We start from the raw sequence: 55,752 nt of genomic DNA, 5'->3' as shown, positions 1-55,752 counted from the left end.
GGGAGTGGAGGATGGACAGCCGTGACCGCCATGTCCTCCGGGTGTTCCCGATACGTGCAGTTGTCCGCGGACGAGTTCCGCACACGCCTGCCCGAAGCGCTGGCCATCTACGTGAAGGCCATGCAGTACCCCGAAGGCACCGCCGAGCAGCGCGCGCCGATGTGGCTCACCCACGCGTTGCGCGAGGGCTGGCGCTGCATGGCCGCCCTCGACGCCGACGACGTGCTGCTCGGCCTCGCCTACGGGTACAAGGGCCGCGCCGGGCAGTGGTGGCACGAGCAGGTGCGCCACGGCCTCACCCGCCGCTCCGGCCCCGAGGAGGCCGAGCGGTGGATGAGCGACTACTTCGAGCTCACCGAGATCCACGTGCGCCCCGAGAACCAGGGCAAGCAGATCGGCGAGGACCTGCTGCGCCGGCTGCTCGACGGGGTCCCGAACGCCAACGTGCTGCTGTCCACGCCCGAAGGCACCAGCCGCGCGTGGAAGCTCTACCGGCGCACCGGTTTCGTCGACGTCCTGCGCGACTACCAGTTCACGGGCGACCCGCGTCCGTTCGCGATCCTCGGCCGTCCGCTGCCGCTCGACCCGAAGTAGGTTCCGGGCGCCAATAGCCGACGGCCAGGGCCGCGGTCAGCAGGGCCGCGCCGCCCCAGGCCTGCGGGCTCAGGTGCTCGTGGAGGAAGGCGACGGACAGGATCGTCGCCGTGAGCGGTTCCAGTAGCGCCGACAGCGCGCCGAGCACGGGGTGGGCCGTGGTGAGGCCCTTGAAGTACGCGGCGTACGCGAGCGCTGTTGGCACGACGCCGAAGTAGACCGCGACGAGCAGCACGTCGGGGCGCGCGGGCAGCGCCATGCCCAGCGTGAGCGCGGCCGGGGTGAGCAGCAGACCGCCGGTGAGGCAGCCGTACGCGGTGGTGGCCAGGGGGTCGTCGACCGGGCGGGTGGTGAGGATCGCGAACCCGGCCGCCGCGGCGAGGGCCAGGACGATGGCTGTTTTCGAGGTTTCGACGTGCGGCGTCCAGGACAGCAGCACCAGGCCGGCCAGGGAGCCGACGACCGACAGCAGGGTCCAGGACCGCGGCGCCCGCCGCTTCCGGACCGCCGTGGCGACGGTGAGCATCACGGGCGCGGCGCCGATGGTGGTCATGGTCGCCGTGGCGACGGACCCGAGCGCGACGGCGGCGAAGTAGGTCGTCTGGAAGAACGCGAACAACACGCCGACCACGAGCACCCGCCCGATCCGGGCGCGCGGAACCCCCTTGCCGGACACCGCGATCGCCGCCGCCCCTCCCAGCAGCAAGCGATACGCGGCGACGGCCAGCGGGTGCAGCCCGGCCAGCTGCCCGAGCAACGACCCGGCCAACCCCCCGGTCCCCCACAACACCCCGGCGACAACCAGCGCGACCGACCCCCGGGCGCGCTCGGACAGCACAACAGACATGGACAACGCTCCAGCGTCGAAGGATTTCGGACATCGACGACGCGGGGCGGTTTTCGCTTTCGTGCAGCACTGATCAGCCGCGGGGTCCTGGGACGGACTCACACGCGGCGGACACCACCCCGCTCAGAGCGCGGGCGGTGGGGTGACGAGGAAGATCCGATGCACGGGCGGCAGTTTAGGGCGTGGGGCGGTGGTGGAGCCAAAGGGTTTTCGCGCGAAGGGAAGTTCCCCGAACACGGTGAAGCCCTCCACCGCCGCGGCCGTGGAGGGCTTCACCGAGCCGAACCAGAGAACTCAGCTCAACAGAGCCAACTGCTCCCGCAGCGTGTCCAGCCCCATCCCGCCCATCTCCAGCGCGCGGGTGTGGAACTGCTTGATGTCGAACGCATCCCCCAGCCGGCGGCGGGCGTCGTCGCGGGCGGCCAGCCAGAGGCGTTCGCCGAGCTTGTACGCGGGTGCCTGGCCGGGCCAGCCGAGGTAGCGGTCGATCTCGTCGCGGACGTGGGCCTGGTCGGTGATGGTGCGGGTGAGCATGAACTCCAGGCCGAGGTCCGGGGTCCAGCGCGAGCCCTCGTGGAAGCCCGTGCCGCGCGGGATCTCGAGTTCCAGGTGCATGCCGAGGTCGACGACGACGCGGGCGGCGCGGAACAGCTGTTCCGAGAGCATGCCGAGCAGGTTGCCGTCGTCCGACAGGTAACCGAGTTCCTGCATGAGGCGCTCGGAGTACAGGGCCCAGCCCTCACCGTGGGCGGAGATGAAGGTCATGAGCCGCTGGTACTTGTTGAGCGACGCGGCCTGGTTGACGGCCGTCGCGATCTGCAGGTGGTGGCCCGGCACGCCCTCGTGGTACACAGTGGACACTTCGCGCCAGGTGGTGAACTCGTCCTTGTCCGCCGGCAGCGACCACCACATCCGGCCGGGGCGGGTGAAGTCCTCGCTCGGGCCGGTGTAGTACGCGCCGACGCCGCCGCCCGGCGGAGCGATGCGGCACTCCAGCGCCATGAGGCGGTCGGGGATGTCGAAGTGCTTGCCGCGCAGGGACTTCAGGGCCTCGTCGGACAGCGACTGCATCCAGGCCTCGAACTGCGGGCGGCCCTGCACGCGGTAGCGCGGGTCGGCGTCGAGCACCTCGGCGGCCTCCGCGACGGACGCGCCCGGGCGGATCCGCTCGGCCACCGCGCGCATCTCGGTGTCGATGCGGGCGAACTCGTGCCAGCCCCATTCGTACGCCTCGCGCAGGTCCAGCTCCGCGCCGATGAAGTACCGCGACCACAGCCGGTAGACGTCCTCGCCCACGGCGTCCTTGGCCGGGGCCTTCGGCGCGAGCTCGGCGCGCAGGAAACCGGCGAACTCCGCGAACGCCTCGTCGGCCGCGCGAGCGCCTGCCTGCAGATCACTGGACAACGCGGCACCCACCTCGCCCGCGTTGCCCACGAGGCCGGCGAAGAAGCTCGGCCCCTCGCCGAGGCCGGCGTAGGTCTCGCACTGCTCGGCGACCTTGCCGACCTGCCGCAGCGCCGACACGCGCCCGGCGTCGGCCGCGGCCAGCAGCGACGCGCGCACCCCCGCGAGCGCTTCGGGCACCTTCTTCAGGCGGGCCGCGATGTCAGCCCACTGCTCGGGCGTGTCCATCGGCATCAGGTCGAACACCATGCGCAGGTCCTGCACCGGGCTCGCGATCACGTTCAGCGCGGCGATGTCGAGGCCGGCGTCGTGGATCTCCACGTCCAGGCCCACGCGCTCGGTGAACACCGTCTTCGCGACCCGCTCCCCCGCGTCGGCGGGCTCGGCGGCGGTCACGTCCGCGAGCGCCTTCGCCGCGAGCTCGGCCCGGGCCGCGTGGCCGGCGGGCGAGTAGTCGGTGAGCTGGTCGTCGTACCCCGAGACGCCGAGCATGGTGGCCGCGACCGGGTCCACGGCCGCGTAGTCGTCGACGTACCGGTCGGAGATCCCGTGCACGCTGTGTTCGCTGGAAGCCATGGGCCGAACCGTACCGGCCGGGCCCCGGCCGGGGGTACGGACTTACGCGCGCGCCGGCACGAGCCCGAGGCGCGTCACCACCTCGCGCGTGGCTTTGGACCGGTTGAACGTGTAGAAGTGCAGGTCCGGCACACCCTCGGCGAGCAGTTTCTCACCCAGTTCGGTGACGGCGTCGATCCCGGCCGCGCGGAACGCCTTCGGGTCGTCCGAAAGGGGCTCCAGCCGGTCGAGCAGCCGCTGCGACGCGGGTGCGCCCGAGAGCTTGATCGTGGTGTGCAACGTGCGCAGCGTGGTCAGCGGCATGATGCCGGGCAGCACCAGCGCGTCGCAGCCCGCGGCGGCCACGCGGTCGCGCAGCCGCAGGAAGTCCTCGGCCTCGAAGAACAGCTGCGCGATGGCGAAATCGGCGCCGGCGCGGAACTTCCGCACGAGGTACTTGGTGTCCGACTCCAGGTCCGGCGACCGCGGGTGCCCGTACGGGAACGCCGACACGCCGACGCAGAAGTCGCCCAGCGAGCGGATGAGCTCCACCAGCTCCTCGGCGTACGTGAGACCTTCGGGGTGCGGCACCCAGTCGCCGTACACCTCGCCGGCCGGGTCGCCGCGCAGCGCCAGGATGTTGCGCACGCCGACGGCCGCGTACCAGCCGATCACGTTGCGCAGCTCCGACACCGAGTGGTCGACCGCGGTCAGGTGCGCCATCGGGCAGAGCGTGGTCTCGGTGGCGACGCGGGCGATGCTGCGGATCGTGCCATCGCGGCTCGAACCGCCCGCGCCGTAGGTGATCGACATGTACGCCGGGTCGAACGGCTCGAGCTCCCGGATGGAGCGCCAGAGCACGGCCTCGTCGGCCTCGTCGCGGGGCGGGAAGAACTCGATGGAGAACCGGGGCCCGTCCCCCTGCAACCGCTCGATCACCGACGTCATGAACGCACATGTTAGTGGGCGAAACCGGACACTGGCAGCCCCGGCGCGTGGCCTTGGCCACGGGTACCGTCGGACTCGCACCCTCCGGCGAGGAGCCACCGATGAGCCGCGAAGACGACACCGCCTGGGACGAAGACGTGCGAGTGGCCGTGTACCGGGCCTTCGCCACCCACGGACGCGCGCCGACGGCACCGGAGCTGGCCGACGCGGCGCACGGCTCGCTGGCCGTGGCCAAGCAGGCCCTGCACCGCCTCGCCGACGCCCGCCACCTGGTGCTCGACGAGTGCGAGCACGTGGTGCTGGCCCACCCGTTCGCGGCGATTCCGCTGGGGTTCTCCGTGATGGGCGAGCGAACGCTGTGGTGGGGCGGCTGCGCGTGGGACTCGTTCGCGATCCCGCACCTGGTGCCCGCCGAGCCCGAAGTCCTCGTCGCCACCCGCTGTCCGTGCTGCACCGAGCCCACCGCGTTGGTCGTGAGCCGCGAAGCGCCGCCCGAAGGGCCTCAGGTCGCCCACTTCCCCGTGCCGACGGCCCGCATGTGGGACGACGTGCGCCACACCTGTTCCGTCCAGCGCCTGTTCTGCGGCGAGTCCTGTGTGGACGAATGGACCGAGCGCACGGGCATGGCGAAAGGCACCGTGCTCGACCTCCCGGCCCTGTGGCGCCTGGCCGAGGGCTGGTACGCCGGACGCCTGGCGCACGGCTACCGGCGCCGGGAACCGGCGGAGGCCGCCGCGTACTTCACTGCCGCCGGGCTGCCCGGCGAGTTCTGGACAGGACGGTCGTAAGGGCCGCGACCGGGCGGGCAGGCTGAGACGACTCGGCCGCGAGCACCCGCCACGGTGCGCACCGACGACCGGCCGAGCACATCCCGCAGCAGACGTCTCGTGCGCCACATCGGGGGCACCCGGCGCGAGCGGCCGGGCCCGCGCCCCGGATGATGGCGGCATGGACGCGCCCGGTTTCGACGACGATCTGCCTGCCCACGTCGAGCGTGCGCTGACCGCGTTCCTCGAGCGTGCGGGCGACGAGATCGTGCGCACGGAGCCGAGTGTCGCGGCGGGCATCGACGTGCTGTCGGGCTTCGTGCTGTGCGGGGGCAAGCGCATCCGGCCGACGTTCGCGTGGTGGGGCTGGCGCGGGGCCGGCGGGGCGGCGTCCGGCACCGAAGCCGAGGGTGCGCTGCAGGTCGTGGCAAGCCTGGAGCTGATCCAGGCGTGCGCGCTGATCCACGACGACCTCATCGACTCCTCCGACTCGCGCCGCGGCAACCCGACCGTGCACGTCGCGTCGGCCAAGGTGCACGCCGACCACGGCTGGCTGGGTTCGCCCGCGACGTTCGGGCTGGCCACGGCGGTGCTCGTCGGCGACCTCGCGCTCGCGTGGGCCGACGACATGTTCGCCGAGGCCCCGCTGCCCGCGCAGACGCTGGCGAAGGCCCGCCCGGCCTGGCGCGCGATGCGCACGGAGGTCCTCGCCGGGCAGTACCTCGACGTCCGCACGCAGGCCGTCGGCGACGCGTCGCCCGAGGCCGCGCTGCGCATCGACCGGCTGAAGACCGCCGCGTACACCGTGCAGCGCCCGCTGCACCTGGGCGCCGCGCTCGCCGGGGCCGACGACCGGCTCGTCGACACGTTGCTGGAGTTCGGCGGCGACGTCGGCGTGGCGTTCCAGCTGCGCGACGACCTGCTGGGCGTGTTCGGCGACCCGTCCGTGACCGGCAAGCCCGCGGGCGACGACCTGCGCGAGGGCAAGCGCACCCTGCTCGTGGCCCTGGGCCTGCAGCTGGCCGACGAGCGCGGCGACCGCACGGCCGCCAAGGTGATCGCCGACGCCATCGGCAAGGCCGACCTGTCCGACACGGCCGTGGACGCCGTGCGCGAGGCCCTGACGAGCGTCGGCGCGGTCGACGCCGTGGAGCACCGCATCGACGACCTCACCGCCTCGGCGATGGCCGCCCTCGAGCGCGCGCACCTGGCCGAGCCGGCTCCGGCCGCGCTGGCCGACCTCGTCGGCAAGGCGACGCGGCGGACCTCGTGACCAAGACCGTCGCCGGGCCCACCGACCACGTGGTGGTGGTCGGAGCGGGCCTGGCCGGGCTTTCGGCGACGCTGCACCTGCTCGGCGCGGGCCGCCGCGTGACGCTGCTGGAGCAGGACAAGGTGCCAGGCGGGCGCGCCGGGCAGCAGGACTTCGGCGCCAACGCGGTGGACACCGGCGCGAGCGTGCTGACCATGCCGGAGCTGGTGGACGAGGCCCTGCACGCCGTCGGCGAATCGCTGGCGGACACGCTGCCGCTCACCAAGCTCGACCCCGCCTACCACGCCCGCTTCGCCGACGGCAGCACGCTCGCGCTGCGCACCGACGGCGACGCGATGGAGCAGGAGATCCGCGCGTTCGCCGGCCCCACCGAAGCCGCCGGCTACCGCGCGCTGCGCCGCTGGCTCACCGAGCTGTACGCGGCGCAGAAGGACCACTTCATCGGCGCCAACTTCGATTCGCCGCTCGACCTGGCGCGCCCGGAGCTGGTGAAACTCGCCGCGCTGGGCGGGTTCGGGCGGCTCGGCCCGAAAGTCGCGAAGTTCCTGCGCGACGAACGCGTGCGCCGGCTGTTCTCCTTCCAGGCGCTCTACGCGGGGCTCGACCCGGCGCGGGCGCTCGGCGCGTACGGCGTGATCGCGTACATGGACACCGTCGGCGGCGTCTACTACCCGCGGGGCGGCATGGGCGCGGTTGCGCGCACGATGGCCGCGGCCGCCGCGAAAGCGGGCGCCGACCTGCGGTTCGGCACCGAAGCCGCGTGGCTGGAGCGCGTGTCGGCGCGGGTGCGGGCCGTGCGCACGCGTTCGGGCGAGCGGATCGGGTGCGACGCGGTCGTGCTCGCCACCGAGCTCGGCACCGCGTACCGGCTGGTGGGCGCCCGGCCCGGTCGCGTGCTCCCGTTGCGCTACTCGCCTTCGGCCGTGGTCCTGCACGGGCGCGCGAAGCGGTCGTGGCCGCAGCTCGGGCACCACACGATCTTCTTCGGCCGGGCCTGGGACCGGACGTTCGCCGAGATCGTGCGCGAAGGCCGGCTGATGAGCGATCCGTCGCTGCTCGTCACGCGGCCCACCGCGACGGAACCGGGGCTCGCGGGCGACGGCGGCGAGATCGTGTCGGTGCTCGCGCCCGCGCCGAACCTGCGCCGCGGCGGCATCGACTGGCCGCGCGTCGGCCCGGCCTACCGCGAGGAACTGCTGCGCACACTGGAATCCCGCGGGCTGACGGGGTTCGGCGACGAGTTCACCGTGGACGAGGTCGTGACGCCCGCCGACTGGGCCGCGCGCGGGCTGTCCGCGGGCACGCCGTTCTCGCTGGCCCACACGTTCACCCAGACCGGCCCGTTCCGGCCCGCCAACCTCGTGCGGGCCGCGGGCAACGTGGTGCTCGCCGGCTGCGGCACCACCCCCGGCGTCGGCATCCCGCCGGTGCTGATCTCCGGACGTCTCGCCGCGGAAAGGATCACCGGCCGGTGACAGAACTGGACGCCGCCGGCATCTCGGACCCCGGCCTGCGGGCCGCCTACGCCGAATGCCGCCGCATCAACGCCCACCACGGCCGCACGTTCTTCCTCGCCACCCGGCTCCTGCCCGCGCGGGCCCGGCCCGCCGCGCACGCGCTGTACGGCTTCGCGCGCATGGCCGACGAGCTCGTGGACAACCCGGAACCGGGTACGGATCCCAAGGCCGCGCTGGACAACGTGGCCGGGATGGTCGACGAGGTCTACGAAGGCGGCGCGCCGGCCGATCCCGTGCTGGCCGCGCTCGCCGACACCGTGCGCCGCTACGGCATCCGGCGCGAGCTCGTGGACGCGTTCCTGCACTCGATGCGGATGGACCTCACCGTCACCGAGTACGCCACATATGCGGAGCTGGCGGAGTACGTCCACGGTTCGGCGTGCGTGATCGGGCTGCAGATGCTGCCGGTGTTCGGCACCGTCGTTCCCTTGGCAGAGGCCGAATCCAGCGCCGCTGCGCTCGGGGAAGCGTTCCAGCTTACGAACTTCTTACGGGACATCGGCGAAGACCTCGACCGCGGCCGGCTTTACCTTCCCGTTGAAGAACTTTCGGCGTTCGGTATCGACCGCGAACTGCTCGTAGAGTCACGCCGGCGCGGGGTGCCCGATCCGCGCGTGCGGCGCGCGCTCGCCGTCGGCGTGTCGCGCGCCCGCGCGGTGTACCGGCGCGCCGAAGCCGGAATTCCCTTGCTGCGTCCCGAATCCCGGCCCTGCGTGCGCACGGCGATCACGCTGTACGAAGGCATCCTCGACGAGATCGAGGCGCTGGACTACGACGTGCTCAACCGGCGCGCGGTCGTCGGCAAGGGCCGCCGCCTGGCCGTGGCGCTGCCGCGGTTGGTCACCGTGTGGGCCCGCGGCCGCGTGCGTAGGCTCTGAGCCATGACTTCCGCTTCGAACCGGCGGCTGCGGGTCGGCCTGCAGCTCCAGCCGCAGCACGCCGACTACGACACCATCCGCCGCACCGCCTCGGCGGCCGAGGACATCGGCGCCGACATCGTCTTCAACTGGGACCACTTCTACCCGCTCTACGGCGATCCCGACGGCATGCACTTCGAGTGCTGGACCATGCTCGGCGCCTGGGCGGAGTCGACGTCCCGCGTCGAGATCGGCGCGCTGGTCACGTGCAACAGCTACCGCAACCCGGAGCTGCTCGCGGACATGGCCCGCACCGTCGACCACATCTCGGGCGGCCGGCTCATCCTCGGCATCGGCTCGGGCTGGTTCGAGAAGGACTACGACGAGTACGGCTACGAGTTCGGCACCGCCGGCGGGCGCCTCGACAACCTCGCCGAGTCGCTGCCGCGCATCGAATCCCGGCTGGGCAAGCTGAACCCGGCGCCGACGCGCAAGATCCCCGTGCTCATCGGCGGTGGCGGCGAGAAGAAGACCCTCAAGATGGTCGCGAAGCACGCCGACATCTGGCACGGCTTCGGCGACCCGGAGGTCGTCGAGCGCAAGGTGAAGATCCTCGACCAGCACTGCGCCGACCTCGGCCGCGACCCGCTCGAGATCGAGCGCTCCTGCGGCGTGCAGGGTGACCCGGAAGAGCTCGGCCCGAAGCTCGTCGAGCTGGGCGTGACCACGTTCACCGTCGGCGTCGGCGGTCCCGACTACGACCTCACGGCCCTCAAGACGTGGGTCGCCTGGCGCGACAAGCAGAACGGCTGACACACGAAGTTCTCCGAAGGCCTCCTCGCGCGAGCGGGGAGGCCTTCGGGCGGTTCGGACGGAAAACTCGGAGCGGCAGGCCGCGATCGGCTACCCCACGTGGTCGGACCGGCGCGGAGCGAATCGGGCGAAAAGCCTAGAAAGCCATGGCCTGGGCGCGCCGCTTCACTTCGGTGCCGTGGCTCGTCCGCAGCGCGTTGACGGGGGTCACGCCCGGCAGCGTGTCGTCCTCCGCGAAGAGCCAGCGCAGCATCTCGGTGCGGCTGAACCCCGAGTCCGCGAGCACCGTGATGGTGCCCGCCAGGCCCTTGACCACTCCGTCTTTGACGAAGAAATCGCTGGGCACGCACAGCTCGCCTTTGCGGCGCACGGCGATCAAGTGACCGTCGCGCAGCATCTGGCGCACCTTGTTGGACGAGATCCCGAGCACGGCCGCCACCTGGTTCAGGGGAAGGACGGTGACAGCGGAGTCGAGGACGTCATCGGCGACAGGAATCCCACTCACACGTGACACTGTGCCACATTCGACCGGTTTCCCGACTGGTACGCACGGGTGACCCGCCTCCTCACCTCACCCAGGCGGGCGTGGTTCCGTACGATAGCCAGCCGTGACACGCACGCACCCCAGCCTCGTCGGCACGCTGCTCGAACGCCGCTACCGCGTGGACAGGCTGCTCGCCCGGGGCGGGATGTCGTCGGTCTACCGGGGGATGGACACCCGGCTGGACCGCGCGGTCGCGATCAAGATCATGGATCCCCGCTTCGCCGACGACCGCTCGTTCGTGGACCGTTTCGTGCGCGAAGCGCGTTCGGCCGCCCAGCTGCACCACCCGAACGTGGTCGCCGTGCACGACCAGGGCTTCGACGTCCCGCCCGGCGAGGACGCGGGGCTCGCATTCCTCGTGATGGAGCTCGTCGACGGCGGGACGCTGCGCGACCTGCTGTCCGAGCAGGGCAAGCTCGACGTCGCCCTCGCGCTGAGCATCGCCGAGCCCGTGCTGTCGGCCCTGGCCGCCGCGCACGCCGCCGGGCTGGTGCACCGCGACGTGAAGCCCGAGAACGTGCTCATCGGCCGCAGCAGCGGCGCCCTGTCGGGCGGTGTGGTGAAGGTCGGCGACTTCGGCCTCGTGCGCGCGGTCGCCAGCGCGGGCACGACGAGCTCGAGCGTCATCCTCGGCACGGTCGCCTACCTCTCGCCCGAGCAGGTCACCACGGGCGTCACAGGGGCCCGCGGCGACGTGTACTCGGCCGGGATCCTGCTGTACGAGATGCTCACCGGCCAGACGCCCTACTCCGGCGACACGGCCCTGTCGGTCGCCTACCGGCACGTGAACGACGACGTGCCGCGCCCCAGCGAGCTGCGGCCGGACCTGCCGCCTGCGCTCGACGACCTCATCCTGCGCGCCACCCGCCGCGACCCCGAGCTGCGCCCGGCCGACGCCGGCGTGTTCCTGGCCGAGCTGCAGGCCGTGCGCGCGGAGCTGGGCCTGCCGGTCGTGCCGGTGCCCGTGCCCCCGCCGCCGGACGGCGACCGCATGTCCGACACCGAGCGGACCATGCCGCGCATCCCGGTGACCGAGCAGACGATGCCCGGCTCCGGTCCGCAGGGCACGCGAGCGCTGACCCGGGCCGTCCCGGTCGGGCCGCCGCCGTCGCCGCCCGCGGGCCAGCCGATGCCGACGCAGCAGGTTTCCGCGGTCCCGCCCACCCCGCCTCCGCCGCGGCGCCCGCGTCCGCCGGCCGACGAGCCGAAGCCGCGGGACCGGCGGAAGATGTTCGCCCTGATCGCGGTGGGCGTGCTGGTGCTGGGTGGGCTGATCGGTGCGTTCGCGTTCATCCTCAGCGAGTCGGCGCCCACCACGGCGGCCGTGCCGAAGCTCGTGGGCCTGACGCAGGCCGAGGCCGGTGACAAGCTGCGCGCGGCGAACCTGACGCCGCAGTACAGCCAGGAGTTCAGCAACACCGTGCCGGCCAACACCGTGGTCAAGGTGACACCGGCCGAGGGCACGCAGCTGGAGAAGGACGCGAACGTCTCCGTCGTGGTGTCCAAGGGCAAGCCGGTGGTGCCGAACATCCAGGTCGGCACTTCGCTGGCCGAGGCGACGAAGGCCATCCAGGCCCAGCAGCTCAACGTCACACAGGGCACGCCGGCGTTCAGCGACACCGCGCCCCAGGGCACCGTCGTGAGCGTGAGCCCCGCGGCCGGCACACCGGTGGACATCGGCGGCCAGGTCACCGTGGTCCTGTCGAAGGGCCCGGAACCGCTCCCGCCGGTGCCCGACGTCACGGGCCGGCCGAAGGACGAGGCGTTCCAGCTGCTGCAGCAGGCCGGCTTCCAGCCGGTGGACGGCGGCGAGGAGTTCTCGCAGACGATCCCGGCGGGCGGCGTCACCCGCACCGACCCGCCGGCGAACTCGCCGGGCAGCAAGCAGGTGAAGGTCTTCGTCTCCAATGCCGTGCAGGTGCCCGACGTGCGGTTCAAGCAGTTCGACGAGGCCGAGCAGATCCTCAAGCAGGCCGGGCTCGACGTCGACAAGCAGGGCGGCGGCGGTGGCCGCGGCCACGGTGGCGGCGGCGGCTTCAACTTCGTCTTCCAGCAGGACCCGCAGCCGGGTTCGCTGGTGCCGAAGGGCACGAAGGTGAAGATCCGGGGCTTCGGCGGATGATCGGCAACCGAGGCCGCGTCACGGGCGCCGTCGGCCCGGGCCTGATCGGTGAGGTGCTGCTCAGCGTCCGCGGCGGCACCGAGGCCTTCTACGCCTACGCGGCCGACCCCGAAGTGTCCTTTCCGACCGGTACGCAGGTCCTTGTGGTGGATTTCGAACCCCCGCGCACGGTTTACGTCGAACGGTGGCAACCGCTGAAGCCTTAGCGGCGTCGAAGAGCTACCAACAACCGAAAATCGGGCTGCGAGGGGTTATGGAAATCTGGCTCATCGTCGTGATCGCGGTCGTGGCCGTGATCGTGCTGTTCGGGCTCCTGCGGATCCTGTACAAGGTCGCGGAGCCGAACGAGGCGCTCATCATCTCCGGGTGGGGGATCCGGGTGGAGCGCACCGAGACCGCCGACAGCCTCGGATTCAAGATCGTGACCGGCCGGGGCGTCAACGTGATCCCCGGTTTCCAGACCGCGCGGCGGCTTTCGCTGGACACGCGCGGCGTCAACCTGCAGGTGTCCTGCGTGACCAAGCAGGGCCTGCCCGTGACCGTGCGCGCGGTGGTGATCTACAAGGTGGGCGACGACTACGCCTCCATCGCCAACGCCGCCCGCCGCTTCCTCGACCAGCAGAAGGGCATGAACGACACCATCCACGAGCTGTTCTCGGGCCACCTGCGCTCGATCGTGGGCGGGCTGACCATCGAGGAGATGATCCACAACCGCGACGCGCTGACCGGCGAGATCCGCCAGTCTTCGGCGACGGAGATGATCAAGCTGGGCCTGATCGTCGACTCGCTGCAGATCCAGGAGATCGACGACGAGTCGGGCTACATCCTCAACCTCGGCAAGCCGCACGCCGCGGCCATCGCCGCGTCGGCCCGCATCGCCGAAGCGCAGCGTGACCAGGAGGCCACGCAGGCGGAGCAGGCGGCCGCCGCGCAGAAGGCGGGCGCGATGCGGGAGAGCCAGATCAAGCAGGCCGGGTACCAGGCCGAGGTCGACCAGGCCAAGGCGAAGGCCAGCCAGTCGGGTCCGCTGGCCGAAGCGACGGCGCGGCAGGAGGTCGTGGTCCAGGAGACGCGGGCGGCCGAGCTGGAGGCCGCGCTGGCCGAGCAGCGCCTGCAGTCGCAGGTCCGCAAGCCGGCCGACGCGAAGGCGTACGAGACCCGCACGACGGCCGATGCCGACCGCGACGCACAGATCGCCCGCGCGCAGGCCGAGGCCAAGGAGACCGAGCTGCGGGCCGCGGCCGACGCGACGCGTGTGAAGACGGCCGCCGAGGCGGAGGCGCAGGCCACGAAGGCCCGGGCCGAGGCGTCGGCGGGGGCCACGCGCGCCACCGGTGAGGCCGAAGCGGCGGCCGCGCAGGCTCGCGGTCTGGCGGAGGCAGAGGCTGCGAAGGCGCGGGGTCTGGCGGAAGCCGAGTCGGCCCGGGCCCGTGGTCTGGCCGAGGCCGAGTCGATCAAGGCGCGAGCGGCGGCACTGGCGGAGAACCAGGAAGCTGTGGTAGCACAACAGCTGGCCGAACGTTGGCCGGAAATCGTCGAGGCCGGCGCGCAGGCGTTCGGTAACGTCGACCACATGGTGGTCCTGAACGGCGCGGACGGGATGTCGGACATGTTCACCAAGGCGTTGTCGCTCGGCGGAACGGGCCTCGGCCTGGCCCGCCAGCTGATGGACGCCATGGGCAGCCCCTCGAAGCCGTCGGGTGGCAAGAGTTCGGAGCAGGCCCTCGGTTCGGAGCAGGCGCTGTCGAACGGCGACCTGTCCCCGCGCGAGTAGCCCATGAGCTTCTTCACGGACGGTCCTCGTGAACGCCCCCTGTTCCCCGTGCGGGAACGGGAGCTGTTCGGCTACGAAGGCCGTCCGTGGATGGGCCCGCCGAACGACCACATCGTCCCGGCGCTCCTGCCGTGGGCGCGGCCGCTCGGCCGTTCCGAACGCACGATCGTCGCCCTGCGCGGCATCGAGGTCTGGCCGTCGGCGCTGACGCTGCGGCTGGCCGTGTACTCGCGCGACAGCCTGGAGGAGGGCCGCAGCGGCTCCCTCATCGACCACCGGCGGGTCCCGGACTACAACGCGCTGCTCGTCGGTGTGCTGTACCCCGACGGGAGCCGGGCCAGCTCGGAGTCCATTTCGGTGCCGTCGGCCTCGGAGCCCACTTCGCCCGTGCTGCGCGCTGTCGGTGGCGGCGGGACGCAGTTCCACCTGGACCACCAGATCTTCGTGTGGCCGCTGCCGGGGGACGGGCCGTTCACACTCGTGGTCCAGTGGCTGGACCGGGACATCAAGGAGACGCACACGGAACTCGACGGCGCGGCGATCCGGGCGGCGGCGGAGGAAGCCGGGGAGTTGTGGCCGGGGCTGCCGAAGCAGCCGGGCAACGGGATGGCGCTGCGGAACGCCGTGGCGGTGACCGATTCCGGTGTTTCCGCCGGGCCTTCGGCTGCCAGGACCGACAGCGCGCTTGCCCAGCGCACCGACCCTGGTTCCGAGGCCGGCCACGAGACGGAGGACAGCGGCGCCGCTGAGCCGGTGACCGCACCCGGTGAGCTTCGGCCGGAACGGTCCCCCTCCGTGCTGCTCCCGCGCTTGGCCGACGGGGGCTCGCTGCTCCCCCGCCGCAACGTCGCACTCGGCCCCGAGCGGCCGGTGCCGCGCCCACCCGGCACTGCCACGCCCCTTCCCCGGCGCACCCCTACCAGCCGGTCCGGCAACGCGCCCCTCCCAGAACCGCCGGCCGGTCTCGCGGACCTGCTGGCCGGGCCCGTGCCACCGGAGCCGCCGGCCGAGCCCGCAGGGTCACCCCCGGACACCACCGACAGCCCGACCGTCGCGCTGCCTGTGCCCGGAGCAGCCGAACCGGCACCGCGGCCCGAGCGCACGGGCGACACGGGCGACAGCCCCACGGTTGCGCTGCCTGCACCCGCAGCCGCGGGTCCGAAGCCGCAGGCCGCAGAACCGCCGCGCCCACCGGCGCCGCTCCCCCAGCCCTCGCGGCGGTTGCCGCAGCCGTCGAGGTCGGCGAAGGACGCGCCGCAGAAGCCGGGGCGGGGTGGCCGGGCGTGGCGGTGGCGTGACCCGGGTGAGTGAAACCGCGGGTCGTTAGCGCCCGCGAAACACGGCGACCACCCTCCCGTCATGTCAAGGTGGTGTCGTGGGGCGCATTCCACCCCTGCCTGCCGCAGAAGGACGGTCGCGATGGTTCGCACCCCGCTCAGCCCGCTCGACGTCGCGTTCCTTTGCCTGGAAAGCGAAACCGCGCCGATGCACATGGGTGCGGTACTGGTGTTCACCTCTCGCGGGCGAGCCGATGGCGCGGAGCTCGCGGCGCTGCTGGCCGAGCGCGCGGAGAAAATGCCGCAGCTGCGCCGAAAAATGCGGACCGAGCTGTTTCCGCCCGGTTCCGCGACGTGGTCGGACGACCCGGATTTCGTTGCGGCGCACCACATCCACCACCACCAGCTGAGCACGCTGTACGACCCCGACCCGCTCGCGGACTTCGCCGCGCGGTGGATCGCCGAGCCGCTCGACACGGGCCGCCCGTTGTGGGATCTGACCGTGGTGACCGGGCTGCCCCAGGGTGGTTTCGCGGTGCTGCTCAAACTGCACCACGCGCTCACTGACGGCGAAGGCGCGTACGCGGTGACCGTCGGCCTGCTCGACGGCCTGGCCGTCGCGGACCGCACCCTCGCCCGCGCGTCCGGGCCGGCGCCGATCCCGCGGCCGCGTTCGGCACTGAACAGCGTCAGAAACACCGTGAAGGACAGCCTCGCCCACGCCGGGGAGACGGCCGGGATCGCGACGTCGCTCGTCCGCGCGGCGCGGCCGCCGCTGTCGCCGGTGTCGGCGCCCGCGTCGGCCGAACGCCGGCTCGGGTTCGTGCGGCTGCCCACCGCCGACCTCCGCCGCATCCGCCGCGCGCACGGCGGCACGAGCAACGACGTCGTGCTCGCCGTGCTGGCCGGCGCGCTGCGCGAGTGGCTGGTCAACCGCGGCAAACGCGCCGACGGCCGCACCCTGCGAGCGCTGATTCCCGTGAGCGTGCGCGGCCGCGCGAACGCCCAGGTCGGCGGCAACAAGCTGTCCGGCTACCTGTGCGACCTGCCGATCGGCGAGGACGACCCCGTGGAGCGCCTGCACGTGGTGCGCCGCGCGATGACGCGCAACAAGGCCGCCGGCCCGGCCCGCGGCGCCGGCGCGTTCCCGCTGCTGGCCGACCGCGTGCCCCCGGTGCTGCACCGCCTCGGCACGAAAACGGCCGGGCTGGCCGCGCCGCTGCTGTTCGACCTGGTCGTGACCACCGTGCCGCTGCCGGCCGCCCGCCTCACCCTCGCGGGCGCGCCGCTGGCGCAAGTGTACCCGTTCGTGCCGCTGGCCCCGCGCCACGCCGTGGGCATCGCCGTCGCGACCTACCGCGACGGCGTCCACATCGGACTCCAGGCGAACGCCGAGGCCGTCCCCGACCTCGGCGGCCTGCGCGACTCGGTCCTCAAGTCGACCGCGGCGCTGCTGAACACCGTTTAGGCGTCAGCCCCGCAGCATCTCCGCCACGAGGAACGCCAGCTCGAGCGACTGCTGGGTGTTCAGGCGCGGGTCGCAGGCGGTTTCGTAGCGGCCGGAGAGGTCGACGTCGGAGATCTCCTGGGCGCCGCCGAGGCATTCGGTGACGTCTTCGCCCGTGAGCTCCACGTGGATGCCGCCCGGGTAGGTGCCGAGCTTGTGGTGCACCTCGAAGAAGCCCTGCACCTCGTCGACGATGCGGTCGAAGTGGCGGGTCTTGTAGCCGGTGGACGACTCGTGCGTGTTGCCGTGCATCGGGTCGCACTGCCAGATGACCTTGTGGCCCGAGGCCTCGACCTTCTCGACGATCGCGGGCAGCACCTCGCGGACCTTGCCGTTGCCCATGCGCGAGATGAGCGTGAGCCGGCCCTCTTCGTGGCGCGGGTCGAGGCGCTCGACGTACTCCAGCGCCTGCTCGGGCGTGGTCGTCGGGCCGATCTTGAGGCCGATCGGGTTGGACAGCAGCTCCGCGAACGCGATGTGCGCGCCGTCGAGCTGGCGGGTGCGCTCGCCGATCCACAGGAAGTGCGAGGACAGGTTGTACAGCTTGGGGTTGGCCGCGTCGGCGTTGTCCAGGCGCAGCAGGGCGCGCTCGTAGTCGAGCAGCAGGGCCTCGTGGCTGGCGAAGATCTCGGTGGACTGCAGCGACGTGTCGGTGACGCCGCAGGCGTTCATGAACCGCAGGCCGCGATCGATCTCGTTGGCGAGCGCCTCGAAGCGCTGCGCGGCCGGGGAGGCCGACACGAAGTCCTTGTTCCAGTCGTGCACCTGGTGCAGGTCGGCCATGCCGGCGCCGGTGAGGGCACGGACCAGGTTCATGGCGGCACCCGCGTTGGCGTAGGCGCGGATCATGCGGCCGGGGTCGGGCACGCGCAGCTCGGGCTTGGGCACCAGCGAGTTGATGATGTCGCCGCGGTACACGGGCAGGCCCAGCGCGTCGGTGGCCGCCGAGCGGGGCTTGGCGTACTGGCCGGCGATGCGGCCCATCTTCACCACGGGCAGGCTGGCGCCGTAGGTGAGGACCACGGCCATCTGCAGCAGCGTGCGCAGGTTGGCACGGATGTGGGGCTCGGTGTTGGACTCGAACGTCTCTGCACAGTCGCCGCCCTGCAGCAGGAAGGCCTCGCCGCGCGCCACCATCGCGAGCCGGCTCTGCAGCCGGTCGATCTCGGCGGGCACGGTGATCGGCGGCACGCTCTCCAGCACGCCGCGGACCCGCTTGGCCAGCTCGACGTCCGGCCACTCGGGCTGCTGGGCGGCGGGCAGCGCCAGCGCCGCGTCGAGGCGTTCGCGCAGCTGAGGCGGAAGCGGCGGGAGCTCGGGAAGCGTGTCGACGGGAACGTCCACTGTCCAGTTCACGGCTCCCAGGATAGGGTTCGCCGCCCGCGCGGCTCCCGGAGGGCGGTGCGGGTCACACGTCCGGGTCGTCCTGGTGATCGTCCTGGCTCGTCCGCATCGAGCGCCGGGAGGACCACGGACCGGAGGTGGAGGCTCACGGCTGCGGCGACGATCCGGCAGCGGGCCCGGCACGACGAACCGGCTCCGGCGCGTCCGCACGCCGGAGCCCGGTGGACCGCGAAACGTCAGGTGCGCAGCGTCAGCTTTTCGATCGAGCCGGACGGCTTGCCCGCGCTCGGCGACGTGCCGTGGTTGGCGATGTACACGTCGTCGCCGTCGTTGGCGAGGCCTGCGGGGTGAAAAACAGGCCCCCAGCGCGCCATTGCGCTGGAGGCCTGCGTACAGGGGACGGATCAGACCACTGCGAGGGGCAACGCCGTCGGGTGCACCGGAGCCGGCAGGTCCGAGTCGCCCATGAGGAACGCGTCCACGGCGTTGGCCACGGACCGGCCCTCGGCGATGGCCCACACCACCAGCGACGCGCCGCGGTGGGCGTCGCCGCAGACGAACACGCCCGGCGTCTCGGTCTGCCAGTCGGCGCCGCACGACAAAGTGCCGCGCCGCGTCAGGGAAAGGCCGAGCCCGTCGAGCAGCGGCATGTGCTCCACGCCTTCGAAGCCGATCGCCAGCAGCACCAGGTCGGCGGGCAGCACCTCGACCTCGTCGCTCGTCGGCACGACCTCGCGCCGGCCCGTCTCCGGGTCCTTCACCACGCGGACCTGCTGCAACTCGAGGGCCTTGACGTTGCCTGCACCGTCGTCGACGAACCGCTTCACGGCCACGGCGAACTTGCGCTCGCCGGCCTCCTCGTGCGCCGGGTAGGTGCGCAGGATGTAGGGCCACGTGGGCCACGGTGAGCGGCCGTCGTCGCGGCTCGTCGGCGGCACGGGGTACTGGTCCAGCTGCGTCACCGACAGCGCGCCCTGGCGGGTGGCGGTGCCGTAGGAGTCGGCGCCGGTGTCGCCGCCGCCGATCACGACCACGTGCTTGCCGGCCGCGTCGATCGGCGACGGGCCGTCGCCCTCCACGAACCGGTTGGCGGGCACGAGGTGCTCCATGGCCAGGTGGATGCCGCGCAGCTCGCGGCCCGGCGTGGTCCGGTCGTCGCGACCGCGCAGCGCGCCGACGGCGAGCACCACAGCGTCGTACTGCTCGCGCAGGTCCTCCACCGTGAGGTCCACGCCGACCTCGCAGCCGGTGACGAACCGCGTGCCTTCCTTGCGCAGCTGCGCAAGGCGCCGGTCGAGGACCTTCTTCTCCATCTTGAACTCGGGGATGCCGTAGCGCAGCAGGCCGCCGAGGCGGTCGTCGCGCTCGAACACCGTGACCTCGTGGCCCGCGCGCGTGAGCTGCTGGGCGGCGGCGAGCCCGGCCGGCCCGGACCCGACCACGGCGACGCGGCGGCCCGAGGACACCTCGGACACCTGCGGCTGCACGTACCCGGCTTCCCACGACTGGTCGGCGATCGTCGCCTCCACCCGCTTGATGGCCACCGGCCCGCCCGAGAGCGGCGAGATCGACAGCACGCAGCCGGCCTCGCACGGCGCCGGGCACAGCTTCCCGGTGAACTCGGGGAAGTTGTTGGTGGCGTGCAGGCGGTCGCTCGCCGCGGCCCAGTCGCCGCGGCGGACGAGGTCATTCCACTCGGGGATCAGGTTGCCGAGCGGGCAGCCCGAGGCGCCGGAGTGGCAGAACGGGATGCCGCAGTCCATGCAGCGCGAGGCCTGCGTGCGCACGGTTTCGTTGCGCTCGCCCGGCTCCACGTCCGCGTAGACCTCACCCCAGGAGGCGAGACGGTCCTCTTTGGACTTCTTCTTCGGCTCTTCACGCCGATACTTGAGAAAACCGGTCGGGTCAGCCACGAGCGGCCTCCATGATCGCTTCGTCGACGTCGCGGCCGGCGGCACGAGCCGCCGTCGCCGCGTCGAGGACCCGCTGGTAGTCGCGCGGCATCACCTTGGTGAAGGCCACCGAACGCCGCGTCCAGTCGCCGAGGAGCGACGCGGCCACCGCCGAGCGGGTCAGGTCGTGGTGCTGCTGGACGATCTGCTTGAGCCACACCAGGTCCTCGGAACCCGGCACGGACAGATCCACCATGTCACCGTTGACCTTGGCGCGATCGAGGTCGAGCACGTACGCGGTGCCGCCGGACATGCCGGCCGCGAGGTTGCGGCCCGTCGGGCCGAGCACCACGGCGCGGCCGCCGGTCATGTACTCGAAGGCGTGGTCGCCGACGCCCTCGGCGACGACCGTGGCACCGGAGTTGCGCACGCAGAAACGTTCGCCCACCTGGCCCCGCAGGAACATCTCGCCGGCCGTGGCGCCGTACGCGAGCGTGTTGCCCGCGATCGTCTGGCGCTCGGCGGAGAACACGGCTTCGGGGTCGGGCCGCACGATGATGCGGCCACCGGAGAGGCCCTTGCCGACGTAGTCGTTGGCGTCGCCGACCATGTCGAGCGTGATGCCGCGCGGGAGGAACGCGCCCAGCGACTGCCCGGCCGAACCGGTGAGCAGCACGTGGATCGTGTCCTCGGGCAGGCCCTCACCGCCGTAGCGGCGGGTGATCTCCGAGCCCAGCAACGTGCCGACGGTGCGGTTCACGTTGCGCACCGGCAGCTCCAGGCGCACCGGGTGCGCGTCCTCCAGCGCCGCCTCGGCGAGCTGGATGAGCGTGCGGTCCAGGGCGTGCTCCAGGCCGTGGTCCTGCGCCCGCACGCGCCGCTTCGCCCCGCCGTACGGGGTCTCGGCCGGCACCTCGAAGATCGGCTTGAGGTCGAGCCCGGCCGACTTCCAGTGCGCCTCGGCCTCGGCGGTGTCGAGCACCTCGGCGTGCCCGATGGCCTCGTCGAGCGTGCGGAAACCCAGCTGCGCCAGCGTTTCCCGCACCTCCTCGGCCACGAACTCGAAGAACTTCACGACGTGCTCGACCTGGCCGGTGTACCGCTTGCGCAGCTCGGGGCTCTGCGTCGCGACGCCGACCGGGCAGGTGTCGAGGTGGCACACGCGCATCATCACGCAGCCCGCGACGACGAGGGGGGCCGTCGCGAAGCCGTACTCCTCGGCGCCGAGCAGCGCCGCGATCACCACGTCGCGCCCGGTCTTCATGGCGCCGTCGACCTGCACGGTGATGCGGTCGCGCAACCCGTTGAGCAGCAACGTCTGCTGGGTCTCGGCGAGGCCGATCTCCCACGGCGTGCCGGCGTGCTTGAGCGAGTTCATCGGCGAGGCGCCGGTGCCGCCGTCGTGCCCGGAGATGAGCACCACGTCGGCGTGGGCCTTCGACACACCGGCCGCGACCGTGCCGACCCCGAGCGAGGAGACCAGCTTCACGTGGACGCGGGCCTGCTCGTTGGCGTTCTTGAGGTCGTGGATCAGCTGCGCCAGGTCCTCGATGGAGTAGATGTCGTGGTGCGGCGGCGGCGAGATCAGCCCGACGCCCGGCGTCGAGTGCCGCGTGCGCGCGATCCACGGGTACACCTTGTTCGGCGGCAGCTGGCCGCCTTCGCCGGGCTTCGCGCCCTGCGCCATCTTGATCTGGATGTCGGTGGCGTTGACCAGGTACTCGCTCGTCACGCCGAAGCGGCCCGAAGCGACCTGCTTGATCGCGCTGCGGCGCTCGGAGTCGTACAGGCGCTCCGGGTCTTCGCCGCCCTCACCGGTGTTGGAGCGGCCGCCGATGCGGTTCATCGCGATGGCGAGCGTCTCGTGGGCCTCGGCCGAGATCGAGCCGTAGGACATGGCGCCGGTGTTGAAGCGCTTGAGGATCGCCGACGCGGGCTCCACCTCGTCGAGCGGCACGGGCTCGCGCACGCTGTCGCGGAACTTGAACAGCCCGCGCAGCGCGCCGCCCTCGCGGTAGAGGCGGTGCACCTCTTCGGTGTAGGAGCGGTACACCTCTTCGCGGCCGGTCTTCGACGCGTGCTGCAGCAGGAACACCGTCTCCGGCGTGAACAGGTGCAGCTCGCCCTCGCGGCGGTAGGCGTACTCGCCGCCGGTGTCGAGTCCACGGTGGACACGGTCGGTCGGGTTGTCCGGGTAGGCGCGGCGGTGGCGCACCGCGACCTCCTCGGCCAGCACGTCGAGCCCCACGCCGCCGAGCTTCGAGGACGTGCCCGTGAAGTACTCGTCGAGCAGGTCCTGGCTCAGGCCGAGCGACTCGAACACCTGCGCCGCCGTGTATGCGCCGACGGTGGAGATGCCCATCTTCGACATGATCTTCAGGACGCCCTTCACGAGCGCCTGCACGTAGTTGCGGATCGCCTTGCCCGCCTCGATGCCCGTGACCGCGCCCTGGGCGATCATGTCCTCGATCGTCTCGAACGCGAGGTACGGGTTCACCGCGGCGGCGCCGTAGCCCAGCAGCACGGCGATGTGGTGCACCTCGCGCGCGTCGCCCGTCTCCACGACGAGCGCGACGCGCAGACGTTCCTTGGTGCGCACCAGGTGGTGGTGCACCGCGGAGACCAGCAGCAGCGACGGGATCGGCGCCATGCGGTGGTCGGAGTCGCGGTCGGACAGCACGAGCGTGCGCGCCCCGGCGGCGATCGCTTCCGACGCTTCCCGGCGTACTCGCTCGATCGCGGCGGCCAGCGCCTCGGCGCCGCCGTCCACTTCGTACAGTCCGGAAAGGACACTGCACGCGAAGCCCGGCAGGTCGCCGTCGTCGTTGACGTGGATGAGCTTGGCGAGCTCGTCGTTGTCGATCACCGGGTAAGGCAGGTTCAGGTGCCGGCACGACGCGGGGCCGGGCGCGAGCAAGTTGCGCTCCGGACCCATGATGCGTGACATCGAAGTGACCAGCTCTTCACGGATCGCGTCGAGCGGCGGGTTGGTGACCTGCGCGAAGTTCTGCTTGAAGTACTCGTACAGCAGCCGCGAACGCTTCGACAGCACGGCGACCGGGGTGTCCGTGCCCATCGAACCGAGCGGCTCGGCGCCCTTGGCGGCCATCGGCGCGAGCAGGATCTTGAGCTCTTCCTCGGTGTAGCCGAAGGCGAGCTGCCGGCGCAGCACGGAGTCGTGGCTCTGCACCACGTGGTCGCGGTCCGGCAGCTCGGCGAGCTTCAGCAGCCCGGCGTGCAGCCAGCCCTCGTACGGCTGTTCCGCGGCCAGCGCCGACTTCACCTCGTCGTCGGAGACGATGCGGCCGGCCTCGGTGTCCACGAGGAACATCCGGCCCGGCTTGAGGCGGCCCTTCGCCACGACGTCTCCGGGGGCCACGTCGAGCACGCCGGCCTCGCTGGCGAGGACCACGCGGCCGTCGACCGTCTGCCACCAGCGCGCCGGGCGCAGGCCGTTGCGGTCCAGGACCGCGCCGACGAGCGTGCCGTCGGTGAACGTGACGCAGGCCGGGCCGTCCCACGGCTCGATGAGGCTCGCGTGGAACTGGTAGAACGCGCGCCGCGCCGGGTCCATCGTCGCGTGGTTCTCCCACGCTTCGGGGATCATCATCAGCACCGCGTGCGGCAGCGACCGGCCGCCGAGGTGCAGCAGCTCCAGCACCTCGTCGAACGACGCCGAGTCCGACGCGTCGGGCGAGCAGATCGGGAACAGCCGCGTGAGGTCGCCCGGGATCAGGTCGGACTCCAGCAGCGCCTCGCGGGCGCGCATGCGGTTGCGGTTGCCGCGCACTGTGTTGATCTCGCCGTTGTGCGCCACGAACCGGAACGGGTGCGCGAGCGGCCACGACGGGAACGTGTTGGTGGAGAACCGCGAGTGCACCAGGGCGATCGCGCTCTCGAGCCGCTCGTCGGTGAGGTCGCTGAAAAACGCGGGCAGCTGCGCGGTGGTGAGCATGCCTTTGTAGACGATCGTGCGCGCCGACAGCGACGGGAAGTACGTGCCGCAGCCCGAGGCCGCGCTCTCGTGCTCCACGCGCTTGCGCAGGCAGAAGACCAGCCGTTCGAGCTCCAGCCCGGCTTCCCCGCCCGGCGACGAGACGAACAGCATGGCGAAGTGGGGCATCACCGAACGCGCGGTGGGACCGATTCCGGCCCGGTCCGCGTCGACGGGGACCTCACGCCAGCCGAGGACCTCCAGGCCCTCTTCGGCGGCGATGCGTTCGGCCAGCTCGACGGCCTTGCGGCGCTGCTCGGCCTCGCCGGGCAGGAACGCGATGCCGGCGGCGTAGGCGCCGGCCTGAGGCAGGGCGAAGCCGGCTTCTGCGCGCAGCAGCTCGTCGGGCAGCTGCAGCAGGATGCCCGCGCCGTCACCACTCGTGGGTTCGGCGCCCGCGGCGCCGCGGTGTTCGAGGTTCGCCAGCGCGGTCAGCCCGTCGGCGACGATGCCGTGGGAGCGGCGCCCCTGGATGTCGGCCACCATGGCCACACCGCAGGAGTCCAGCTCGTTCGCCGGGTCGTAGAGACCCTGCTTGCCGGGAATGGCGGAGAAGATCATGGAAAAGGGACCTCCTTCGTCGTCTTCGTGCGAGGCCGGCGGACCGGCCGTGGGGAGCGCACGGGACGACGATGGCCCGCTTGTTAGCGCGACTTTAACACCTGGGAAACACCGGAGCAGCACCTCAGAGCGCCCCGGACGACGGTGAACGGTAACGATCTGGCTGCGCGGAACGACGTAGTTCCTGACGGCACCCAGGTCGTTCGCTTAGCTAACTATCGGATCTGGGCTGTTCCGTCAAGTGTAACCGGACTTTTACGCATCCGGCCTGACACAGCCGTTTCCGGCCGTTTTCCTGGGATCTGTGCGCGCTGAGTGATCGCCCGTGTGACCGATCCCGCTCGCCGCGCAACCGTGTTAGCGTCCGCCGCATGATCCTCGATCGGTTCCGTGTCACGGACCGCGTCGCGGTGGTCACCGGCGCCGGTCGCGGCATCGGCGCGGCCACCGCCGTGGCGCTCGCCGAGGCGGGTGCCGACGTGGTCATCGCCTCCCGCACCGAGTCCCAGCTGAACGAGGTGGCCGCCCGCGTGGCCGCGGCCGGGCGCCGCGCGCACGTGGTGACGGCCGACCTGTCGGACCCGGCCGCGGCCGGCGCGCTGGCCGCCGAGGCCATGGAGGCGTTCGGGCGGCTTGACATCGTCGTCAACAACGTCGGTGGCACGTACCCGCGGCCGTTCGTCGAGTCGACGACGGACTTCCTCGAGGAAGCGTTCCGGTTCAACGTCGCGACGGCCCACGCGCTGACCGTCGCCGCGACCCCGGCGCTGCTCGAAAGCGGCGGCGCGGTCGTCAACATCTCGTCGATCATGGGCCGCGTGCAGGGCCGCGGTTTTCTCGCCTACGGCACGGCGAAGGCCGCGCTGGCGCACTACACGCGGCTGGCCGCCGTGGACCTCGCGCCGAAGGTGCGCGTGAACGCGATCAGCGTGGGCTCGGTGCTCACGTCGGCGCTGGAACTGGTGGCGGGCAACGAAGAGATCCGCGTGAAGATGGAGAGCGCAACCCCGTTGCAGCGCATCGGTTCCGCCGACGACGTGGCTTCGGCGGTGCTGTACCTGGCTTCGCCGGCCGGCGCGTACGTGACGGGCAAGGTGCTCGAAGTGGACGGTGGGCTCCAGGCGCCGAACCTCGAACTCGGCCTGCCGGACCTCTGACCGTCCTTTGTGGATTCGTGACTGATATGCCCGTTTTGACGGGTTGCTGTTTCCGAACCGGTGGATTTCCCGAAACACCCCACGCTGGGTGATCACTTCCTGCCATAGTGTTCGTCGACCGACGATCACGGGGAGGGAATCGGTGTCGGACTTCGACGTACACACCGACGTCATGCGCGAGTACGCGGACGTCGTCGACGGGCTGCACGCCCAGGTCGGCAAGATCAGGGACTACATGCGCACGACCGCGTGCGACAAGTCGGGCTTCACCGGCTTGTTCGCGTTGCTGCAGCCCGTGGTCGACCTGGTCGGCAACCTCTACGGCAGCACCCTCGACTTCGGCGACAACCGCCTCACCTCGCTGAGCCAGGGCGTCCGCTCCGCCGCCGACTCCTACGACCACCACGACGGCCAGGTCGCGGCGGTCCTCAAGGAGTTCGGCATCGCGATCGACGAGGTCGGCGCGCCCGCCGCGAAGTGACCACCCACCACTGACTCCGACCACCACCGAGGGGGAACGACATGGCCAGGCACAGCCACCCGGGCGGGTCCGGCGGAACGACGCACCACACGCCGACGCACCCTGCCCCGCCCCGGCAAGGGCACGCGAACACACCGCCACCGCCGCACCCGAACACGCCGCCGCAGCACCCGACCGCACCGCCGAACCGGCCGGGTTCGCCGCCGCAGCAGCACACCCCCGGCACGCCGGCGCCTGGAGTGCCGCCGCAGGGGCACCAGCCGGAGGACCCGCGCAACCCGAACCGTCCCGGCCAGGACGAGGGCGACGAGCGCAAGCGGCCGGGGCAGGGCGAGGACGAGGACGGCAAGAACAAGGGCGACGAGGACAAGGACGAGAAAAAGAAGAAGGACGACGAGGACGACTCCGACGAGCCCGAAGACGACGACTCGGACGACGACTCGGACGATGACGACGACTCCGATGACGGTGGTGATTCCCCGTCGTCGTCCGGAGGGGATCCCGGCGCCGCGCCGACGACGTCGCCGAGCGGGTTCGACGAGGGCAGCTCGATCAGCGAACAGCTGCAGCCGCCCGAGGACACGTCCGGCGAGGACATCCAGGACCTCGTCAAAGAGGCCGGCGTCGAGGTCATGGCCGTCGAGTGGATCTTCCAGCAGCTGACGGGCCAGACGCTCACCCAGATGTTCATCGAGCCGATCACCGGTGACTTCTCGAAGATCTCCGCCGACGCCAAGGCGTGGCGCAACATCGCCGAGGCGATGAAGGCGTTCTCGACCGTGATGGTGGGCAATGAGAAGATCCTCGGCGAGAGCTGGTCGGGCCCGGCATCGCTGGCGCACAAGGCGTACGTGGACCTCGGGTGGCGCGCGGGGCTGGCCGCGGAGGCCGGGATCGCGGAGCTGATCGCCAAGGGGTTCGAGCTGCTGTCGGACACGTCGCAGAAGCTGGCGGCCAAGGCGCTCGACCTGTTGAAGAGCCTGATCGACCGGCTGCTGGTGATGGCGGCCGAGGCGTGCGTGCCGATCGCGGGGTGGATCGCCGACGCGATCACCGGGCTGTCGGAGATCCTGCCGCTCATCAACGCGCTGATCTCGATCATCGACATGATCAAGGACATCGTGCAGAAGGTCGGCGACCTGTGGAACTCGGTGAAGGACATCGGGTCGCAGCTGGCGAAGATCAAGGACGTCGGCAGCATCTCCGACGTGGTCGACATCGGCAAGGGCATCGCGGGCGACGTCGGCGACATCAAGGACAACGCCAAGGACATCGCCGGCGACGTGGGCGACATCAAGGACTCCGTGAAGGACGGCGTCGAGGAGTCCCGCGGCAACCACGAGGACAACAAGGACCACTGGGACAGCCGCCGCAAGACCCGCACCCCGGCCCACTCCGGCAGCGGCCGGATCAGCGGCCGCATCGACGACTGAGAGGACCCGCCGTCATGTCACGGCCCACCCCCGCGCAGGACGCGTGGAAGACGCCGGAGATCCGCCAGGCGGAATCGGCGCTCGACAGCACCGTGAGCAAGTCGCGGCAGCTGCTGAAGGACCTCGAGAAGATCCGCCTCAAGCCGTTGCCCAAGACCGACACGCCCGAACGCGTCGAGGCGCTCAAGACCGCCGCCTCGAAGCCCGACGCCCCGGCCGCCCTGCGCCTGGTCAAGCGCAAGGTCGACGCCGGCGAGCTGACGTGGAAGGACGTTGCCTCCGGCAAGGCCTTCGCCGACCCCGAAGTGCGCGCCCTGGCCGATGCCAAGCTCGGCGACGCCAAGGACATGTACGAGGAGATGCAGGAGGGCCTGTCGCCCGAGGAGGTGCTCGAAGCCCGCACGGGCTCGCGCGACTTCCTCGCCGACTCGAACCGCTCCACGTACCCGGCCGCCGCGGAGGAACCGAAGGGCTTCTCGACGGACGATCCGCTGGCGAGCAGCGCCTCACCGGCTCACCCGGCGCCGCCGCCGGGCCGCCACAGCGCTCCCCCGCCCGACGACGACTTCGCGAACCCGCTGGCCGACCGCAAGCCGCCGGCATCGCCCGCACCGCCTTCGCCGCCTTCGCCGGAACCAGACCACGGCCGGCACGCCGCACCCCGGCACGAGGACCCGCGCCTGCGCTTCACCACCCCGGACGACGACGAGTTCACCAGCCCCCTCGCCGACCGCGGCACCCCGAAACGCCAGGACCCGCCCTCCCCGCGCCGCCCCCGCGGCGAAGACCGCTCCGACGGCGACGACGACTACTTCGGCGGCTCCCCGCTCGGCTGACCCCCGGCTGACGGGTGGTGGTGCCGGTGCTCACCGCCACCACCACCCGCGAGCGCCGGGAACCCAAGCGCAGGCGCGAACGGTCTCGGACCATCCACCGCACCGAGCCCGCAACGCCCGATGCCGCCCCAGGCGACCGCGGCGCGCGGCCGGCTACGAGTGCCCAGACCACCAACGCACGAGGTCCCCGGCTCGAACCGCGAGCCGGGGACCTCGTGCGTGAAAAACCGGGTCAGGACTTCTCGGGTTTGTCCGAGTCCGAGCCGGACGAACCGGCGTCGACAGTGATCTCGTCGCGGGCTTCCACCGTCGGGCCGTCGTCAGGCGAGTCGGCCTCGGCCTTCGGCGAAGCAGGGGCCGAGTCCGAGGAAGACGAGTCCGATTCCGGCGATTCCGCCACCGCATCCCGTTCATCGCCCCGGCTTCGCAGGGTCTCGGGCAGCTCGCGAGGACCGCGTTTCTTGGCCACGATCATGTAGACCACCGCGCCGATGAAGACCAGGATCGAGGTCCACACGTTGACGCGCAGGCCCAGGATGTGGTTCGCGTTGTCGGTGCGCATGAACTCGATCCAGCAGCGGCCGAGGGTGTAGCCGGCCACGTACAGGGCGAACGCGCGGCCGTGGCCGAGCTTGAAGCGGCGGTCGGCCCAGACCACGACGAGAGCGACGAGCAGGTTCCAGATCAGCTCGTACAGGAAGGTCGGGTGCACGGGGCTGTCGGGCAGCGGGACGTGGCCGGTGGCGATGCCGGTGAGCTCGTTCGGCAGCCCGGTCGTCGGGTCGATGCGCTGGTAGATCTCCAGGCCCCACGGCAGGTCGGTGTGCGCGCCGTAGAGCTCCTGGTTGAAGTAGTTGCCGATGCGGCCGATGGCCTGCGCCGTGACGATGCCGGGGGCGATCGCGTCGGCCAGCGCCGGGAGGGGGATGCCCTTGCGGCGGCAGGCGATCAGGGCGCCGACGCCACCGAGGGCGATGGCGCCCCAGATGCCGAGGCCGCCGTCCCAGATGGCGAAGGCGTTCCACGGGTTCTTGCCGGCCGTGAAGTACAGCTCGGGGTCGGTGATCACGTGGTAGAGGCGACCGCCGACGAGGCCGAACGGCACCGCGAACACGGCGATGTCGATCACGGTCCCCTTGGTGCCCCCGCGCGCGGCCCACCTGCGCTCGCCCCACCAGATCGCCACGATGATGCCGGCGATGATGCACAGTGCGTAGGCGCGGATCGGGATGAACCCCAGGTGCCACACACCGCGGTCGGGGCTCGGGATCGTGGCCAGGAAGGCTGCCGAGGCGGAATACACGCGGTCACCGTAGCGCGTCAATGCTCCGGTGTGGTGAGGGAGCCGCCGAAGGGTTCGTGAAGGACCGGTCACGGTCCGGTCGCGACGGTGACTACTCGTAGCCGCCCGGCTGCAGAGCGGCGAGGTACCCGGCCATCAGTGCGCGCGCCACCTGGCCGACGGCGGCGTCCTCGGGCAGGAACACCTCGTCGTGCAGGCTGGGCGCGCCCGCGGTGTCGCCGAGGCCGACGAACAGCATCAGCCCGCGGGTGCCGGTGCCGCAGTAGTGGGCGAAGTCGTCGGCGCCGAAGGAGCGGAAGTCCACGTCGACGTCGGCACCGCCGTCGAGCAGCCACGTCTGGGCGCCCGCGGCGAGCGCCGGGTCGTTGACCAGCACGGGCTCGCACGGGCTGATCTGCAGGTCTGCGGTGCAGCCGTAGGCGCGGGCGGTGGCGTGCACGATCTCGGCCAGCACGTCCAGCGCGCGGTCGCGGTCGCTCGCGCGCATGAGCCGCAGCGAGCCGAGCGCGGTGGCGGTGTTGGGGACGACGTTGGCGGCCGTGCCGGCGTGGATGCGCCCGACCGTGCAGACGGCGCCGTGCACGGGGTCGATCCGGCGGCTCGCGAGCTGCTGCAGGCTGACCACGAGCTGGCTCAGCGCCAGCACCGGGTCGCGCACCAGGTACGGGTACCCCGCGTGGCCGCCCTGGCCATGGAGCACGATCTCGAACTCGTCGGTCGACGCGTTCACCGGCCCGGGGGCGGCGGAGACGACGTTGTGCGCGAGCCGCGGCTGCACGTGGGCGCCGATCACGGTGTCCACGCCGACCTCCTCCAGCGCCCCCGACTCGACGATGTCCAGCGCACCCGAAGGCGATGTCTCCTCACGCGGCTGCAACACCGCGACCAGCCGTCGCGGCAGGTCCACGCGTTGCGCCGCCCGGCAGACGGCGACCAGTGCGGCCAGGTGCACGTCGTGGCCGCACGCGTGCATCAGGCCCGAGTCCGACGCCCAGGCTGCGCCCGTGCGCTCGACGATCGGCAACGCGTCCATCTCCGCCCGCAGCGCCACGGCGGGGCCGGCGTGCTCACCGGGCAGCTCGACCAGCCGTCCCGTCTTGGCGACGCGCAGGCCTTCGCCGGCGCCCAGCGCGGCGGCCACCACGCGCGCGGTGTCCTCCTCGTCGCCGGACGCGCGCGGGTCGGCGTGCAGCCGGTGGCGCAGCTCGATCGCGTCCGGCAGCTCGTCGGCGAGGGCGGCGCGCCAGCGCGCGGCCAGGTCGGTCATCGGGGCTCCAGGCGGTAGATCCGGGTCGCGTTCTCGTGGCCGGCGAGGCGCACGAGCCGTTGGGCGTCCACTTCGGACAGTGCGTCGGCTTCGAGCGTTGGCTGCAGGAAGTCGGAAAGCCCTTGGCGGAACAGGGTTGTGCCGAGGTGGTAGAGCTCCGCGAGGCCGAACGCGTCGGTGGAGAACAGCAGCTTGCCGAACGGCACGAGCTCCAGCGTCTCGGCCAGGATCGCGGGCGCGCGGAAGCCGGCGTTGTGCGTGATGAGGCCGGTGTCCACGAAGACGTGCTCGAAGACCTGCGCGAGGTAGGCGGCGTTGCGGTGGAACGGGTAGTTGTGCAGCAGCAGGATCGGCACGCCGGTCTCGCGCGTCGCACGCAGGAACTCGGTGAGCAGCAAGGGATCGCAGCGGTGCAGGTCGACGTCGGAGTCGCCGTAGCCCACGTGGAACTGCACGGGCAGCCCGAGGTCGATGCCCGCCCACACGAGGTGGCGGTGCAGCACCTCGTCGGCCAGGCGCAGCCCCAGCCCGGCCCCGACGCGCGCGAGCCACCGCCCGGCCGCGTCGACCACTTCGACGGCGTCGGGCCGCTCCCCCGACAGCCCCAGCCCCACCCGGTACGCCGCGATCGACTTCACCCCGACGGCGTCCTTCGCCCGTTTTTCCAGCTCCGCCCCGAAGTCGGCGGCGAACCGGCCCGCCGTGGTGCCGGCGCGCACCACGTCCTCGGCGACCTGTTCGAGCCGCACCACGTCGTGCGCGCGGGCGCCGGCGAGGCGGGCGAACTCGGCGGTGCCGGTGAGCTCGTCGGGCTGGAAACCGCCGTCGAGCAGGAAGTCGGTGGTCCCGGTGCCGCGCAGGAACCGCCGGTTGACCTCCTCGGCGCCCAGCTCGGCGCGCCGGGCGAGGTAGTCGTCCGGTTTTGCGTGCTTCGGCAGGTCGAGGACCGGCGCGCACCGCTCGCGCACGGCGAGCCCGACGAGCGAGTCGAACAGCGACGTCCCCAGCGGCGAGACGCTGTCGGCCTCGGTGAGCATCCGCTCGAAGCGCTCGCGTTCCAGCGTGCCCGTCACCACGCCGTGGCAGTGGTGGTCGACCAGCGGCGCCTCCGCGACGAAGTCCAGCATGTCCCCACCATAAGGGCGGACAGCGGAAAGCCCTCAGCGTTCTCGGGTCGCTGAGGGCTTTCCGCTGTTCAGTACCGGCTGGTCAACGCCCGAGCTGCGCGAGGAACGCCGACCATCCGTCGCGGGTCGCCATGAGGTGACCGGCTTCCCGCTGCTTCGTGTCACGGACACCGACGAGGTCGGCTGTCACCGCGACTTCCACGCAATTCGAGGTGTTCTGCGACCGACTTGACTTCCGCCAGTCGGTGAAGGGTTGTTTCATCCCGTCGTCTCCAAGTCGCCGAGGACATCGGCGATGAGCTCTTGTGTCGCTTCGGGGCTCATCGCAATGTCCTGAACTCTATCGATCGCCTGCTGGTAAGCCTCGACATCGACGGCTTCGTGGAAGAACAAGGCGGATCGCCGGTTCTCGATCTGCACCACCGATGTGCGGTCGGAGAACTCCAGCAGATCGAACGGGCCTTCCAGTGCGGGGTGCCAGCCGGCCGACTCGGGAATGGCGCGCAATGTCACGTTGCCCCAGCGGCTCGCCTCGTCGAGCGCCTGCAGTTGCTCGGCCATCACGACCGGTCCGCCGATGTTCCGGCGCAGCGCGGTCTCATCGATCACCGCAAGCAGCTCGGCCGGTCGCGAACGCCGCATGATCACGTCACGACGGCCGATCCGGACGGCAACCCGGGTTTCGACCTCGCCGGCAGGGACTCCGCCGCCACCGATGATCGCGCGCGCATAGCCGGAGGTCTGGAGCAGCCCGGGGATCAGCAACGACGACACGTTCACGATCCGCGCCGCATCGCGCTCCAGTTCGAGCAGGGCCGCGAGCTGGCGCTTCTGCTCCGGGAGGCCGGAGGCGACCCAGTGGCGCCCATCGGTGTTGCGGGACAGCTCGATCAGTTCCTCGCGCAGCTCGTGGTCCGCGCCGAGTGCGCCGAGCACCGCGGCGACGTCGGTCGGGCGCGGGCTGCGCTCGCCCGACTCCCAGCGACCGACCGTGGTGTGCGCGACGCCCAGCCGGGCCGCCAGCGTGCGTGCGCTCAGCCCGGCGTCTTCTCGGGCCCTGCGGAGTTCGGCGCCGATGGCGCGCGCTCGGGGAGTGGTGCCAGCCATGCACCACAGCAAAGCACATCTTTTGGTGCCACCAATTAACTCTATCGGTGCATTGTGCTAACTGGTGCCGCCGTTCATAGTTCTTCGGCTTTCGGCGGCACCGAATGGCACCAGGGCGGCACCGGCCGGAAAGACGGGAGAGGACATGACAGTGGAACTCGCGGAGCAGGAGACAGCGCCGATCCGGCTGTCGGCTCTCGAGCAGCTCGTCACCGTGGCCGAGCGGCTCGACCAGATCCGCCGGGAGGAGGGCCTGAGCTTCCGCGAAGCCGGGCGGATGCTGGGTCTCCGGGCGGCGAACGTGCTCGTGGTGAAGACGCGGGCGGCGACGAGTACGACGGTGCCGTTGCTCGAGGCGTACGCCGGGTTCCTCGGCTGTTCCCTGCGGGTGCTGCTCGTGGAGGACGATCCGGGGCAGCGGCGCCCGCCGTGGCGGCAGCGGATGCCCCACGGCGACAACCCCGCCGACGAGCACGCGATGACCGAGCTGTGGCGCCTGCAGCGGCAGCTGCGCCGGCTGCGGCAGCGGGCGGGGTACACGTGCGACGAGGTCGCGGCGGCGTTGGGGATCGACGCGATCGCGTTGTGGCGCAAGGAGAACGCGCCGGTGTTCGTGGATCACGCGGTGGCGAACGTGATGATGTTGGCGCGCTTCTTCGGCTACACCGTGCGCCTGTACCTGGTCGGGCCGGAGGTGATGGACGTGGGCTGGTGGATCGGCGACGACGATTCCGTGGTCTACGACGGCAACCCCGAAACCGGCGACGACGAGCCGCACCTGCCGGGCGAATGAGCTCCCGGCCGCCGCGGCCGTACCCCGAGCGGGCGCGGTGGCCGGGTTCCCGCTTCGCCGCGCGGCGGCGGAGGCCGGCGCCCCCGGTGGCTTCTCGGGCTCCGGGGGCGTCGTCGGGCGGCTACCCGTCCGAGGCGGCCACGCTCAGCTTCTCCCCCACCCGGCGGGCGAAGCCGGGTGCGGCGATGACCAAGAGGATGGCCAGCACGAGCACCGCGCCCGCCGTGACGGGGAACCAGCGGGCCGGGCCTTCGGTCGGGTAGGGGACGACGTTGACGTACACCGTGTAGCCCAGCAGCGCGAGCGCGCCGAGCGGGAAGATCAGGTGCCACCACGGGACGTGCATGCGCCGGCGCACGAAGAGCAGCAGGATGGCGCCGAGGGTGGTCAGCAGGTAGATCACCAGCAGGATCAGCGTGCCGATGGACCCGCTCCACGCGAAGGTGTCCGCCGCCGTCGCGCCGAAGAACACCGCACACACCACGATGATGAGGGCGGCCGCCGACGCCACCGCCGTGACGGCGACGACCGGCGTGCCCTTGGGGGACGTGCGGCCGATGCCGTGGCCGCCGAAGGCGTCGCGGCCCAGGGCGAAGAGCAGGCGCGAGCCGCCGACCACGCAGGCGAGGCAGCAGCCGAAGGCGGAGATCGCCGCGCCCACGCTGATGACGTCGCCGGCCCACGAGCCGACGAACGTGCTGCCCAGATCGCCGAGCAGGGAGGGCGAGTCGTGGAAGGCCTGGGCGTCGGAGCGGAACGCCATCATCTCCACGGCCGTCACGATCACGAAGAACGCGCCGCCGAAGATGGCGGTGCCGAGGATGGCGCGCGGGATGTTGCGGCGTGGGTCGCGGGTCTCCTCGCCGAGCGTCGCGGCGGCTTCGAAGCCCGCGAAGGACAGGAAGCCGAACACGGCGCCGAGGAACACGCCGGACAGGCCGACGTCCGGGGTGAAGGTGAACACCGACATCGTGAAGTGGGCGTCGCCGGGTGCGTTGCCGGCGATCAGGCGGACCAGGATCACGGCGGTGACCAGGAGGATGACCGCGATCGTCGCGCCTTCCACGGCGAGCAGCGTCGACGTGCCGCGGCGCGCGGGCGCCACCGCGAGCAGCCAGCTGCCGACGAGCGCGACGCCCGTGAGCACGAACGGCCCCCACCACGGAGGGTTCGGCCAGATCCCCACCTGCGTGAGGAAGGCTGTACCGAGCGTGCCCGCGGCGGAGCTCGTGACCACGGCGTAGAAGGTGTACGTGCCGAGCAGGCCGATGCCCGACACCACCCCGGCGCGCGGGCCGAGCGTCGCGCCGACGAACGCGTAGACCGAGCCCGCGTGGTGGTAGTGCTGGCAGAGGCGGACGAAGCCGTAGGCGACCAGCAGCACGCCGGCGGCCGAGAGCAGGAAGGCCAGCGGCACGGCGCGCCCGGCCGCGGCCGCCGTCTGCTGGGGGTTGATGTTGGCGGCCATGCTCGGCGCCATCAGCGCCACGGACAGGCCCACGGCCTGCCACACCGAGAGAGTGCGCCGCAGCGCTGGACGGGTTTCGACGATGTCTGACACGATGCGCTCCTTCGTCCGGAGGCAGCAGGTGGTTCCACGGCCGGCGAGGACGACGGCGTGAAGTACACAGTGAACATCGCGGGGGCAGGATGAGCCAGCTCGATCGGGTTGAACTTTCCAGGCGAGGTGCCGAGGAAGCGGCGCGGCTGGGCCGTTCGGGGGTCGAGGTGGTGGCGGTGACCTTCGTCGACAACTCCGGGATCTCGCGCGTGAAGGCGGTTCCGGTGAACCGGCTCGCCGAGGTCGCGGCGTGGGGTGTGGGCGCGTCGAACTCGTTCGACTTCTTCCTGTGCACGGACACGATCACGTCGGGCGCGTACTCGCTCGGCCCCGTCGGCGACCTGCGGCTGCACCCGGACCTCGACGCGCTCACGGTGCTCGACGCGCAGCGGGGGTGGGCGTGGGCGCCGGCGCTGCGCTACGACCAGGAAGGCGAGCCACACCCGCAGGACTCACGCGCGCTCGCGGCGACGGCGGTGGCGAAGCTGGCCGAACGCGGGTTTTCGGCGCGGATGGCGTTCGAGCTCGAGTGGGTCGTCGCCGGGCCGAGCGGGGCGCCCGTGGCGGGGCCGGCGTACGGGTATTCGCGGCTGGCCGAGCAGTCGGCGTACGTGCGAGATCTGGTGTCCGCTTTGGACAGTCAGCAGGTCGGGGTCGAACAGGTGCACCCGGAGTACGCCGCGGGGCAGTTCGAGGTTTCCGTGTCGGCCGACGATCCGGTGCGCGCGGCGGACGTCGCGGTGCTGGCGCGCGAGACGATCCGCGCGGTGGGGATGAACCACGGGTTGAAGACGTCGTTCACGCCTAAGTTCGCGCCCGGCGGCGTGGGCAACGGCGGGCACGTGCACTGCAGCCTGTGGGCGGGCGGGCGCAATCTGTGCGCCGGCGGCGACGCGGTGTTCGGGCTGAGCGAGGTGGCCGAGTCGTTCGCCGCGGGGATTTTCGGGCGGTTGCCGGCGTTGCTGGCCGTCGGGGCGCCTTCCGTGGTGAGTTACCTGCGGCTCGAACCGCACCACTGGGCCGGCGTGTTCACCGCGTGGGGCCTGGAAAACCGGGAAGCGCCGCTGCGGTTGGTGCGCGGCCCGGCGGGGAAACGGGACACGGCCGCGAATTTCGAAGTGAAATGTTTTGATCTCACGGCCAATCCGTATCTGGTCGTCGCCGGGCTGCTGTTCGCGGGAATCGCGGGCCTCGATTCCGCGGCGCGGCTGCCGGAGCCGGTGGCGGTGGACCCGGGGACGTTGTCTCCTGGTGACGCTGCCGCCGCGGGCGTGGTTCGCCTCCCCCGCTCACTGGAGGAGGCCGTCGCCGCGTTCGTCGCCGACGACGCGCTGAAGTCGGCCTTCGGCGCGGAACTGGCGACGACGTTGATGGACGTGCGCCGCGGCGAGATCACCGAACTGGGCGGGCTTGACGCCGACTCGTTGTGCGCCGTGATGCGCTGGCTTCACTGAGCTGCGCGGCGACTTCGTCACGCAGCTGCGGGAGCTTCGCGTAGAGCTTGTCGCCCGGGCATTCGGTGTTGTAGTAGTCGCGGTGGCCCTTGATCTCCTCGACGGGGATGCCGTACTGCTCGCAAACGTACGCGACGAAGACGACCAGCGAATCCCACTGCGCCTGCGGCGGTTCGACCAAGGTGTAGGTGCCTTCGTTCTCGATGCCGATCGCATTGTCGTTCTGCCCGGGACAATGGGCGGCGCGCACGATCCGGTTGCCGCTGCGCAACGCGTCGAGGCTGCCGTGGCGGCCCTCCATGCGGTAGCCGCCGCGGGAGATCGTGAAGTGCTGGCCGGTGTCGGACCAGCCGTTGTTGTCGATGTGGTCGGCCTGATCGTCGCGCGCCACCTGGAACGCGTGGGCCAGCGAATACTCCGTGCTGTTGGGGCACGCGATGTGGTGCACGAGGACGCGGTTGGCCGGGTGGTCGAGGGTGGTCAACGGATCCGCGGGTGGGCGGGCGCCCCACTCGGCGCAGCTGTAGATGCGGGGTTCGGTGGCGGCTTGGGCTTCGGCTTGGGCTCCCGGCAGGAGCAGCCCGGCGGCCGTCGCGGCGGTGAGACCGGCGGCGCCACGAAGGAACGAGCGCCGGGGAAGGTGAGTGAATTCCATGCTGTGGAGGGTCGGCGCGGGGCGTACATGATCTGTACAAATGGCCGAGTTCCTGCACAGCCCCCGCCGCTCGTCACTGTGACCCCGTGGCCACCAGCCTCGCCGTAATCGGCTCCAAAGCAGCGATCAACTCGTCGAGCTCCGCAGCAGACAGCGCCTCATACGGCGGAGCGGCAAGCTCGTCCGTCACAGTCTCGATGCGTTGCTTGGTCTCGCGGCCGGCGTCGGTGAAGTGGCCGCCGGCGTCGACGAGGCCGCGGGAGCGCAGGCCGGCCATCACCGCGGCCAGCCGAGGCTCAGGGAGGTGGTGGACGCGCCCGAACGACTCGGGCGGGTGGATGCCCATGTCGATTGCGGAAAGTACGTGGGCTTCCGTGCCGTCGATGCCCGCGCTGAGGAGGGCGGCGATGTGGCCGTCTCCACGGTGTTCGCGCAGCATGGTGGCGGAGTGCCACAGGCGGGCGACGGGGTCGGTGGGCACCGGGAGGGTGCGCATCCCGGCGAACATCATCCGGCCGACGGTGGGCGCGAGCGTGGCGGCCTGGGTGGTCAGGTCGGCGGCGCGCACCAGGCCCGGGGAGCCGGCCAGCTCGTCGCCGAGGATTCGGCGCAGCGAGGCGGCGCTGCCGCGTTGCCGGGCGGCGACGGAGGCCTCGGGCGGGATCGTCTCCCACGCGCTCGGGATGTGCCGCGCGACCTCGCCGTCGGCGAAGTTGTAGAAGGCCGCGTGCACGACCTCCGCCGGCACGCGCCCCAGCGGTGCGGCGCGGCTGGCGAAGTAGCCGTCCCAGTAGGTGCGGTGGCCGAGCGCCGCCAGCTCGTCGTTGCACTCGTCGGACAAGAACGTGACCAGGCAGATCGGCTCCAGGAGCTCGAACATGCGACGGGCGGTGCGGGTCATGGCCCGCATCCTGCCAGCGATCACGGCCCCGCGGAGCAGAACGCCGAAGTCAGGCCCGGGCCGGAGCCCGGCGCACGCCTTCCGCGAGCTCCTCGGCCAGCTTCCGCACGCCGTCGACACTGCCCTCGGCCGCGGCCGTGACCAAGGCGGACCCGACGATCACCGCGTCGGCGAAGCCGGCCACCTGGGCCGCCTGGTCGCCGGAGCGGACGCCGAGGCCGACGCCGATCGGGAGGTGCGTGTGGGCCCGCGTGCGGCGGACCAGGTCCTCCGCGTGCACGCCCACCGCGTCGCGGGCGCCCGTGACGCCCATGACCGCCGTTGCGTAGACGAAGCCGGACGACGCCGCGGTGGTCAGCGCCAGGCGCTCCTCCGACGACGACGGCGCCACCAGGAAGATCCGGTCCAGGCCGTGCGCGTCGGACGCGGCCGTCCACTCGGCGGCCTCGTCGGGGATCAGGTCCGGTGTGATCATGCCCAGCCCACCGGCCGACGCGAGGTCGCGCGCGAAGCGGTCCACGCCGTAGCGGTGCACGGGGTTCCAGTACGTCATGACCACGGCCTTGCCGCCGCGCGCCGACACCGATTCGACGACCTCGAAGAGCCGCTTGAGCTTGAACCCACCGGACAGCGCCGACTCCGCGGCGGCCTGGATCGTCGGCCCGTCCATCACCGGGTCGGAGTACGGGACGCCGATCTCGAGCAGGTCGGCGCCGCCGTCGATCGTGGCGGCCAGGAGGTCCTTCGAGCCGTCGACCGACGGGAAGCCGGCGGGCAGGTAGCCGACCAGCGCGGCCCGGCCTTCCGCCCGCGTCGCCGCGAAGACGTCGTCGAGCGCGCTCACTGGTCCTCCCCGTCCACGAGGCCGAACCACTTGGCCGCGGTGTCCATGTCCTTGTCGCCGCGCCCCGAGAGGTTCACGACGATGAGGCCCTCGGGCCCCAGCTCGCGGCCGAGCACCAGGGCACCGGCCAGCGCGTGGGCCGACTCGATCGCCGGGATGATGCCCTCGGTGCGCGAGAGCAGCCGGAACGCGTCCATGGCCTCGGCGTCGGTGACCGGGCGGTACTCGGCGCGGCCGGAATCCTTGAGCCACGCGTGCTCCGGGCCGACGCCCGGGTAGTCGAGCCCGGCCGAGATGGAGTGCGACTCCACCGTCTGGCCGTCCTCGTCCTGCAGCAGGTACGACATCGCGCCGTGCAGGTTGCCCGGGCTGCCCTTGGTGAGCGTGGCGCCGTGGCGGTCGCCGTCGAGGCCCTCGCCGCCCGGCTCCAGGCCGACCAGCCGCACCGACGGGTCGTCGTAGAAGCCGGAGAAGATGCCGATGGCGTTGGACCCGCCGCCGACGCACGCGGCGACGACGTCGGGCAGCCGGCCGGCCTGCTCCAGGATCTGCTCGCGCGCTTCCTCGCCGATGACCTTGTGGAAGTTGCGCACCATCATCGGGAACGGGTACGGGCCCGCGGCGGTGCCGAACAGGTAGTGCGTGGTCTCGGAGTTGGTCACCCAGTCGCGCAGGGCCTCGTTGATCGCGTCCTTGAGCGTGCGGGAACCGGTCTTGACCGGCACGACCTCGGCGCCGAGCAGCTTCATGCGCGCGACGTTGAGCGCCTGGCGCTCGGTGTCGACCTCGCCCATGTAGACCAGGCATTCCAGGTCGAGCAGCGCGCACGCGGTGGCCGTGGCCACACCGTGCTGACCCGCGCCGGTCTCGGCGATCACGCGCTTCTTGCCCATGCGCTTGGTCAGCAGCGCCTGGCCGAGCACGTTGTTGATCTTGTGCGAACCCGTGTGGTTGAGGTCCTCGCGCTTGAGGAACACCCGCGCGCCCCCGGCGTGCTCGCCGAAGCGCTTGGCCTCGGTGAGCAGCGACGGGCGGCCCGCGTAGTCCTTGAGCAGGCGGCGCAGCTCACCGGTGAACTCCGGGTCGCGGCGCGCCTTGTCGTACTCGGCCGCGACCTCGTCGACGACGCCGATCAGCGCTTCCGGCATGAACCGGCCGCCGTACGGGCCGTAGTAGCCGCGCTCGTCCGGGTCGTGCTTGCTGTGCTCTTCGGTCACCGCGACGGCCTCGGGCAGGCGGGGTGCGAACCGGCGGTGACGAGCTTCACCAGTGCGCCCTTCGGGTCGCCGGAGGCCACCAGGCCCTCGCCGACCAGCACGGCGTCGGCACCCTGGCCGGCGTAGGACATCAGGTCGCCGGGGCCGCGGACGCCGGACTCGGCGACCTTGAACACCTCGAACGGCAGCCCCGGGGCGAGGCGGGAGAACACGTCCCGGTCGACTTCCAGCGTGTGCAGGTTGCGGGCGTTGACGCCGATCACCTGGGCACCGGCCTCCAGGGCGCGGTCGGCCTCTTCGGCGTTGTGGATCTCCACGAGCGCGGTCATGCCGAGCGACTCGACGCGGTCGAGCAGCGCGGCCAGCGCGTTCTGCTCCAGCGCGGCGACGATCAGCAGCACCATGTCCGCGCCGTGCAGGCGCGCCTCGTGGACCTGGTACGGGCTGACGATGAAGTCCTTGCGCAGCACCGGAACGTCGACGGCCGCGCGCACGGCGTCGAGGTCGGCGAGCGAACCGCCGAAGCGGCGCTGCTCGGTGAGCACGCTGATCACGCGCGCGCCGCCGTCCTCGTAGTCCTTGGCCAGGGAAGCGGGGTCGGCGATCGGAGCGAGGTCGCCCTTGGAGGGGCTGCGCCGCTTCACCTCGGCGATCACGCCGATGCCCGACTCACGCAGGGCAGCCATCACGTCTCGGGGCGCCGGGGCCTTGGCCGCGCGGGCCTTCAGTTCGTCGAAGGGCAGGGCGGACTCGCGCACGGCGAGGTCCTCCCGCACACCGGCGACGATGTCTTCGAGCACGCTCACCGGGCGCACCCGCCCGTCGGCGAAATCATCGATCCTGTCGCAAGTTCGCTCACAAAAACCTTCCCCTTCCCGCCGAAACGATGCTAACCCCCGCTCGAAGACCGGCCCGTTCCGGGTGCACGCCTTGCTCCGAATGCGCTTCGGTATCCGGCGCTCACCTGCTCGCGGTGGGGTCCTCACCCTCGGAAAGCGCCTCCCACAGCTCGATGTCCGGATCGCGCTTGGCGCGCTTGGCGCCCGGCGCCGCGTACCGGGTGCCGAGCCGCCGCGCGGTGCCCGCACCCTTGACCGCAACCAACCCCGCGACGACGAGGAGAATTCCGCCCAGCACGGCCAGCCCGCGGCCCAGCAGCAGCTCGGTGACGGGCAATCCCGGCGCCCAGCCGGTGAACTTGACGCCGTTCACGCCGGTCCAGACACCCGCGACGCCCGCCAGCGCCAGCACGACGCCCAGGATCCGCCGCGCCCAGCCGCCGGTGGCGATCACGCCCGCGACACCGGCCAGCGCCAGCAACGCCAGCGGCACGAGCGCCGTGGCGCGCTGTTCGCCGTCTTCGGTGTAGAGCTGTGTGCCGAGCACGCCGCCGTCGCGGAACTCGGCGAACCACGCGAGCTTGGACGCGCCCCACAACGCGAGCGCGCCCAGCAACAGGCCGACGACGATCATCCACAGTGGACGGCGCGAGGGCTTGGCCTCGGTCTGTACCTGCTGCGGTCCGGCCGGTTCCGGTTCCTGCTGCTCAGACACCGGCGGAGTCCTCGGCCGGATCCAGCTCGCCCGCGGGGACCATGGTCTGGGCCGCCGCGACGGCCGAAAGCACCGTGCGCGCCTTGTTGAGCGACTCGGTGTCCTCGTAGTCGGCCACGGAGTCGGCGACCACACCGCCGCCGGCCTGGACGTAGGCGACGCCGTCGCGCATCAGGGCGGTGCGGATGGCGATGGCCGTGTCGGCGTCGCCCGCGAAGTCGAGGTAGCCGACGACGCCGCCGTACAGCGCGCGGCGCACGGGCTCGAGCTCCTCGATCAGCTGCATCGCGCGCACCTTGGGCGCGCCCGAGAGCGTGCCGGCCGGGAAGCACGCGGTGACGGCGTCGAAGGCCGTCTTGCCCTCGGCCAGCTCGCCGGTGACCGTGGACACGATGTGCATCACGTGGCTGTAGCGCTCGATCTGGAAGAAGTCGACCACGTGCACGCTGCCGGGGCGGCAGACCTTGCCCAGGTCGTTGCGGCCGAGGTCGACGAGCATGAGGTGCTCGGCGCGTTCCTTCTCGTCGGCCAGCAGGTCCTTGGCCAGCTGCGCGTCCTCGTCCGGATCGGCGCCACGCCAGCGCGTACCCGCGATGGGATGCGTGGTCGCCCGGCCGTCGCGCACGGTGACCAGCGACTCGGGGCTGGAGCCGACGATGTCGAAGCCCTCCAGCCGCAGCAGGTACATGTACGGGCTCGGGTTGGAGGTGCGCAGCACGCGGTAGACATCGAGCGCATCGGCGCCGGTCTCGATCTCGAACCGTTGCGAGGGCACGACCTGGAACGCTTCGCCGGCCTTGATCGCTTCCACGGCCTTGTCGACAGCGGCGTGGAAGTCCTCCTTCGTGCGGCGGCGCTTGAACTCCGGCGCCGGCCGGTCGAACGTCGCGACGGTGGGCGGCGCGGGCACGCGCAGCTGCTCGGTCATCGCCGACAGGCGCTCCAGCGCGCTGTCGTAGGCCGCGTCCACGCGCTCGGGCGAGTCGTCCCAGTTGACGGCGTTGGCGATCAGCGTGACGGTGCCCTCGTGGTGGTCGAACGCCGCGAGGTCGGTGGCCAGGAGCATGGTCAGCTCGGGGATGTCGAGGTCGCGCTCGGCGAGCTCGGGCAGCTTCTCCAGCCAGCGCACGGCGTCGTAGCCGATGTAGCCCACCATGCCGCCGGTCAGCGGCGGCATGCCGGGCAACGGCTCGGTGTGCAGGGCCTCGACGGTCGCGCGCAGCACCTGCAGCGGGTCGCCTTCGGTGGGCAGGCCGACGGGCGGCGTGCCGGTCCACACGGCCTTGCCGTCCCGCACGGTCAGCGCGGCCGGGCTGCGCACGCCCACGAACGACCAGCGCGACCACGACTTGCCGTTCTCCGCCGACTCGAACAGGAACGTGCCGGGCCGGTCGGCGCCGAGCTTGCGGTAGATCCCGAGCGGGGTCTCCCCGTCGGCGAGGACCTTGCGCACCACGGGGATCACGCGGCGGCCTTCGGCGAGGGCGCGGAACTCGGCGCGCGAGGGGCTGACCGGGCCGGGCCCGGCGGATTTGCCGGCTGCTGAGCTGACCATGGGCCCCATTGTGCCGCGCGGGCCTCGGCGGACCTTGGGCGGCCCTTGAATTCAGCACCTGTTGAATTCAAGGGGGCGACGAGTCATAGTGGACCCGTGAGCACCGAAGACACTACCTCCCGCAGGCGCGGCCGCCGCCCCGCCGGACAGGACACCCGGACGGCGCTGATCGAGGCCGCGCGCGCGGTGTTCGCGGAACACGGCTACGAACGCGCCACCGTGCGCGCGATCGCCGCGCGCGCCGGCGTCGACGCGGCCATGGTCAACCACTGGTTCGGCGGCAAGGAGGGCCTGTTCGCCCAGGCCGTGCTGGAGCTGCCGTTCTCCCCGCACGAACTGCTCGCGTCCCTGCGCGACGGCCCCGACGAACTGCTGGGCGAACGGATCGTCCGCGTCTTCGTCACCCGCTGGGACGGCGCCGGCGGCGACACGTTCCAGGCGCTCATCCGCAGCGTCGCGGGCCACGAGCTGGCCGCGACCGTACTGCGGGAGTTCTTCTCGCGGTTCTTCGCCGAGGTGATCGGCGACATCGGCTCCGACCAGCTCGGGCTGCGGACGACGCTGTGCGCCTCGCAGGTCGTGGGCCTCGGCATGGTCCGCTACATCGCCCGCTTCGAGCCGATCGCGACGGCCGAGGTCGAAACGCTCGTGACGGCGATCGCGCCGAACCTGCAGCGGTATCTGACCGGGGATCTCGGGCTTTAGGTTTCGGACTCAGGTCCAGCGCGTGGACACCGCCTCCACCGCGACCGAGCCCGTGCCGGGGACGAGCAGCAGCATGTGTGCGTCTTCGCCCGCGAGGAAGCCGGTGCGCCGTCCGGTGCCGAAGCGCGCGTACTCGCGGGACAGGCCGCGGACCGGGCGCAGCCGCAGGCGCGTGCGGTCGCCGAAGGTGGCGAGGACGACGCCCGGCTCGCCGAAGTCGAACCGGGCCGCCCGCCACCCGGTCTGCCGGGCCGCGCGACGGCGGCGCCGCGCGGCCGCGCCGAACCCGACCCCCGTCAGGACGCCGGCCATCCCGGCGGCGATCAGCAGGCTCGCGAAAGTGGCCATGAGGCCGTCGATCCGCGAGCCGGCCACCTCCCGCGCGGCGGCGGGCGCGCCCTCGTCGTAGGTCACGTCGATCCGGTCACCGACGCCGCGGACCTCGCCGTCCCGTTGCGGCATGAGGGTGGTGTACTCGCCGCCCGGGCCCTCGTAGCGCGCCTGGAAGTACTTGTCGCCGGCCCAGACCACCAGCGCGGAAGCGGTGAACGCGGCCGGATTGCCGCGCGCCGCCCACGCCGCGGTGTCGAGTGCCTGGACACCGCCCACCACCAACCCGACGGACACGATCACGCCGACGATCCCCTCCACCGCCCGGCGCGTGAGCCGGGCGACGGCGGCCTCGCCATCGCCCGGCGCCGCGTCGGGTCCCGGAGGAAGCCACGGCTGCAGGTCGCCGGGCGTTCCGCGGACGACCGGGAACCTGGGCTCGCGGCGGCGTTTCTTGCCGACCGGACGGTTCACGGGCCGGTTCACCGGCCGGCGATCCGGCGCGAGCCGCGCGGGACGTGCAGCGGGATCGCGTACGGGCGGGTCGAGAAGTCCGGCAGCACGAGGGCGAAGCTGCGGCCCTCACCGGAGATCCACGCGTCGACCGGGCCGGCACGCAGGAACGAGTAGCGCCCGCGCACGGCCGCGACGGTGCGGGCGATCAGCTGCGCTCCGCCGGGGAAGTCGAGGCGCAGCACCTGGTAGCCGCCGGAGGAGTCGACCACCGTCGCCGTCACCGGCTGCCACCCCTCGCGCCGGGCGATCTTGCGCCGGCGGGCCCAGACCACCGCGTACGCCACCGTCATCGGGAAGGCGAACACCGCGACGAGCAGGGGCACGACGAAGACTCCCGTCCAGCCCTCGGAGAGGTTCTGCTCGTCGGCCGTCCGCACGTCGTGCGGGTCGGCCGGGTCGTAGAACACCCGCACGGTGTCGCCTTCGGCGTACGTACGGGCGGAGTCACGGGTGACGACGGCCTCGTCGAGGACGTCGCCGACCTCGTAGTCGACCGTGATGGTGGGCGTGCCGTTCCCGCGGTGGGGGTTGTCCACTGCGGTCACCGTCCCGGTCACTTCCGTGCCGTGGGTCAGCAGCCAGTCGGCGTCCGTCGTGAGCAGAGCGACCCCGGCGAAGGCGGCGGGTATCACGAGGAACCACACCACCGCGGCCAGGAGCGCGCGCCGGAAACGGTGGCGCAGCACCAGATCCCACTCTCCGGCGGCGGCCGGCTGGGGTCGGGTCCGGTCTCGGTGGGTTCGCTCGGCTCCGCCGGTGGCGTGTGGCGGCCGGGTCTCGTCGCGGTGGCGTTTGGCTCGCGGCCGTCTCGCGGGTCGGTCATCCCCCAGATCCATCAGCAGAGATTACGGCCGGGAAATCGCGCTCCACCAGCGAAAAAGCTGCGATCCAAAACACCGGACGGGAAGGCAACCGGCAGTGCCGGTCGAGCGTGTTGCCGATTGGCGTCCCCCTGGGATCGCGAAGCGCTACTTTCCGGCGCGTGCCTTCAAGGCGACGACCCGCGGCCGGCCGCGGCGGGAACCGTGGGGCAGCACGAGAACGAACCGACGGCCCGCCCCCGCGATCCGCGCGCCGGCCCGGCGGTTCCGCTCGGCAGGGGGCACGCGCGTCAGCGAGGTCGGGCGGGCGACGAGCCGACGGCCGCCGAGGGCGAAGCGAACCTCCTGCGCGCTGTCGTCGGAGTCGGAGGCCTGGACGTGGATCGGCCGCCAACCCGTGTCGCGAGCGAGCCTGCGGCGACGCGCCCAGCCCACCGCGAGGGTGATCAACCACGGCAGGAGGATCACGACGAAGATCAGCGGGATCGAGAAGACGGCCATCCAGCCGTCGCCGACGTTCTGTTCGTCTTCGGTGCGCACGTGGGTCGGATCGTCGGGGTCGTAGAAGACCGAGACCGGTTCGCCCATCTCGTAGTCGCGGTCGGCGTCGCGGTTGATCTCGGCCTGTTCGGGGACTCCGCCGGCGGTGTAGGAGACCGTGACCGTGGGAGTCCCGTCGCCGCCCTGAGGGTTGGTGACCCGCACGACCTTGCCGGTGACCTCGTCGCCGTGGTCGAGAAGCCAGTCCGCGCGGTTCTCCTGCCACCCGATGCCCAGCGCCGACGCCGGCACCACCAGCGCGCACAGCACGGCCCAGCCGACGGCCCGCCGGAACTGCCGGCGCAACGCGCGGTCCTCGGACACGGCGTTCACAGCCGGCTCGCCGACGGTTTTGTTGGTCTTCCCCAGTGCCACCGGCAAAGCGTACGACGGCGCGGGGTTCAGGCGAGCTTCCACTTCGAGGCGGACGTCAGGCGAAGCGGGACCGCGTACGGCTCGCCGCGAGGGCCGACGGACAGGACCACGACGAGGGTGCGGCCGGAGCCGGAGACCCAGGCCGTTCGCCCGGCGCGGCGGAGGAACGCGTACCGGCCGGGCAGGACGGAGGTGGTCTTCGCCTCGATGGTGACGCCGCCGGGGAGGGCGAGCTCCAGCGTGTGGAACACCTCCGGCGCGGTGGTACTCAGCCGCGGAGGCAAGACGATCGCCGTGGCGGGGAACCAGGGCGAACCCCGGCGGCGGGCCCAGCCCACGACGTAGGCGATCTCGATGGGGATGGCGACCAGGCTCACGAGAACGGCGAGGAGGGACGGCAACGTCAGCCAGGGGCTGAGGCTCACGTCGTCGGGCAGGCGCGCGGCGTGCGGGTCGGCGGGGTCGTAGAACACCGGCACGGTCTCCCCGGTGACGTACCGGTGGTCGGAGAGGTGGTCGATCACCGCCCGCAAGCTCACGCCGGCGACCGCGTAGTCGACGGTCACGGCCACGTCGCTCACGTCCGCCACCTTGCCGTCCGTGCGGGCGCCGTGGGTCAGGAGCGTTTCGGCCACGACACCCGCCACCAGGAAACCGCCGACCCCGGCGAGCAGCACGACCAGCCACGCCACGGCAGCCCGCACGGAACGCCGGAAGCGACGACGGACCGCGGCGACCCACTTCCGCTGCTGTTCCGCGAGCCGCTTGTCCTGCCGGCGCGCGCGGGCGTTCCGAGGCCGCACCGGCCCGCTCACCGGCGTCGCCCGGCCCGGCGGAGGCGGACCACGGCGTTGTCCCGGTCTGCCGGAAGAGGCTGGTCGTTTGCACCGCCGACGCTTTCGCGTCCGCCGGTCCTCCCCAGGTCCATCGGGAGAGGGTACGGCCAGGAAATCGCACTCCACCAGGGAAAAGGTGCGATCGAAAACACCGGCGGCGAAGGCAACCCGACAGCCCTGTGCGGCGTTTTGGCTCAGCTGCGCGCAACCACGGCCGGCACGGCGTACGGCGCGTCGCCGCGGCCGTGGCGGAACAGGACCACCGACGCGGACCCGGTGCCGCCCAGCCAAACGGGGCGGTCGGTGTAGGTGCGCAGGAAGCGGGCGCCGTGGGTGGACGGTACGGCACGCAGGCGGACGGCTTCGCCGGAGAGCAGGCGCACGTGCAAGTACGGCGGGTTCACGCCCCGGCCGGTGCCGGGCGCGAGGACGACGGTGGCCGTGCCCTCCTGCCAGCCCGTGCGGCGCACGGCGCGGAAGCGGCGGGACCAGCCGACGGCGCCCGTCGCGGCGACCAGGAAGCACAGCAGCGCCAGGCCGAAGCCGATCCAGGCGAAGCCCAGGCCGTTCTCGCTCAGGCCGTCCTCGGCGGTCGTGCGGGCGCGCGCCGGGTCGGCCGGGTCGAAGACCACCGTCACGCGCTGGCCCGGGGTGTAGGCGGCCCGAGAGCTGCGGTCGACGCGGGCCGTCAGCACCCGGCCGTCGGCCCGGAAGGACACGTCGATCCAGCGCGTGCCCTTCGGCGGGGTGGCGACGGAAACGACCGTCCCCGGCACGCGCGTGCCGGTCGACAGGAGGGTGTCCGCCGAGTGGAGGACGCCCAGCACCGCGGCGAGCCCGCCCGCGGAAACCAGGCACCACAGCGCCGCGAGCGCCCAAGCCCGCGAGGCGACGGCACGCAACCGCCGCGTCTCGCGGGCCGGATCGGCGGTCAGCGCGCCAGCAGCACGAACACCAGCGCGAGGACGCCCGGCAGCACCTGCACCAGCAGGATCCGCTTGGACGCCGTCGCGGCGCCGTACAGGCCGGCGACGATCACGCAGGCCAGGCCGTAGAGCTTGAACTGGAAGCCGGTCGGGTCGGTCGCGATGAGGCCCCAGATCAGGGCGGCCGCGAGGAAACCGTTGTAGAGCCCCTGGTTCGCGGCGAGCGCCTTGCTCTCCTGCGCGAACGCCTCGGTGGTGCCGAACGCCGCGCGGGCGCGCGGGGTCGTCCAGAGGAACATTTCGAGCACCACGATGTAAACGTGGATGAGGGCGACCAGCCCCACCAGCACGTTCGCGACAACCGTCACGGGGTGTTCTCACTCTCGTCGGCGAGGAGCAGGCGCTCCGCGGAGTCGAAACAGGTGTGGGTGCCCGTGTGGCAGGCCGGGCCGGTCTGGTCCACGCGCAGGAGCACTGTGTCACCGTCGCAGTCGATCCGCACTTCGCGAACGTGCTGGACGTGGCCCGAGGTCTCGCCCTTCACCCACAGCTCCTGACGGCTGCGGGACCAGTAGGTCGCGCGCCGGGTGGTGAGGGTGGATTCGAGGGCCTCGTCGTTCATCCAGGCCATCATCAGCACGTCGGACGTCGAGTGCTCCACGACGACGGCCGCGATCAGGCCGTCGGCGTTGCGCTTGAGCCGCCCCGACAGGTCCGCATCGAGGCTCATCGGACGACGACCCCGCCCTCGCGCAGCGCGCCCTTGACGTCGCCGATCTTCAGCTGTCCGAAGTGGAACACGCTCGCCGCGAGCACCGCGTCGGCGCCGGCCTCCACGGCGGGCAGGAAGTGGTCGACGGCGCCCGCGCCGCCGCTGGCGATCACCGGCACGCGCACCGCGCGGCGCACCATCTCGATCAGCGACAGGTCGAAGCCGGACTTGGTGCCGTCGGCGTCCATCGAGTTGAGCAGGATCTCGCCGACGCCCAGCTCCTCGCCGCGCGCGGCCCACTCCACCGCGTCGATGCCGGTGCCGCGCCGCCCGCCGTGGGTCGTCACCTCGAAGCCCGACGCCGTCGGCTCGCCGCCCTCGGGCACGCGCCGCGCGTCGACCGACAGCACGATGCACTGGGCCCCGAACCGGCGCGACGCCTCGCGCAGCAGCTCCGGACGCGCGATCGCGGCCGTGTTGATGCTCACCTTGTCCGCGCCCGTGCGCAGCAGGCGGTTGACGTCGTCGTTGGAGCGCACGCCGCCGCCGACGGTCAGCGGGATGAAGACCTGCTCGGCCGTGCGGCGGACCACGTCGAAGGTGGTCTCGCGGTTGCCCGACGACGCGGTGACGTCGAGGAAAGTCAGCTCGTCGGCGCCCTCGTGGTCGTACAGCCGGGCCAGCTCCACCGGGTCGCCCGCGTCGCGCAGATCGGCGAAGTTGACGCCCTTCACCACGCGACCCGCGTCGACGTCCAGACACGGGATCACCCTCACCGCCACAGCCATGCCACCAGGGTAGCCGTCCACCTGCGACGGTCCGCCCGCCCGGTCGGGGCACGGGCGGTCAGAGCACGGGCGGCGTCCAGTCCCACAAGGGCGCGGCCTGGCGGCGGATCACCGACGCGGGCATCAGCGGCACGGTCACCGTCAGCAGCGCGTGCAGCCACCACGCCGACGACGTGTCCGCCACCGCCTTGCCGCGCGCCTGCTTCGTGACGTACGCCGCACGCGGGCGGCGCGCGGCGTCGTACGCGGCGAGCGCCTCGGGCACGGGGTGGTCCCGCAGCGAGGCGGCGAGGACCACGGCGTCCTCGATCGCCTGGCACGCGCCCTGGCCGAGGTCCGGCGGCACGGCGTGAGCCGCGTCACCGAGCAGCGCGACGCGTCCGCTCGTGAACGCGGGCAGCGGGTCGAGGTCGAGGATGTCGTTGTGCAGCACGGCGTCCGGCCGCGTCGCCGCCACGAGCTCGCGGGTCTCGGCGGGCCAGTCCGCGACGCGGCGGGTCACCTCGGCGTGCTCGCTCGGGTGGCGCACGCCGGGTGTGGACTCGGCGGCGCCGAGGGCCCAGCAGGCCCGGCCGCCGGGCAGCGGGTGGATCATGAAGTACGCGCCGCGGCCCATCGTGAAGCTGCCGCGCACCGGCGGCGCCGCACCGGGCTCGGTGACGCCGCGCCAGGCCGTGTAGCGGAACCCCGGCTCGGGCGCGGCGGGGAAGAGCCGGCGGCGAAACCCGCTGTGGACTCCGTCGGCCGCCACGATCACGTCCGCGTCCACTTCGGACGGATCGATCACCTCGGTTCCCGTGTGCACCAGGGTTTCCGGCAGCTCCGCGAGCAAAGCCGAGTGCAGCTCCGCGCGGTGGAACGCGGCGAGCGGCTCGTCGCGGCCCTCCCGGAACCGGCGCAGGAACCGGCCCGAGGACGTCCGCAGCGTGCCGGTGACCTCCGACGGCGCCGAATGCTTCCGCACCCGCTCCCCGATCCCCAGCGCGTCGAGCGCCCGCATCGCGTTGGGCGCCAGGGAAAGCCCGGCGCCGATCTCCCGCAGCTCGGGCGCGCGCTCCAGCACCGTGACGTCGTGTCCCGTGCGGCGCAACGCGATCGCGGCCGTCAGCCCGCCGATCCCACCGCCGACCACCGTAGCCTTCAAACTGGCCTTCACTCGGCCCTTCACTGTGCCCTTCACTCTGGCTCCCCCGCGTCCGCGAACGCCTCGGCCAGCCACGCGAACGCCGCGTCGGCACTGCGCACCCGGGCCGCCCGGGCGCCGTCGCGTTCGAGCAGCTCGATGCCGGCGTTGGTGATGTCGCGGAACGAGCCCAGCGTGGCGATGCGGCGGCGGATCACGCGCTGCCACGCGTCGTCGTCCACGCGGTAGTAGGCGGTGCGCTCGCCGCGGCCGGGGCGTTTGCCGACGAGCCCGGCGTCGAGCAGCAGCCGCAGGTTCGTGGTGAGCGACGCGCGGCTCGCGCCCACCGCGGCGGCCAGCTGCGCCGCAGACTGCTCCGGCGGGTCGCACGCCATGAGCCAGCCGAGCACGCGCCCGGCGATCGGCGGCAGGCCGTACTCCTGCGTGAGGAAGCCCGCGACCCGCTCGACCCACACGAGCACCTCGTCGTCCACGAGTGTCAGCATAGGCTAGTCGTCACTGAAATTCGCCCGGAATGCATCAGAACGGGTCCCTCGCGCGTCCGAGGGAACGTGACCACCAGCTTCGACGAGTTCGTGGCGGAGCGCCTCGACGGGCTCCTGCGCTACGCGACCGTCCTCACCGACGATCCGTACCTGGCGCAGGACATCGTGCAGGACGTGCTGCTGCGCGCCCAGGAGCGCTGGGCGAAGATCGACTCGCCGCCCACGTACGTGCGCCGGATGGTCACCAACGAGTACCTGTCCTGGCGGCGCCGCGCGGTGCGGCGCGTGGTGCCGTCGAGCCACGAGGTGCTCGACGCGATCAGCCCGCCGGCGGCCGACCCGTCGGTGGCCTACGACGAGCGTGACGAGATGCTGGCCCGCCTCGCGACGCTGCCGCGCAAGCAGCGTGCGGCGCTGGTGCTGCGCTACTACGAGAACTACTCCGACGAGGAGATCGGCGACGTCCTCAGATGCGCCACCTCCACCGTGCGAAGCCAGATCTCGCGCGCGCTCGCGACCCTGCGCGCCACGGCGTACCCCTTGCCCACCGCCCTGACCACCGGAGCCGGAGAATGAGCCAGCCCGCCCGCGACACCGAGACGCTGCTGCGCGACAGCCTCGAACGGCTTGCCGAACGCGCTCCCGACGGTCACGAGGTCCGCAACGCGCTGGCGCGGGCCCGGCAGGCGCGGCGACGTCGGCCCGGGTTGGCGTTGGCCGCGGTGGCTGCTGCGGTCGTTGCGGTGACCGTCGGGGTGTCCGTGGTGGTCACGTGGCCTTCGCGGGTGCCGCCGGCCGCAGGTGAGCCGGTGCTCGGGTACTCGCCGGGGTGGTTGCCGGACGGGTTCACGGAGCAGTACCGCTCGGCCGGACCGGAGACGGCGCCGCAGGTGCGGCGGTGGTTCGCGGGACCGAGCCGGATCGAGTTGTCGGCGTTTTCGACGAAGGATCCCGAGTGGTCGGCGACGGCGCTGAGGATCGCGGCGGTGCGTGACCAGGTGCTGGTGCACGGGCGGGTCGCGATGCTGACCGGGTCCACGACGTCGGCGGAGCTGACCTGGTCGCCTGACGAGACCCACGTGCTGCGGGCCGAGGTTGATGCGGTGCCGTCGGCGAAGGAGGTCGCGCAGAGGATCGCGGAGGATGTTTCCCGGTCTCAGCCGATCCCGGTTCGGGGAGAGGTGCGGTTCGGGACGTTGCCGGATGGGCTTCGGGAGACGGGGACGACCGTCAGCGGGATGAGTGCCGCGGAAGCGACGACGACGTTGGAGGCCGGGCCGGTTCGGGTCACGGCGGGGGCGGCGTCGCCCGGACTTGGGGGGTCGGTGCCGGTGACGGTGCGGGGCGTGCCGGGGGCGGCGGTGGCGGATCTGGTCACGGTGCGGTTGGCGTCGGGGCGGTGGCTGACGGTGTCGGGGAAGGTGCCGCGGGGGGAGTTGGTGGCGGTTGCCGGGGCCGTGGTGGTGGATCCGGCGCCGGATTACGGCTGGCTGGGGTCTTGATCGCGGCTAATGTGGATCCATGTCTACGGAGCTGAGCCGGTTTGCCGGTGAGAAGTACGTGGTTCTCACTACGTTTCGCCGGGATGGGCGGGCCGTGCCCACCGCTGTGTGGTTCGGGATCGACGGCGACGAGTTGCTGATTTATTCGGAACGCAAGGCGGGGAAGGTCAAGCGGATCCGTAATGGTGGGCGGGTGGAGGTTCAGGCTTCCGATGTCCGGGGGCGGACGCATGGGCCTGCGGTGGGGGGAACTGCGCGGTTGCTGGATGATGCCGGGACTGAGCGGGTTCGCAAGGCGATTCGGCGGCATTATCCGTTGGTGGGTCCGGTGTCGATGTTCTTCAGCAAGTTGCGTGGGGGGCCGGAGCGCACGATCGGGATCGCGGTGAAGCTGGACTGAGGGTCATGGGGTGTTGGTGAGTCCTGCGGCCAGTTTTGCCGGGTCGTGGTCTGGGGCTACGCCGTCGATCAGTACTACGTCGCCGGTCAGGTGGTCGGTGCGGAGGGGGAGGATCTTGCGGTAGGCGGGTGAGTCGTACCAGTTCCGGGCTTGGGTCAGGTCCGGAAAGGAGATCACGACGATCGGGCCCGGCCATGCTCCCTCGACGACTTGTGCTTGTGCTCCGTGGATGAGGAAGCGGCCCTTGAAGGGGTCCAAAGTGGATTGGATGCGGCGGAGGTATTCGCCTACGTCGGGGTGGATGACGCCGGGCTGGCGTAGGTGGGCGATGGCGTAGGCGGTCATTTCGGTCTCCTTGGATGGGGTTTTCTGGGTGGGACCGATGGTGCCTGGGGGACGTAAGGGAGTCGATTACCTGGGGGGTAATGGGGTGTGGCGGGGGCACCCCGATTTTTGATTGTCACGACGGTAGAGATCGGCTTGTCAAGGCGGGAAAGCGTGCCTTGACAAGCCGATCTCTACCGTGTGGGGGAAAAGAATCGGGGGGCTGGGAGGGGGAAGGTTGCGGGGAGGGTAGGGGGATTGTGGGTTGGGTTGCCGGGTGGGGGTTGGGTGGGGGCAAGGGCGCGCGAAGGTCCGTTGTGCGGTGGGGTTGTGCTGGCGGCCGGAGGCTGGGTAGAAGCAAGAACACGCGCGGGTCCGTCAGGCGGTCGGGTTGCGCAGGCGGCCGGAGGTCGGGCAGAGGCAAGAACGCGCGTGGGCCCGTCGGGCGCTAGGGATGTGCAGGCGGCCGGGGGCTGGGTAGAGGCAAGAACGCGCGAAGGTCCCTGGTGCGCTGGGGTTGCGCAGGCGGCCGGAGGTTGAGGTGGGGCCAAAGCGCCCCAATGCGGCGTTCGGCGCGTTGGGCGCAACCAACGCCGCATTGGGGTGAGGGGGCGTCTAGCGGACGGCGGCTAGGGCTTCCGGGAGGGTGAAGGCGCCGGCGTAGAGGGCCTTGCCGACGATGGCGCCTTCGATGCCGTCGCAGGAGAGGGAGGCCAGGGCCTTGAGGTCGTCCACACTGGACACGCCGCCGGAGGCGATGACGGGGGCGTCGGTGCGGGCGGCGACTTCGCGGAGCAGGTCGAGGTTCGGGCCCTTGAGGGTGCCGTCCTTGCTGACGTCGGTGACGACGTAGCGGGAGGCGCCGTCGCGGTCGAGGCGTTCGAGGACCTCCCACAGGTCGCCGCCGTCGGAGGTCCAGCCGCGGGAGGAGACGCGGTGGCCGGCCTCGGTGATGCGGACGTCGAGGCCGATGGCGACGCGGTCGCCGTAGGTGGTGACGATCTTGGCGGTCCAGGAGGGGTCCTCCAGTGCCGCGGTGCCGAGGTTCACGCGGCGGGCGCCGGTGGAGAGGGCGGCTTCCAGGGAGGCGTCGTCGCGGATGCCGCCGGAGAGCTCCACCTGCACGTCGAGGCGGCCGATCACCTCGGCCAGCAGCTCGCGGTTCGAGCCCTTGCCGAAGGCCGCGTCGAGATCCACCAGGTGGATCCACTCGGCGCCGTCGCGCTGCCAGGCGAGGGCGGCGTCGAGCGGGCTGCCGTAGGACGTCTCGGTGCCGGCCTCGCCCTGGACGAGTCGGACGGCCTGGCCATCGGCCACATCAACTGCGGGAAACAGCGTGAAAGTCACGGCGACAGCGTAAAGGCGCCGGTCACGGTGCCGGCCCACCGGGCCGACCTACCGCGCCGAACCAAGCCGGACTAGATGTATTTGGCCAGGACGTTGGTAGCGGAAGGTTCTGGTTGACGTGGGGAGAACCTCCGGTTGAGGTGTGGCTTGTCTAGGACCCACGTCA

Annotated in this window: 54 protein-coding genes and 1 pseudogene (1 of these 55 only partly in view); 22 read left to right on the top strand and 33 right to left on the bottom strand. The window is 71.8% G+C overall.

The features are described from left to right. Positions 1-25, top strand: partial view of a YbaK/EbsC family protein gene (locus ACFY1H_RS43675; protein ID WP_366583736.1) — the 3' portion only. The gene continues 500 nt to the left of window position 1, outside the view; only the last 25 of its 525 coding nucleotides appear in the window; the start codon falls outside the window, past its left edge; the stop codon is at positions 23-25. Next, a complete protein-coding gene (locus tag ACFY1H_RS43670; RefSeq protein WP_366583735.1) occupies positions 22-594 on the top strand; it encodes a GNAT family N-acetyltransferase in 573 nt (190 codons plus the stop codon). The genes ACFY1H_RS43675 and ACFY1H_RS43670 overlap by 4 nt, the downstream gene beginning before the upstream one ends. Here the strand turns inward: ACFY1H_RS43670 and ACFY1H_RS43665 are convergent. From ACFY1H_RS43665 to ACFY1H_RS43655, 3 genes are all read right to left on the bottom strand, one after another. Continuing rightward, complete coding sequence (locus ACFY1H_RS43665; protein WP_386956011.1) at positions 533-1,441, bottom strand: DMT family transporter; 909 nt, start codon at positions 1,439-1,441, stop codon at positions 533-535. The two genes, ACFY1H_RS43670 and ACFY1H_RS43665, sit on opposite strands and share 62 nt — an antisense overlap. A 294-nt stretch (positions 1,442-1,735) precedes the next feature. After that, entirely contained in the window at positions 1,736-3,421 is a 1,686-nt protein-coding gene (locus ACFY1H_RS43660) for a DUF885 domain-containing protein (RefSeq protein ID WP_386956010.1), read from the bottom strand. A 42-nt stretch (positions 3,422-3,463) separates the two neighbouring features. Next, positions 3,464-4,348 carry a methylenetetrahydrofolate reductase gene (locus ACFY1H_RS43655; protein ID WP_366583732.1) on the bottom strand — a complete coding sequence of 295 codons (885 nt, stop codon included), beginning with the start codon at positions 4,346-4,348 and terminating at the stop codon, positions 3,464-3,466. A gap of 101 nt (positions 4,349-4,449) precedes the next feature. Between ACFY1H_RS43655 and merB the strand changes: the two genes are divergently transcribed. The 5 genes from merB (at position 4,450) to ACFY1H_RS43630 (ending at position 9,575) form a co-directional block, all read left to right on the top strand. Next, positions 4,450-5,136 (top strand): organomercurial lyase, encoded by a 687-nt coding sequence (merB, locus tag ACFY1H_RS43650; RefSeq protein WP_366583731.1) that lies wholly within the window; start codon positions 4,450-4,452, stop codon positions 5,134-5,136. Between the two features lie 160 nt (positions 5,137-5,296). After that, positions 5,297-6,388, top strand: a complete 1,092-nt coding sequence (locus ACFY1H_RS43645) for a polyprenyl synthetase family protein (RefSeq protein ID WP_366583730.1) — start codon at positions 5,297-5,299, stop codon at positions 6,386-6,388. Next, positions 6,385-7,863, top strand: coding sequence for a phytoene desaturase family protein (crtI, locus tag ACFY1H_RS43640; protein ID WP_386956009.1), 1,479 nt, complete (start codon positions 6,385-6,387; stop codon positions 7,861-7,863). Before ACFY1H_RS43645 ends, crtI begins: the two co-directional genes overlap by 4 nt. Further along, positions 7,860-8,783: a phytoene/squalene synthase family protein gene (locus ACFY1H_RS43635; RefSeq protein ID WP_366583728.1), complete on the top strand. Its 924-nt coding sequence runs from the start codon at positions 7,860-7,862 to the stop codon at positions 8,781-8,783. The genes crtI and ACFY1H_RS43635 overlap by 4 nt, the downstream gene beginning before the upstream one ends. A 3-nt stretch (positions 8,784-8,786) precedes the next feature. After that, complete coding sequence (locus tag ACFY1H_RS43630) at positions 8,787-9,575, top strand: LLM class F420-dependent oxidoreductase (protein WP_366583727.1); 789 nt, start codon at positions 8,787-8,789, stop codon at positions 9,573-9,575. Positions 9,576-9,711: 136 nt separating this feature from the next. Here the strand turns inward: ACFY1H_RS43630 and ACFY1H_RS43625 are convergent, their stop codons facing one another. Beyond that, positions 9,712-10,080, bottom strand: coding sequence for an Rv2175c family DNA-binding protein (locus ACFY1H_RS43625; protein ID WP_360605980.1), 369 nt, complete (start codon positions 10,078-10,080; stop codon positions 9,712-9,714). 103 nt (positions 10,081-10,183) lie between these two features. On the opposite strand from ACFY1H_RS43625, the gene ACFY1H_RS43620 reads away from it, so the two are divergent. The 5 genes and pseudogenes from ACFY1H_RS43620 (at position 10,184) to ACFY1H_RS43600 (ending at position 16,760) form a co-directional block, all read left to right on the top strand. Next, entirely contained in the window at positions 10,184-12,241 is a 2,058-nt protein-coding gene (locus ACFY1H_RS43620; RefSeq protein WP_386956008.1) for a PASTA domain-containing protein, read from the top strand. Next, complete coding sequence (locus ACFY1H_RS43615; RefSeq protein ID WP_220238050.1) at positions 12,238-12,447, top strand: hypothetical protein; 210 nt, start codon at positions 12,238-12,240, stop codon at positions 12,445-12,447. The genes ACFY1H_RS43620 and ACFY1H_RS43615 overlap by 4 nt, the downstream gene beginning before the upstream one ends. Before the next feature lie 47 nt (positions 12,448-12,494). Further along, complete coding sequence (locus tag ACFY1H_RS43610) at positions 12,495-14,015, top strand: SPFH domain-containing protein (protein WP_366583725.1); 1,521 nt, start codon at positions 12,495-12,497, stop codon at positions 14,013-14,015. Positions 14,016-14,018: 3 nt separating this feature from the next. Further along, a pseudogene (locus tag ACFY1H_RS43605) lies at positions 14,019-14,633 on the top strand (hypothetical protein); the annotation flags it as partial. Positions 14,634-15,434: 801 nt separating this feature from the next. After that, the gene (locus tag ACFY1H_RS43600) at positions 15,435-16,760 is read left to right on the top strand and encodes a wax ester/triacylglycerol synthase family O-acyltransferase (protein ID WP_386956007.1); all 1,326 of its coding nucleotides are present in this window, start codon (positions 15,435-15,437) and stop codon (positions 16,758-16,760) included. Between the two features lie 3 nt (positions 16,761-16,763). Here ACFY1H_RS43600 and ACFY1H_RS43595 read toward each other — a convergent pair whose 3' ends face one another. The 4 genes from ACFY1H_RS43595 to gltB all read right to left on the bottom strand — a co-directional run bounded on the left by ACFY1H_RS43595 (position 16,764) and on the right by gltB (position 24,590). Next, complete coding sequence (locus ACFY1H_RS43595) at positions 16,764-18,155, bottom strand: class II 3-deoxy-7-phosphoheptulonate synthase (protein WP_285969235.1); 1,392 nt, start codon at positions 18,153-18,155, stop codon at positions 16,764-16,766. A 224-nt stretch (positions 18,156-18,379) separates the two neighbouring features. Further along, a complete protein-coding gene (locus tag ACFY1H_RS43590; protein WP_366583723.1) occupies positions 18,380-18,517 on the bottom strand; it encodes a hypothetical protein in 138 nt (45 codons plus the stop codon). Between the two features lie 30 nt (positions 18,518-18,547). Then, positions 18,548-20,056, bottom strand: coding sequence for a glutamate synthase subunit beta (locus ACFY1H_RS43585; RefSeq protein ID WP_366583722.1), 1,509 nt, complete (start codon positions 20,054-20,056; stop codon positions 18,548-18,550). Further along, positions 20,049-24,590, bottom strand: a complete 4,542-nt coding sequence (gene gltB / locus ACFY1H_RS43580; RefSeq protein ID WP_366583721.1) for a glutamate synthase large subunit — start codon at positions 24,588-24,590, stop codon at positions 20,049-20,051. Before gltB ends, ACFY1H_RS43585 begins: the two co-directional genes overlap by 8 nt. Positions 24,591-24,961: 371 nt before the next feature. On the opposite strand from gltB, the gene ACFY1H_RS43575 reads away from it, so the two are divergent. The 4 genes from ACFY1H_RS43575 (at position 24,962) to ACFY1H_RS43560 (ending at position 28,497) form a co-directional block, all read left to right on the top strand. After that, complete coding sequence (locus ACFY1H_RS43575) at positions 24,962-25,747, top strand: SDR family oxidoreductase (RefSeq protein WP_366583720.1); 786 nt, start codon at positions 24,962-24,964, stop codon at positions 25,745-25,747. Positions 25,748-25,889: 142 nt separating this feature from the next. After that, positions 25,890-26,228, top strand: coding sequence for a hypothetical protein (locus tag ACFY1H_RS43570; RefSeq protein ID WP_366583719.1), 339 nt, complete (start codon positions 25,890-25,892; stop codon positions 26,226-26,228). A gap of 41 nt (positions 26,229-26,269) precedes the next feature. Further along, positions 26,270-27,661, top strand: coding sequence for a hypothetical protein (locus ACFY1H_RS43565; RefSeq protein WP_386956005.1), 1,392 nt, complete (start codon positions 26,270-26,272; stop codon positions 27,659-27,661). Between the two features lie 14 nt (positions 27,662-27,675). Further along, on the top strand, positions 27,676-28,497 hold the full coding sequence (locus ACFY1H_RS43560) for a hypothetical protein (RefSeq protein WP_386956004.1): 822 nt from the start codon (positions 27,676-27,678) through the stop codon (positions 28,495-28,497). Between the two features lie 232 nt (positions 28,498-28,729). Here the strand turns inward: ACFY1H_RS43560 and lgt are convergent, their stop codons facing one another. The 5 genes from lgt to ACFY1H_RS43535 all read right to left on the bottom strand — a co-directional run bounded on the left by lgt (position 28,730) and on the right by ACFY1H_RS43535 (position 33,301). Beyond that, a complete protein-coding gene (gene lgt / locus ACFY1H_RS43555) occupies positions 28,730-29,746 on the bottom strand; it encodes a prolipoprotein diacylglyceryl transferase (protein WP_386956083.1) in 1,017 nt (338 codons plus the stop codon). A gap of 145 nt (positions 29,747-29,891) precedes the next feature. Beyond that, a complete protein-coding gene (locus ACFY1H_RS43550; RefSeq protein WP_386956003.1) occupies positions 29,892-31,067 on the bottom strand; it encodes a M20 family metallopeptidase in 1,176 nt (391 codons plus the stop codon). Next, entirely contained in the window at positions 31,064-32,194 is a 1,131-nt protein-coding gene (locus tag ACFY1H_RS43545) for an amidohydrolase family protein (RefSeq protein WP_386956002.1), read from the bottom strand. The genes ACFY1H_RS43550 and ACFY1H_RS43545 overlap by 4 nt, the downstream gene beginning before the upstream one ends. A gap of 82 nt (positions 32,195-32,276) precedes the next feature. Further along, positions 32,277-32,456 (bottom strand): DUF397 domain-containing protein, encoded by a 180-nt coding sequence (locus ACFY1H_RS43540; RefSeq protein WP_386956001.1) that lies wholly within the window; start codon positions 32,454-32,456, stop codon positions 32,277-32,279. Further along, positions 32,453-33,301 (bottom strand): helix-turn-helix domain-containing protein, encoded by an 849-nt coding sequence (locus ACFY1H_RS43535; protein WP_386956000.1) that lies wholly within the window; start codon positions 33,299-33,301, stop codon positions 32,453-32,455. Before ACFY1H_RS43535 ends, ACFY1H_RS43540 begins: the two co-directional genes overlap by 4 nt. 145 nt (positions 33,302-33,446) lie before the next feature. On the opposite strand from ACFY1H_RS43535, the gene ACFY1H_RS43530 reads away from it, so the two are divergent. Continuing rightward, the gene (locus tag ACFY1H_RS43530) at positions 33,447-34,094 is read left to right on the top strand and encodes a hypothetical protein (RefSeq protein WP_386955999.1); all 648 of its coding nucleotides are present in this window, start codon (positions 33,447-33,449) and stop codon (positions 34,092-34,094) included. A 121-nt stretch (positions 34,095-34,215) separates the two neighbouring features. Here the strand turns inward: ACFY1H_RS43530 and ACFY1H_RS43525 are convergent, their stop codons facing one another. Further along, positions 34,216-35,655, bottom strand: a complete 1,440-nt coding sequence (locus ACFY1H_RS43525) for an APC family permease (protein WP_386955998.1) — start codon at positions 35,653-35,655, stop codon at positions 34,216-34,218. Positions 35,656-35,744: 89 nt separating this feature from the next. Here ACFY1H_RS43525 and ACFY1H_RS43520 point away from each other — a divergent pair, with 89 nt between their 5' ends. Continuing rightward, entirely contained in the window at positions 35,745-37,109 is a 1,365-nt protein-coding gene (locus ACFY1H_RS43520) for a glutamine synthetase (RefSeq protein ID WP_386955997.1), read from the top strand. On the opposite strand, the gene ACFY1H_RS43515 is transcribed toward ACFY1H_RS43520, so the two are convergent. The 7 genes from ACFY1H_RS43515 to ACFY1H_RS43485 form a co-directional block, all read right to left on the bottom strand. Continuing rightward, on the bottom strand, positions 37,048-37,764 hold the full coding sequence (locus ACFY1H_RS43515; RefSeq protein WP_386955996.1) for a peptidoglycan recognition family protein: 717 nt from the start codon (positions 37,762-37,764) through the stop codon (positions 37,048-37,050). The genes ACFY1H_RS43520 and ACFY1H_RS43515 overlap by 62 nt on opposite strands. Positions 37,765-37,837: 73 nt before the next feature. Continuing rightward, entirely contained in the window at positions 37,838-38,665 is an 828-nt protein-coding gene (locus tag ACFY1H_RS43510) for a MarR family transcriptional regulator (protein WP_386955995.1), read from the bottom strand. Positions 38,666-38,714: 49 nt separating this feature from the next. Next, a complete protein-coding gene (trpA, locus tag ACFY1H_RS43505) occupies positions 38,715-39,509 on the bottom strand; it encodes a tryptophan synthase subunit alpha (RefSeq protein WP_386955994.1) in 795 nt (264 codons plus the stop codon). After that, a complete protein-coding gene (gene trpB / locus ACFY1H_RS43500) occupies positions 39,506-40,726 on the bottom strand; it encodes a tryptophan synthase subunit beta (RefSeq protein WP_366583706.1) in 1,221 nt (406 codons plus the stop codon). The genes trpA and trpB overlap by 4 nt, the downstream gene beginning before the upstream one ends. Beyond that, positions 40,723-41,532 carry an indole-3-glycerol phosphate synthase TrpC gene (gene trpC, locus ACFY1H_RS43495; RefSeq protein ID WP_386955992.1) on the bottom strand — a complete coding sequence of 270 codons (810 nt, stop codon included), beginning with the start codon at positions 41,530-41,532 and terminating at the stop codon, positions 40,723-40,725. The genes trpB and trpC overlap by 4 nt, the downstream gene beginning before the upstream one ends. Before the next feature lie 154 nt (positions 41,533-41,686). After that, positions 41,687-42,199, bottom strand: a complete 513-nt coding sequence (locus ACFY1H_RS43490) for a Trp biosynthesis-associated membrane protein (protein ID WP_366583828.1) — start codon at positions 42,197-42,199, stop codon at positions 41,687-41,689. 73 nt (positions 42,200-42,272) lie between these two features. Further along, positions 42,273-43,835, bottom strand: coding sequence for an anthranilate synthase component I (locus tag ACFY1H_RS43485; RefSeq protein ID WP_386955991.1), 1,563 nt, complete (start codon positions 43,833-43,835; stop codon positions 42,273-42,275). Positions 43,836-43,931: 96 nt separating this feature from the next. On the opposite strand from ACFY1H_RS43485, the gene ACFY1H_RS43480 reads away from it, so the two are divergent. Beyond that, complete coding sequence (locus tag ACFY1H_RS43480) at positions 43,932-44,540, top strand: TetR family transcriptional regulator (RefSeq protein ID WP_366583703.1); 609 nt, start codon at positions 43,932-43,934, stop codon at positions 44,538-44,540. Positions 44,541-44,549: 9 nt separating this feature from the next. Here the strand turns inward: ACFY1H_RS43480 and ACFY1H_RS43475 are convergent, their stop codons facing one another. The 10 genes from ACFY1H_RS43475 to ACFY1H_RS43430 form a co-directional block, all read right to left on the bottom strand. Beyond that, complete coding sequence (locus tag ACFY1H_RS43475; RefSeq protein ID WP_386955990.1) at positions 44,550-45,344, bottom strand: hypothetical protein; 795 nt, start codon at positions 45,342-45,344, stop codon at positions 44,550-44,552. Positions 45,345-45,352: 8 nt separating this feature from the next. Further along, a complete protein-coding gene (locus tag ACFY1H_RS43470) occupies positions 45,353-46,072 on the bottom strand; it encodes a DUF3592 domain-containing protein (protein WP_366583701.1) in 720 nt (239 codons plus the stop codon). A 282-nt stretch (positions 46,073-46,354) separates the two neighbouring features. Further along, positions 46,355-47,122, bottom strand: coding sequence for a DUF3592 domain-containing protein (locus ACFY1H_RS43465; RefSeq protein ID WP_386955989.1), 768 nt, complete (start codon positions 47,120-47,122; stop codon positions 46,355-46,357). Positions 47,123-47,148: 26 nt separating this feature from the next. Beyond that, positions 47,149-47,925: a DUF3592 domain-containing protein gene (locus ACFY1H_RS43460; protein ID WP_386955988.1), complete on the bottom strand. Its 777-nt coding sequence runs from the start codon at positions 47,923-47,925 to the stop codon at positions 47,149-47,151. A gap of 227 nt (positions 47,926-48,152) precedes the next feature. Then, the gene (locus tag ACFY1H_RS43455; protein ID WP_386955987.1) at positions 48,153-48,860 is read right to left on the bottom strand and encodes a DUF3592 domain-containing protein; all 708 of its coding nucleotides are present in this window, start codon (positions 48,858-48,860) and stop codon (positions 48,153-48,155) included. A gap of 29 nt (positions 48,861-48,889) precedes the next feature. After that, on the bottom strand, positions 48,890-49,252 hold the full coding sequence (locus tag ACFY1H_RS43450; protein WP_220238022.1) for a DUF1304 domain-containing protein: 363 nt from the start codon (positions 49,250-49,252) through the stop codon (positions 48,890-48,892). Continuing rightward, the gene (gene hisI / locus ACFY1H_RS43445; RefSeq protein ID WP_366583696.1) at positions 49,249-49,614 is read right to left on the bottom strand and encodes a phosphoribosyl-AMP cyclohydrolase; all 366 of its coding nucleotides are present in this window, start codon (positions 49,612-49,614) and stop codon (positions 49,249-49,251) included. The genes ACFY1H_RS43450 and hisI overlap by 4 nt, the downstream gene beginning before the upstream one ends. Further along, complete coding sequence (gene hisF, locus ACFY1H_RS43440; protein WP_360592030.1) at positions 49,611-50,384, bottom strand: imidazole glycerol phosphate synthase subunit HisF; 774 nt, start codon at positions 50,382-50,384, stop codon at positions 49,611-49,613. The genes hisI and hisF overlap by 4 nt, the downstream gene beginning before the upstream one ends. 58 nt (positions 50,385-50,442) lie before the next feature. Next, a complete protein-coding gene (locus ACFY1H_RS43435) occupies positions 50,443-51,540 on the bottom strand; it encodes an FAD-dependent monooxygenase (protein WP_386955986.1) in 1,098 nt (365 codons plus the stop codon). A gap of 20 nt (positions 51,541-51,560) precedes the next feature. Next, entirely contained in the window at positions 51,561-52,001 is a 441-nt protein-coding gene (locus tag ACFY1H_RS43430; protein ID WP_366583694.1) for a MarR family transcriptional regulator, read from the bottom strand. A 78-nt stretch (positions 52,002-52,079) separates the two neighbouring features. Here ACFY1H_RS43430 and ACFY1H_RS43425 point away from each other — a divergent pair, with 78 nt between their 5' ends. From ACFY1H_RS43425 to ACFY1H_RS43415, 3 genes are read left to right on the top strand one after another with little or no spacing between them, the layout of a single operon-like run. Next, positions 52,080-52,589, top strand: coding sequence for a sigma-70 family RNA polymerase sigma factor (locus tag ACFY1H_RS43425; protein WP_386955985.1), 510 nt, complete (start codon positions 52,080-52,082; stop codon positions 52,587-52,589). Beyond that, positions 52,586-53,515: a hypothetical protein gene (locus ACFY1H_RS43420; protein ID WP_366583692.1), complete on the top strand. Its 930-nt coding sequence runs from the start codon at positions 52,586-52,588 to the stop codon at positions 53,513-53,515. The genes ACFY1H_RS43425 and ACFY1H_RS43420 overlap by 4 nt, the downstream gene beginning before the upstream one ends. Before the next feature lie 19 nt (positions 53,516-53,534). Continuing rightward, positions 53,535-53,915, top strand: a complete 381-nt coding sequence (locus ACFY1H_RS43415) for a PPOX class F420-dependent oxidoreductase (protein WP_386955984.1) — start codon at positions 53,535-53,537, stop codon at positions 53,913-53,915. Positions 53,916-53,918: 3 nt separating this feature from the next. Here ACFY1H_RS43415 and ACFY1H_RS43410 read toward each other — a convergent pair whose 3' ends face one another. Together ACFY1H_RS43410 and priA are read right to left on the bottom strand one after the other, a co-directional pair. Beyond that, positions 53,919-54,260 (bottom strand): DUF1330 domain-containing protein, encoded by a 342-nt coding sequence (locus tag ACFY1H_RS43410; RefSeq protein WP_366583690.1) that lies wholly within the window; start codon positions 54,258-54,260, stop codon positions 53,919-53,921. 594 nt (positions 54,261-54,854) lie between these two features. Then, positions 54,855-55,586: a bifunctional 1-(5-phosphoribosyl)-5-((5-phosphoribosylamino)methylideneamino)imidazole-4-carboxamide isomerase/phosphoribosylanthranilate isomerase PriA gene (priA, locus tag ACFY1H_RS43405; RefSeq protein ID WP_386955983.1), complete on the bottom strand. Its 732-nt coding sequence runs from the start codon at positions 55,584-55,586 to the stop codon at positions 54,855-54,857. Positions 55,587-55,752 lie beyond the last annotated feature (166 nt).

Origin of the sequence: Amycolatopsis sp. NPDC001319, assembly GCF_042896185.1 — a bacterium.
Lineage (GTDB): Bacteria > Actinomycetota > Actinomycetes > Mycobacteriales > Pseudonocardiaceae > Amycolatopsis.
This window is presented reverse-complemented; position numbering and strand designations above follow the sequence as displayed.

What these genes read in the sequence shown, in the direction of transcription:
- ACFY1H_RS43590 (WP_366583723.1), bottom strand. Translation starts at nt 18,517, where the DNA reads ATGGCGCGCTGGGGGCCTGTTTTTCACCCCGCAGGCCTCGCCAACGAC.
- ACFY1H_RS43665 (WP_386956011.1), bottom strand. Translation starts at nt 1,441, where the DNA reads ATGTCTGTTGTGCTGTCCGAGCGCGCCCGGGGGTCGGTCGCGCTGGTT.
- ACFY1H_RS43410 (WP_366583690.1), bottom strand. Translation starts at nt 54,260, where the DNA reads ATGACCGCCTACGCCATCGCCCACCTACGCCAGCCCGGCGTCATCCAC.
- ACFY1H_RS43560 (WP_386956004.1), top strand. Translation starts at nt 27,676, where the DNA reads ATGTCACGGCCCACCCCCGCGCAGGACGCGTGGAAGACGCCGGAGATC.
- ACFY1H_RS43610 (WP_366583725.1), top strand. Translation starts at nt 12,495, where the DNA reads ATGGAAATCTGGCTCATCGTCGTGATCGCGGTCGTGGCCGTGATCGTG.
- ACFY1H_RS43540 (WP_386956001.1), bottom strand. Translation starts at nt 32,456, where the DNA reads ATGAAACAACCCTTCACCGACTGGCGGAAGTCAAGTCGGTCGCAGAAC.
- ACFY1H_RS43565 (WP_386956005.1), top strand. Translation starts at nt 26,270, where the DNA reads ATGGCCAGGCACAGCCACCCGGGCGGGTCCGGCGGAACGACGCACCAC.
- ACFY1H_RS43630 (WP_366583727.1), top strand. Translation starts at nt 8,787, where the DNA reads ATGACTTCCGCTTCGAACCGGCGGCTGCGGGTCGGCCTGCAGCTCCAG.
- ACFY1H_RS43550 (WP_386956003.1), bottom strand. Translation starts at nt 31,067, where the DNA reads ATGACCGACCTGGCCGCGCGCTGGCGCGCCGCCCTCGCCGACGAGCTG.
- ACFY1H_RS43545 (WP_386956002.1), bottom strand. Translation starts at nt 32,194, where the DNA reads ATGCTGGACTTCGTCGCGGAGGCGCCGCTGGTCGACCACCACTGCCAC.
- ACFY1H_RS43660 (WP_386956010.1), bottom strand. Translation starts at nt 3,421, where the DNA reads ATGGCTTCCAGCGAACACAGCGTGCACGGGATCTCCGACCGGTACGTC.
- ACFY1H_RS43520 (WP_386955997.1), top strand. Translation starts at nt 35,745, where the DNA reads ATGAGCCAGCTCGATCGGGTTGAACTTTCCAGGCGAGGTGCCGAGGAA.
- ACFY1H_RS43655 (WP_366583732.1), bottom strand. Translation starts at nt 4,348, where the DNA reads ATGACGTCGGTGATCGAGCGGTTGCAGGGGGACGGGCCCCGGTTCTCC.
- ACFY1H_RS43575 (WP_366583720.1), top strand. Translation starts at nt 24,962, where the DNA reads ATGATCCTCGATCGGTTCCGTGTCACGGACCGCGTCGCGGTGGTCACC.
- merB (WP_366583731.1), top strand. Translation starts at nt 4,450, where the DNA reads ATGAGCCGCGAAGACGACACCGCCTGGGACGAAGACGTGCGAGTGGCC.
- ACFY1H_RS43510 (WP_386955995.1), bottom strand. Translation starts at nt 38,665, where the DNA reads ATGACCCGCACCGCCCGTCGCATGTTCGAGCTCCTGGAGCCGATCTGC.
- ACFY1H_RS43535 (WP_386956000.1), bottom strand. Translation starts at nt 33,301, where the DNA reads ATGGCTGGCACCACTCCCCGAGCGCGCGCCATCGGCGCCGAACTCCGC.
- ACFY1H_RS43515 (WP_386955996.1), bottom strand. Translation starts at nt 37,764, where the DNA reads ATGGAATTCACTCACCTTCCCCGGCGCTCGTTCCTTCGTGGCGCCGCC.
- ACFY1H_RS43490 (WP_366583828.1), bottom strand. Translation starts at nt 42,199, where the DNA reads ATGATCGTCGTCGGCCTGTTGCTGGGCGCGCTCGCGTTGTGGGGCGCG.
- ACFY1H_RS43485 (WP_386955991.1), bottom strand. Translation starts at nt 43,835, where the DNA reads ATGGTCAGCTCAGCAGCCGGCAAATCCGCCGGGCCCGGCCCGGTCAGC.
- gltB (WP_366583721.1), bottom strand. Translation starts at nt 24,590, where the DNA reads ATGATCTTCTCCGCCATTCCCGGCAAGCAGGGTCTCTACGACCCGGCG.
- ACFY1H_RS43415 (WP_386955984.1), top strand. Translation starts at nt 53,535, where the DNA reads ATGTCTACGGAGCTGAGCCGGTTTGCCGGTGAGAAGTACGTGGTTCTC.
- hisI (WP_366583696.1), bottom strand. Translation starts at nt 49,614, where the DNA reads ATGAGCCTCGATGCGGACCTGTCGGGGCGGCTCAAGCGCAACGCCGAC.
- ACFY1H_RS43600 (WP_386956007.1), top strand. Translation starts at nt 15,435, where the DNA reads ATGGTTCGCACCCCGCTCAGCCCGCTCGACGTCGCGTTCCTTTGCCTG.
- ACFY1H_RS43645 (WP_366583730.1), top strand. Translation starts at nt 5,297, where the DNA reads ATGGACGCGCCCGGTTTCGACGACGATCTGCCTGCCCACGTCGAGCGT.
- ACFY1H_RS43420 (WP_366583692.1), top strand. Translation starts at nt 52,586, where the DNA reads ATGAGCCAGCCCGCCCGCGACACCGAGACGCTGCTGCGCGACAGCCTC.
- ACFY1H_RS43530 (WP_386955999.1), top strand. Translation starts at nt 33,447, where the DNA reads ATGACAGTGGAACTCGCGGAGCAGGAGACAGCGCCGATCCGGCTGTCG.
- hisF (WP_360592030.1), bottom strand. Translation starts at nt 50,384, where the DNA reads ATGGCTGTGGCGGTGAGGGTGATCCCGTGTCTGGACGTCGACGCGGGT.
- ACFY1H_RS43615 (WP_220238050.1), top strand. Translation starts at nt 12,238, where the DNA reads ATGATCGGCAACCGAGGCCGCGTCACGGGCGCCGTCGGCCCGGGCCTG.